49 protein-coding genes (2 of these 49 only partly in view) are annotated in these 57,671 nt (G+C 33.5%); 26 read left to right on the top strand and 23 right to left on the bottom strand.

The window, feature by feature from the left end; all coding sequences use genetic code 11:
• The 7 genes from ACWNT5_RS04215 to ACWNT5_RS04185 all read right to left on the bottom strand — a co-directional run.
• Nucleotides 1–134, bottom strand: the beginning of a protein-coding gene (locus ACWNT5_RS04215) for a polysaccharide lyase family 7 protein (protein ID WP_456516691.1). The gene continues 934 nt to the left of window position 1, outside the view; only the first 134 of its 1,068 coding nucleotides appear in the window; it begins with the start codon at nt 132–134; its stop codon lies beyond the left edge, outside the window.
• A 237-nt stretch (nt 135–371) separates the two neighbouring features.
• The gene (locus ACWNT5_RS04210; protein ID WP_456516690.1) at nt 372–926 is read right to left on the bottom strand and encodes an REP-associated tyrosine transposase; all 555 of its coding nucleotides are present in this window, start codon (nt 924–926) and stop codon (nt 372–374) included.
• Nucleotides 927–1,229: 303 nt separating this feature from the next.
• Nucleotides 1,230–2,678 carry a hypothetical protein gene (locus ACWNT5_RS04205; protein WP_456516689.1) on the bottom strand — a complete coding sequence of 483 codons (1,449 nt, stop codon included), beginning with the start codon at nt 2,676–2,678 and terminating at the stop codon, nt 1,230–1,232.
• 99 nt (nt 2,679–2,777) lie between these two features.
• Nucleotides 2,778–4,919, bottom strand: coding sequence for a hypothetical protein (locus ACWNT5_RS04200; RefSeq protein ID WP_456516688.1), 2,142 nt, complete (start codon nt 4,917–4,919; stop codon nt 2,778–2,780).
• Nucleotides 4,920–5,701: 782 nt separating this feature from the next.
• Nucleotides 5,702–8,251 carry a carboxypeptidase-like regulatory domain-containing protein gene (locus ACWNT5_RS04195; protein ID WP_456516687.1) on the bottom strand — a complete coding sequence of 850 codons (2,550 nt, stop codon included), beginning with the start codon at nt 8,249–8,251 and terminating at the stop codon, nt 5,702–5,704.
• 30 nt (nt 8,252–8,281) lie between these two features.
• Nucleotides 8,282–9,181 carry a FecR family protein gene (locus tag ACWNT5_RS04190; protein WP_456516686.1) on the bottom strand — a complete coding sequence of 300 codons (900 nt, stop codon included), beginning with the start codon at nt 9,179–9,181 and terminating at the stop codon, nt 8,282–8,284.
• 95 nt (nt 9,182–9,276) lie between these two features.
• Nucleotides 9,277–9,789 carry an RNA polymerase sigma factor gene (locus tag ACWNT5_RS04185; RefSeq protein ID WP_456516685.1) on the bottom strand — a complete coding sequence of 171 codons (513 nt, stop codon included), beginning with the start codon at nt 9,787–9,789 and terminating at the stop codon, nt 9,277–9,279.
• Between the two features lie 72 nt (nt 9,790–9,861).
• On the opposite strand from ACWNT5_RS04185, the gene ACWNT5_RS04180 reads away from it, so the two are divergent.
• From ACWNT5_RS04180 to ACWNT5_RS04145, 8 genes are all read left to right on the top strand, one after another.
• Nucleotides 9,862–11,430, top strand: a complete 1,569-nt coding sequence (locus tag ACWNT5_RS04180; protein WP_456516684.1) for a 7TM domain-containing protein — start codon at nt 9,862–9,864, stop codon at nt 11,428–11,430.
• A 60-nt stretch (nt 11,431–11,490) separates the two neighbouring features.
• Entirely contained in the window at nt 11,491–12,378 is an 888-nt protein-coding gene (locus ACWNT5_RS04175; protein ID WP_456516683.1) for a sugar-transfer associated ATP-grasp domain-containing protein, read from the top strand.
• A 16-nt stretch (nt 12,379–12,394) separates the two neighbouring features.
• Nucleotides 12,395–13,528, top strand: a complete 1,134-nt coding sequence (locus ACWNT5_RS04170; protein WP_456516682.1) for a hypothetical protein — start codon at nt 12,395–12,397, stop codon at nt 13,526–13,528.
• 90 nt (nt 13,529–13,618) lie between these two features.
• The gene (locus ACWNT5_RS04165; protein ID WP_299610732.1) at nt 13,619–13,975 is read left to right on the top strand and encodes a hypothetical protein; all 357 of its coding nucleotides are present in this window, start codon (nt 13,619–13,621) and stop codon (nt 13,973–13,975) included.
• A 64-nt stretch (nt 13,976–14,039) separates the two neighbouring features.
• A complete protein-coding gene (locus ACWNT5_RS04160) occupies nt 14,040–14,459 on the top strand; it encodes a lipocalin-like domain-containing protein (RefSeq protein WP_299610734.1) in 420 nt (139 codons plus the stop codon).
• 665 nt (nt 14,460–15,124) lie between these two features.
• Nucleotides 15,125–16,144: a phenylalanine--tRNA ligase subunit alpha gene (gene pheS / locus ACWNT5_RS04155; protein ID WP_299610738.1), complete on the top strand. Its 1,020-nt coding sequence runs from the start codon at nt 15,125–15,127 to the stop codon at nt 16,142–16,144.
• Nucleotides 16,145–16,540, top strand: a complete 396-nt coding sequence (locus ACWNT5_RS04150; RefSeq protein WP_299610740.1) for a hypothetical protein — start codon at nt 16,145–16,147, stop codon at nt 16,538–16,540. It begins immediately after the preceding gene.
• Between the two features lie 216 nt (nt 16,541–16,756).
• Complete coding sequence (locus ACWNT5_RS04145) at nt 16,757–17,371, top strand: hypothetical protein (RefSeq protein WP_299610743.1); 615 nt, start codon at nt 16,757–16,759, stop codon at nt 17,369–17,371.
• 118 nt (nt 17,372–17,489) lie between these two features.
• Here ACWNT5_RS04145 and ACWNT5_RS04140 read toward each other — a convergent pair whose 3' ends face one another.
• Nucleotides 17,490–18,983, bottom strand: a complete 1,494-nt coding sequence (locus ACWNT5_RS04140) for a M56 family metallopeptidase (protein ID WP_299610745.1) — start codon at nt 18,981–18,983, stop codon at nt 17,490–17,492.
• A gap of 4 nt (nt 18,984–18,987) precedes the next feature.
• Nucleotides 18,988–19,350 carry a BlaI/MecI/CopY family transcriptional regulator gene (locus ACWNT5_RS04135; RefSeq protein WP_299610748.1) on the bottom strand — a complete coding sequence of 121 codons (363 nt, stop codon included), beginning with the start codon at nt 19,348–19,350 and terminating at the stop codon, nt 18,988–18,990.
• A 287-nt stretch (nt 19,351–19,637) separates the two neighbouring features.
• Between ACWNT5_RS04135 and ACWNT5_RS04130 the strand changes: the two genes are divergently transcribed.
• Together ACWNT5_RS04130 and ACWNT5_RS04125 are read left to right on the top strand one after the other, a co-directional pair.
• Nucleotides 19,638–21,059 (top strand): alpha/beta hydrolase family protein, encoded by a 1,422-nt coding sequence (locus ACWNT5_RS04130; protein WP_299610751.1) that lies wholly within the window; start codon nt 19,638–19,640, stop codon nt 21,057–21,059.
• A 154-nt stretch (nt 21,060–21,213) separates the two neighbouring features.
• On the top strand, nt 21,214–21,912 hold the full coding sequence (locus ACWNT5_RS04125) for a hypothetical protein (protein ID WP_299610753.1): 699 nt from the start codon (nt 21,214–21,216) through the stop codon (nt 21,910–21,912).
• A gap of 76 nt (nt 21,913–21,988) precedes the next feature.
• Here ACWNT5_RS04125 and trpS read toward each other — a convergent pair whose 3' ends face one another.
• Complete coding sequence (gene trpS / locus ACWNT5_RS04120; RefSeq protein WP_456516681.1) at nt 21,989–22,957, bottom strand: tryptophan--tRNA ligase; 969 nt, start codon at nt 22,955–22,957, stop codon at nt 21,989–21,991.
• 73 nt (nt 22,958–23,030) lie between these two features.
• On the opposite strand from trpS, the gene ACWNT5_RS04115 reads away from it, so the two are divergent.
• The gene (locus ACWNT5_RS04115) at nt 23,031–23,768 is read left to right on the top strand and encodes a lysophospholipid acyltransferase family protein (RefSeq protein ID WP_299894060.1); all 738 of its coding nucleotides are present in this window, start codon (nt 23,031–23,033) and stop codon (nt 23,766–23,768) included.
• A 138-nt stretch (nt 23,769–23,906) separates the two neighbouring features.
• On the opposite strand, the gene ACWNT5_RS04110 is transcribed toward ACWNT5_RS04115, so the two are convergent.
• The 4 genes from ACWNT5_RS04110 to recA form a co-directional block, all read right to left on the bottom strand.
• Complete coding sequence (locus ACWNT5_RS04110; protein WP_456516680.1) at nt 23,907–25,523, bottom strand: hypothetical protein; 1,617 nt, start codon at nt 25,521–25,523, stop codon at nt 23,907–23,909.
• A 2-nt stretch (nt 25,524–25,525) separates the two neighbouring features.
• Complete coding sequence (locus tag ACWNT5_RS04105; RefSeq protein ID WP_299610763.1) at nt 25,526–26,071, bottom strand: RNA polymerase sigma factor; 546 nt, start codon at nt 26,069–26,071, stop codon at nt 25,526–25,528.
• Between the two features lie 38 nt (nt 26,072–26,109).
• Nucleotides 26,110–26,532: a hypothetical protein gene (locus ACWNT5_RS04100; RefSeq protein WP_299610766.1), complete on the bottom strand. Its 423-nt coding sequence runs from the start codon at nt 26,530–26,532 to the stop codon at nt 26,110–26,112.
• Between the two features lie 196 nt (nt 26,533–26,728).
• On the bottom strand, nt 26,729–27,742 hold the full coding sequence (gene recA, locus ACWNT5_RS04095; protein ID WP_299610768.1) for a recombinase RecA: 1,014 nt from the start codon (nt 27,740–27,742) through the stop codon (nt 26,729–26,731).
• Between the two features lie 497 nt (nt 27,743–28,239).
• Here recA and trhO point away from each other — a divergent pair, with 497 nt between their 5' ends.
• From trhO to ACWNT5_RS04060, 7 genes are all read left to right on the top strand, one after another.
• Nucleotides 28,240–29,271 (top strand): oxygen-dependent tRNA uridine(34) hydroxylase TrhO, encoded by a 1,032-nt coding sequence (gene trhO, locus ACWNT5_RS04090; RefSeq protein ID WP_456516679.1) that lies wholly within the window; start codon nt 28,240–28,242, stop codon nt 29,269–29,271.
• Nucleotides 29,272–29,416: 145 nt separating this feature from the next.
• The gene (locus ACWNT5_RS04085; protein WP_456516678.1) at nt 29,417–30,712 is read left to right on the top strand and encodes a PSP1 domain-containing protein; all 1,296 of its coding nucleotides are present in this window, start codon (nt 29,417–29,419) and stop codon (nt 30,710–30,712) included.
• Nucleotides 30,699–31,193 carry a gliding motility lipoprotein GldH gene (locus ACWNT5_RS04080; RefSeq protein ID WP_299610777.1) on the top strand — a complete coding sequence of 165 codons (495 nt, stop codon included), beginning with the start codon at nt 30,699–30,701 and terminating at the stop codon, nt 31,191–31,193. The genes ACWNT5_RS04085 and ACWNT5_RS04080 overlap by 14 nt, the downstream gene beginning before the upstream one ends.
• Before the next feature lie 2 nt (nt 31,194–31,195).
• Nucleotides 31,196–33,526 (top strand): penicillin-binding protein 1A, encoded by a 2,331-nt coding sequence (locus tag ACWNT5_RS04075; RefSeq protein ID WP_456516677.1) that lies wholly within the window; start codon nt 31,196–31,198, stop codon nt 33,524–33,526.
• A 21-nt stretch (nt 33,527–33,547) separates the two neighbouring features.
• Nucleotides 33,548–35,872 (top strand): transglycosylase domain-containing protein, encoded by a 2,325-nt coding sequence (locus tag ACWNT5_RS04070; RefSeq protein ID WP_456516701.1) that lies wholly within the window; start codon nt 33,548–33,550, stop codon nt 35,870–35,872.
• 101 nt (nt 35,873–35,973) lie between these two features.
• Nucleotides 35,974–36,672, top strand: a complete 699-nt coding sequence (locus ACWNT5_RS04065; RefSeq protein ID WP_299610783.1) for a CoA transferase subunit A — start codon at nt 35,974–35,976, stop codon at nt 36,670–36,672.
• A 5-nt stretch (nt 36,673–36,677) separates the two neighbouring features.
• Nucleotides 36,678–37,334: a CoA transferase subunit B gene (locus tag ACWNT5_RS04060; protein ID WP_299610785.1), complete on the top strand. Its 657-nt coding sequence runs from the start codon at nt 36,678–36,680 to the stop codon at nt 37,332–37,334.
• Nucleotides 37,335–37,900: 566 nt separating this feature from the next.
• Here ACWNT5_RS04060 and ACWNT5_RS04055 read toward each other — a convergent pair.
• The 5 genes from ACWNT5_RS04055 to ACWNT5_RS04035 all read right to left on the bottom strand — a co-directional run bounded on the left by ACWNT5_RS04055 (nt 37,901) and on the right by ACWNT5_RS04035 (nt 45,096).
• Complete coding sequence (locus ACWNT5_RS04055; protein WP_299610787.1) at nt 37,901–38,617, bottom strand: phosphodiester glycosidase family protein; 717 nt, start codon at nt 38,615–38,617, stop codon at nt 37,901–37,903.
• A gap of 56 nt (nt 38,618–38,673) precedes the next feature.
• On the bottom strand, nt 38,674–39,189 hold the full coding sequence (locus tag ACWNT5_RS04050; RefSeq protein WP_299610789.1) for a GNAT family N-acetyltransferase: 516 nt from the start codon (nt 39,187–39,189) through the stop codon (nt 38,674–38,676).
• Between the two features lie 104 nt (nt 39,190–39,293).
• Nucleotides 39,294–42,923 (bottom strand): S8 family serine peptidase, encoded by a 3,630-nt coding sequence (locus ACWNT5_RS04045; RefSeq protein WP_456516676.1) that lies wholly within the window; start codon nt 42,921–42,923, stop codon nt 39,294–39,296.
• Nucleotides 42,924–43,129: 206 nt separating this feature from the next.
• Entirely contained in the window at nt 43,130–44,095 is a 966-nt protein-coding gene (locus ACWNT5_RS04040; RefSeq protein ID WP_456516675.1) for a YheT family hydrolase, read from the bottom strand.
• Nucleotides 44,095–45,096, bottom strand: a complete 1,002-nt coding sequence (locus ACWNT5_RS04035; protein WP_456516674.1) for a bestrophin family protein — start codon at nt 45,094–45,096, stop codon at nt 44,095–44,097. Before ACWNT5_RS04035 ends, ACWNT5_RS04040 begins: the two co-directional genes overlap by 1 nt.
• Before the next feature lie 154 nt (nt 45,097–45,250).
• Between ACWNT5_RS04035 and ACWNT5_RS04030 the strand changes: the two genes are divergently transcribed.
• Nucleotides 45,251–45,727 (top strand): acyl-CoA thioesterase, encoded by a 477-nt coding sequence (locus ACWNT5_RS04030; RefSeq protein ID WP_299894102.1) that lies wholly within the window; start codon nt 45,251–45,253, stop codon nt 45,725–45,727.
• Here the strand turns inward: ACWNT5_RS04030 and ACWNT5_RS04025 are convergent.
• Complete coding sequence (locus ACWNT5_RS04025) at nt 45,719–46,612, bottom strand: DMT family transporter (protein ID WP_456516673.1); 894 nt, start codon at nt 46,610–46,612, stop codon at nt 45,719–45,721. The genes ACWNT5_RS04030 and ACWNT5_RS04025 overlap by 9 nt on opposite strands.
• A complete protein-coding gene (locus ACWNT5_RS04020) occupies nt 46,605–46,958 on the bottom strand; it encodes an arsenate reductase family protein (RefSeq protein ID WP_456516672.1) in 354 nt (117 codons plus the stop codon). Before ACWNT5_RS04020 ends, ACWNT5_RS04025 begins: the two co-directional genes overlap by 8 nt.
• 112 nt (nt 46,959–47,070) lie before the next feature.
• On the opposite strand from ACWNT5_RS04020, the gene ACWNT5_RS04015 reads away from it, so the two are divergent.
• Complete coding sequence (locus ACWNT5_RS04015) at nt 47,071–47,526, top strand: DinB family protein (protein ID WP_456516671.1); 456 nt, start codon at nt 47,071–47,073, stop codon at nt 47,524–47,526.
• On the opposite strand, the gene ACWNT5_RS04010 is transcribed toward ACWNT5_RS04015, so the two are convergent.
• Complete coding sequence (locus ACWNT5_RS04010) at nt 47,521–48,300, bottom strand: PdaC/SigV domain-containing protein (RefSeq protein WP_456516670.1); 780 nt, start codon at nt 48,298–48,300, stop codon at nt 47,521–47,523. The genes ACWNT5_RS04015 and ACWNT5_RS04010 overlap by 6 nt on opposite strands.
• A gap of 162 nt (nt 48,301–48,462) precedes the next feature.
• Between ACWNT5_RS04010 and ACWNT5_RS04005 the strand changes: the two genes are divergently transcribed.
• From ACWNT5_RS04005 to ACWNT5_RS03980, 6 genes are all read left to right on the top strand, one after another.
• Complete coding sequence (locus ACWNT5_RS04005) at nt 48,463–49,602, top strand: cystathionine gamma-synthase (RefSeq protein WP_456516669.1); 1,140 nt, start codon at nt 48,463–48,465, stop codon at nt 49,600–49,602.
• 103 nt (nt 49,603–49,705) lie between these two features.
• Entirely contained in the window at nt 49,706–51,049 is a 1,344-nt protein-coding gene (gene gdhA, locus ACWNT5_RS04000) for an NADP-specific glutamate dehydrogenase (RefSeq protein ID WP_299610812.1), read from the top strand.
• 123 nt (nt 51,050–51,172) lie between these two features.
• Nucleotides 51,173–53,452 (top strand): type IX secretion system anionic LPS delivery protein PorZ, encoded by a 2,280-nt coding sequence (gene porZ, locus ACWNT5_RS03995; RefSeq protein ID WP_456516668.1) that lies wholly within the window; start codon nt 51,173–51,175, stop codon nt 53,450–53,452.
• Nucleotides 53,452–54,171, top strand: coding sequence for a DNA repair protein RecO (gene recO / locus ACWNT5_RS03990; protein WP_456516667.1), 720 nt, complete (start codon nt 53,452–53,454; stop codon nt 54,169–54,171). Before porZ ends, recO begins: the two co-directional genes overlap by 1 nt.
• A 3-nt stretch (nt 54,172–54,174) precedes the next feature.
• Nucleotides 54,175–56,583, top strand: a complete 2,409-nt coding sequence (locus ACWNT5_RS03985) for a TonB-dependent receptor plug domain-containing protein (RefSeq protein ID WP_456516666.1) — start codon at nt 54,175–54,177, stop codon at nt 56,581–56,583.
• 15 nt (nt 56,584–56,598) lie between these two features.
• Nucleotides 56,599–57,252: an HAD family hydrolase gene (locus tag ACWNT5_RS03980; protein ID WP_456516665.1), complete on the top strand. Its 654-nt coding sequence runs from the start codon at nt 56,599–56,601 to the stop codon at nt 57,250–57,252.
• 4 nt (nt 57,253–57,256) lie between these two features.
• Here the strand turns inward: ACWNT5_RS03980 and ACWNT5_RS03975 are convergent, their stop codons facing one another.
• On the bottom strand, nt 57,257–57,671 hold the 3' portion of the coding sequence (locus tag ACWNT5_RS03975; protein WP_299610825.1) for a nuclear transport factor 2 family protein. It continues 74 nt past the right edge of the window; the window shows 415 of its 489 coding nt (coding positions 75–489); the start codon falls outside the window, past its right edge; its stop codon occupies nt 57,257–57,259.

Here is a 57,671-nt window from a genome sequence, read left to right as displayed (position 1 = left end):
TATGTAATCTTTTGAGCTGGAGCGGAGACTTCTTCTTTAGTAGCGCTAATACTCGTATTAAAACAACTATTTAGGAAGACACATCCAGTAAGCATCAAAAAAGCTGTTGATAAGTTGATGTTTTTTTTATTCATTATGTAAACTTTTTTAAAGTGTATTTTTTAAAACATAACCTACGCTAGCGCCCGAATCCTTTCGGGTGCCACACATGCTGCATACGTTATAAAAATCCTATCGCCAGCGTCCGAATCCCACCATTTTGTCATTTCGCATTGGATGCGGAATCTATTTACATCATGTAGGTTTCTGTAACTCATCACAAACGAACGCTAGCGCCCGAATCCTTTCGGGTGCCATGTATGCTGCATACGTTATAAAAATCCAGTGTTGTCGATTTCCAACACAGTATGATCATCTTGAAAGTTTCTAGCACTACTATATTTCCAATCGATTGGATTAGTAACAAAACCACTTTCTACTGGATTATTATGAATATAATCTATCTTTTGCTTTATAACAGCTGGACTCCATAACTCTATAGGTTGATTATGATGCTGCCAAAATTGATATTTGGTAACGTTTGACTGTTTTTTGGCAGCGCGCTCAAACATCCATAACAGCCATTCTTTTCTACTTTCTTGAGGATTATTCAATATGGATTCAACAACTTTATTAGATGTGTATCGTTTAAAATCTCTTAATAACTCCATCGGTTGTTCTTGTGAAGAACGGAAAATAAAATGCAAATGGCTTGGCATAAAGCAATAAGCATACATTTCCATACCTTTTTCTTTTCTGCAATAGCTTACACTTTCTGCTAGCACATCAAAATATATTTGTCTGGTAAAGACATCTATCCAATATACTGTGGCAAAGCTTACAAAATATAATCCTGAAGCATTATGAAATTTGTATTTCCTACTCATAATGTCTAAAAGTAGTTAAAATACGCATACATAATTTTTTCAATCTATTTCGGTATACTTTTCTTACTCTTATGCGGCACCCGAAAGGATTCGGGCGCTAGCTGGCGTTAAAATGCGCATACATAATTTTTTAAACCTATTTCGGTATACTGTTCTTACTCTTATGTGGCACCCGAAAGGATTCGAGCGCTAGCGGGGTGCTAACTTTTAATTTCTGCAATCATTGCGCCTTCATAAATATACAATAACCAATCGATTGATCACTTTCCTGCTATGGCACATATATGTTGTTGTGCATTGGATTCATATTTTATAGAACATACTTTCGATAATTTCTATTTCTTTTTCTTCAATATGCTTACTTTCAGCCAAGCGATAGGCAGCTTGATTTTTAATATGACCTTTATAATTGCAATATTTTAATATAAGAATAGAAACTAACATTTGAATTCTATCAGATTCGAGGTTTAATTCTATCAGTTTGGTTTTTAATAAACCTTCTTTAAATGGAGTTTTTCCATGAAGAAATTTATTTCTGTTATTTAAAAGGTCTTTAAGTCGTTTAGGTAGTTCAATTTGATAAAGTTCAAATGCTAATAAAAATTTGTCTTTGTTAAACGGAGTATTTATATATGTTATTTTTTTGACTATTGAATCAAATTCAATACTTCTAAACTCTTCTTTTTTCGATTGTACTAATTCAATAAGTTCTTCTTTTAGTTTATTAAGTGTTTTTGAGTTTTTAATAGGCTTGAAAAATTTCTTGTTTTCGGTGTTTATAAGACCTACTATGGTTTCCAAAGCTACATGGAAAATAGAACATTTAATTAAAGGGGAGTTAATTCCATTTCCTTCAATTAACAGGTCAATGGTTCTTTCCAATTCGGGTTTTAGTTTTAAAAGTTTTATTAGCTCAGCCAAGGTATTTTCAGGGAATAGGATTGAAGTCAATATTGGCCTATCGGATGTTTTACTTTGCATAAAAACGCGAAACTCGCTTGGATTGATAATTTCTTGATTTGAAACAATTGAGTTGCCTAATGATTCATAGTAAATCGATTCTATGGTTTCAAAGTTTGAAGTTTTGTAAGAGAATATAAAATATTCATTTTGGTACCAATTTCCCGTCAAGAAACCAAATGATTTCAAAAGTAATTCGTTTACTTTTTTAAATGCTGAGAAATCAGTTTGATTTAAGCATTCGATGATTAAATAGTTAAAATCCCCATTATGATGCCTGTATATATGATATTGTGTTTCATCTACTACAATTGAAATAAGCCCTAAACCGTAATGTGTTTGTCCACAGCTGTATTCTTTACCAAAAAAGTTTGTTGTGAAACTTTCCTGGCCAATATTAATCAATAAACGAAAAATAGAATTTGATTCGACGGGAAACTTTTCGGAATAAACCGAGCCTAATTTCCCCGTTAATTTCTCGGACGATACATATTTTTTACCAGTTAATTGAGTTGTACTTTTTGATGGAATTATATAAGCATGTTCTTTTGAGATTATTTTAAAAATTTCATTGAAACCTAGTCTTTTGAAAGTAACTCCTATAGGTTCTATTTTTGATGTCAATTCAATATCAAAATAGATAAAATTGTTGTTGGGGAATTTAGATAAAGTAATTTTACTTTTATTAATAGGAAATATTTCTTTATGAACAACAGAAAAAGTCTCATTTAGGAGAAAGCAATCAATTTCTCTTATTTCGTTGTCTATGTTCTTTTGAGGTTTCTCTTTCAAGTTTAGGATTTCTTTATATTGTGCACAACGGTAAATATAACAAGCGAAGTCTGCCGAAGGCGACTATGATTTGTTATATAGTGTTACCAACTGGTATTTTCATTCCCAGCCAGTAAAGAAATTTTTACCTTTTTCTGATAGTCTATATTTGTATGGTTTACCATCCGTTTTTTCTCTATTTACTAAATTATGCTTTTCATCTAATTTTTTACCTCTCCATCCAATCAGTTGTCCTGAGTAATCAACTTCCTGCGCTATCTCACGAGCATATAAATCAGAATCAGAATTTTGTAATTCTTTTAATATTTTCACTTCAGGGACTGGAAGCATTTTAGTTTCATCAATTTTTTGTATTAAATTTTTAACATCGTCAGCAAGAGTTTCGATAATTACTTCCGATTGACAATTGTTGCATTTATTATTGTTAAATTCCAAGAATTTTAAATCTTCTATATCGAATTGTTTTTGACAATCTAAATTTGAACAAATAATTCTTTTTGCATCAGAAAGGAATCCAGTTATTATTTTGTTATAATTAAAAGGCCTTTCAATAAAGTATTTGCGATACTTGCTGTGACCTTTTGGCTTTCCCCAAAAAATATTTTCTTTTTTACATAAACCATAATTTAATGAATAAATAGAAACAGGTATTCCATCTTTATCACTCAGATCATTGTACTTACTAATAAAAAAATTCAATTCAAGAGTTTTCAAAAATTCTTCAAACCTAGGATCAAAATGAAAGTGGCTACTATAGGGTTCAGATGATACATAAATTGATCCTTTAAGATCATTGGTGGTAATTCTACGTTTGGTTTCTTTTGATTTTTGAATAAATAAATTCAATAGATTTTTAAGTTGTAATGCCGACACTTTTTCATCAAGGGAGATTAAAGAATGTGTAGTAGTTTCAAAAAAAGAATAAATTTTTTCTTCGTAATATCTTTGGGAAGCTGATTCTATATCACTTTTATTTATCTTGTTATTATAAATAATTCTACTTTGATAGCAGTATGACAAGATATATCCTAATATCCTAGGAACATTCATAGAGGCATTAAATAGAATTTCATAGTAGTCATCCATCGAATTTTTTGTAGTATCGAAGAAAGCATCAATGGAATTCCCAACGTATTTGTCAAATCTTCTTTTAAGTATTTTTTTGGTAAAACCAATAGCATTAGATTCCATTTTATCTCTGTCGAATTCCGAGTATAAATTATAAAAATCTAATTTTATCGTATCTATTTTACCAGGATCAATCTTACCATAATATATTCTATTAGGATAAGCGGCAACTTTAAATTTTATAAATTCTTCAGACCAGTTGTTTAATGGAGCCAAAATAACATCTACAAATGTTATTATTGAGTCATCGTCTATCTCTGAAAAGTCATCTAATAAGATGTATAAATGCCTTATCTTTAGAATCGCTAAAGCTTCTTTGATGCCGGTAATTATTTCTTTTATTTGAAAAACTTTCAGGAATACTGTTGAAAAATTATCCTCATTTTCGGAAAATTGCTTTTGTCCTTTTTTCCAATCAATTCCAGAATCTGTTTTTAGACCAGTGTTGATTCCCTTAGGGTTAACACTTGCATTTGCACTAAAACCTTTAATACCGACATTTCTTTCCTTAGTTAGTTCGTCAGAGTTGGTCTTTGACGTCTGGATGGTTTGAAGTATAGGTATTTCTATTTTTTCTAAATATTGATTATCCTCTATATTGTTTTTTAACTCGGCAAGTTTTTCTTTGACAGCTTCTACTTGTGTTATACCTAGAGCCTCCAATAATTTGTCAACATTAGAGTCGAATTTTTTAGTAACTTCTTTTATTATAGTTGATAAAACTGTTTGAATAAAGGATCTTTCAATTAGATATTTTTCTACAATTTCAGGAGGAAGAAGTTTTTCAACTTCGTCTAATCTTGAAAGTTTGGTTTGTGAAGATTCATAAATTGTTTTAACATCAAGATAGCAAGGTAAATAGCCTTTTTTATCTCTTAACTCTTGTTCCAATCTTAAAAAAATGGTCGATTTTCCAGTTCCTTTCCTGCCAATTAAGAAAGTTGTATTTTCCTTCAATGATTTTTTAAGAATATAATCATTGGGTAATAGATCGGTATATAACTCCTTTAATAAATTTCTTCCCCTCTCGTCTATCAGGTCAGCCCTTCTGTACTTTTTCAACGATTCTACTGCTTCAAAAAAACCATCTATTTCTTTTTGTTGGTATGACATTGGGTTATTTAGATTTATAGAGTTAGTATTTATTAACTAATCTACAAATTTTGAATATAAGATTATGTAATTAAATACTAATTATGATTTTTGCTTGTTGGTAACGTAGGTGTATATTCACCAGTACAGCTATATCAGTTATATTTTGCACTTATACGCAATTACAAATACTTATAAGTATTTGTAAACACATACCAAGTAATACACTTACGTTTATTGAACGTCCTAATATAACTAAAAATTCCCCACTTATACAATATTGTTTTTTTACCGGCACCCCATACGAGTATGCCCCATACCTCTTGGCGGACTCATTATAAGGATTAAATGAATACTTAAAGCTTGTGATTTTAGGGTTGTGAGCCCTTACCAAAGTCCTTCTAGGCCATTATGTAACCCTTTTTTGCCATAAAAAAGGCCTTGTATCTCATCCCATTTGGGGTGTCAGGCCATAGAACACTCCTTGTAAGGAGTATTGTAATCCTTCGAAATAGTTCAGTAACGCTTCGAACCAGTTTGGTAAGGGGTAGTAAGGATGAATGCATTAGTACTAGGCTGTCTTTTAATACCTCGAAGAGCTTTTATAAAGTTAAGAGGGTTTGTGTTCTTTGTCACACTGAGCTTGTCGAAGTGAAATTGAAAACTAAGTTTTTATAGGTCTTCGACAAGCTCAGACTGACAACAAGGATACTTAATTTAATAATATTACCCTTAGTTTGACAATGAAAAAAAGAAAAACAGTTTTAAAGAATAATCGTTTGTTAATGCATAAACACACGCTTCTAAAAACTCATTCTAAACGTAATATTCGGCGTAATGCCTAATGACTGTTGGCGTATGATATCTAACTCTGCATCGCCATCTGCATTTTCATCTAATTGGTAATTGATAGCAATAGGTACTTGTCTGTTATAAAGATTTAATACAGAAACTCCAATCTGTCCTTTCCAATCTTTGTTTTTTATAACATCAAAATGATAAGTCAATGAAGCATCCAATCGGTGATAATTGGGTAAATTTAGTGCATTGGGTGTACCAAATTCGATATCCTCATCTACGAGATCAGCATCGGTAAAAGGAGCACCAGACCTCCATAGCCAATCCAAAGAAAACTCCCAATCATCTATTTCTAAGGTATTCGAAATCCTAAAATTATGAGTAATATCATTATTGCCAGGAAAAGAAGCTTCCTGAAATTCTGGAAATGTATATTCGATGTTATTAAACGTATACCCAATCCAGGTTCTAAAATTTTTAAACCTTCTTTTTAATAAAACATCTACGCCTACCACATCACTTTCTCCAGTAGATAAATCATTATTAATATTATTAAATCCATTGGTAAGAGAGGTAAGACCATCAATATTTTTGTAATAACCGTCGATTTCGAAGTTCCAATTGTTTTTAGAGAATAAGAACCCTCCAGAGAATTGTAAACTTTCTAAAACAGGTATTTCATCATTATCCGAATGAATCCATAGGTTATTTTCTAATCGTAGCTGCGTATCTTCAAACTCTACTAATTGGCTGATAGGTTGATATCGTAGTTCTCCAGTAGCTTTGATGCGTAAGGAATTCGTAATCGGATATTCTATATTAATACGCGGTTCTACATAGAATTGATCCACCACGGAATAATGAGAAGCACGAAATCCAAGGTTCACAGAACCTTTATGATTAGTAGTATATTTATAATTGCTATAAAGCGTGTTCGCACTATTTTTTATAAGATCAGTTTCATTAATCGGAGTTTCAAAAGTTCCTTCTCTCGTAACGGTATAAGACACTTTGTTATTAGAAAACTGATATCCTAATGCCAGCGAGTGTCTGTTGTTAAATTTGTACTGCAGATCCACATCAAAACCGATATCTTCTACTGTATTTTTTCGGATGGATTGCTCCTCGATAACCGTTTCTTGGGTTTCTGTAAAGTTATAATCAGAATCATACTTAGAATAGTACCCTTTGATATTCGCCTCAATGTTTTTAAAACTGCTATGGATCCAAGAAAAACTGACGCCTTCATTTTGGATCGTAAGATTGTCTCTTAGTTGATCTTCTTCATTATTAATCTCAAAAGCGAGATCGTTTTTGGTATAAATTCCACTTACGCTAAGGTTATTATGCTCAGTTATGTCTGCAATGAGTTTTACACTAGTATCGTAGAAAAAGAAATTGTTGTCCGAAACTTCTTCCTCGATTTCATCTTCTTCTTCGGCATCAATGGGATTTAAAGCTTCAGTGATTTTTGTATTCTGAAACACTTTCTCGAAATAAGCGGAATAGGTAGGTGTTTCGAGATAATCGGTATACGCCCTTCTTCCAGAAACAATGACTCCTATTTTTTTTCCGATAGGAGCTTTTAGAAATAGATCCGCCTGCGTACCATTAATACCAAGACCACCTTCTAGTTTTTCAGGAGTTTTGTGATCACTTGTAATATCAATTACACCAGAAACTCTGTCTCCATATTTAGGATCAGCACCTCCTTTGAATATTTTTGCATCTGATACTACATAAGGATTAAAAGCAGAAATTAACCCAAACAAATGTCCGGTATTATACATTTTTATATGATCCCAAAGGATTAGATTTTGATCAGGAGAACCTCCTCTAATCTGAATTCCAGTAGCGGTTTCATCCGGACTGTTAATGCCAGGAATGGATTGTATACTCTGAAAAACATCGGGTTCGATTTGTCCTGGTAGGATTCCCAGTTCCTCATTGGTGATGATAAGAGATCCATCGATATTTTTTCCCAGTCCTTTGGTAATATACTCTATGATAAGCACTTCATCTAATGTGGTACTTTCTTTGATCAACTGAATGTGTTGGCAATCTGATTTTGTAAAAGCAGTGACAGGAATGGCTTTTTCACTATATCCCACATACTGAATGGAGATGGTAGCGGTTTTATTAATTTTTTCGAATATGAAAAAACCATTTTCATCGGAGATCACTCCTTCATTAGATTCGTTTATGACTATGGTGGCGTAGGATAAAGGACTGTTAGTTTCACCATCAAATAAATATCCACAAATGGTTGTTTTGGTATCTGGGGTACTGACCGTAATTTGTCTTTCAGAAATCTTGTTATACGAAAGTTTCGTTAGGGATTGTAGCGTAATTAGTATTTCATCAATAGGAGTATCTTGGATCTTAATAGAAACGGATTTGCCTTGTATAATATCGTTGCTGTAAGAGAAAATAAGTCCGTAAGATTCAGAAATATCGGTAAGTACTTCTTGCAATGGAGCATTTTTATACTCCTTTACAATTTGCGCTTGCGCTGAGTAGGTTACTAGTAAAAGGAATACAATTGTTTTCTTCACGCTTGTTGTATTAAATAACAGTGGGAGTTTTTATTTATTAGACAGTTTTACCTCTTTTCCGTTTACGATATATTCAATGTTCATAGGAACCAGTACAGATTCTAAAGCAAGGTTTACATTGTTATGTACAAAGCCTCCAGAGAACAATTTATTTTCGTCTATAGAGGTTCTCACAAAAGTTACATTGTATTGTCGTTCTAATTCGTCTAACACTTCTTTTAGTGGAATACTCTTAAATAAACTTTCTCCTTGTTTCCACAGTGGTTGGGTCTCCGAAATTTTTACTTTATTTAGGCTGTTATCCTTTAAAAGAACAGACTCTCCTTGTGTAATGATTTCTTGTACATCAGCACTGGTTTGCACCTTTACTTTTCCCTCATAACAAGCCACTTCAAAAATGTGATCTCTAGACTTTACATTAAAAATAGTTCCTAGTACTTCGACTTCTCCAGCGGTAGTTACTACTGTAAAGGTTTCTCCTTTTTTTACAGTAAACAATCCTTCACCTTTTAAATCTATTTCTCGGTTTTGAGACCAAAAGAAACGATTGTACGATAGCGATGATCCCGCATTTAGATCTGCTTTGCTACCATCTGGTAACGTGATGGCAAGTCGTTCTCCATATGCGGCTTCATGGGTTACTTTATTAAAAAATAATCCTATCACTAGCAGTATGGATGCTGCAGCAGAAATGGTGTAAAGAATAGGTTTTAATGGAATAACCTTCTTCTTTTTTTGGTGTTGTAATTTTTCTAAGGTTATCGAAAGAGAGGTTTCTTCATCAAAAGGAGGCGCATGAAAATACTCCAGCCCTTTTACAATTTTCTCATAATCTTCAAGCTCTTCAGACGTAGAAAATTGTGCTAGCTCATCATTGGTTAAATCATTGTTTAACCATTTTGCCAAATATGGATCTTTATCCTCTTCCATGTAATGTAGTTATGTTTCGAATACTCAGATGTTTTACTATATCATACAGGTTTAATATCCGTATAACCGGCGTTTAGCAAAATACCCTACCTTGCTTAAATATTTTTTATAAGCTTTCTTAGTTTTTTAAGGGCATTGTGCATTCTTTTTTCTACTGCTTTTACCGAAATCCCTAGCATTTCGGCGATTTCGTTATATGTTTTTTTATCGATTCTATTAAGTAAAAATACTTCTCGTTGTGCTTCAGAAAGATCACCAATGGCATTTTGAAGCTTTATCATAAACTCCTTTTCTTCTAGAATAAAATCTGGAGATTCATGGTTCCTGTCTCTATGTGAAAGTTTGGAGTAGGCTAACCTCACTTTTTGATGTTCTACCTGATTTAAAAATAAATTGGTGGATACCTTATATAAAAAAGCTCGTGCTTTTTCCAGAATTACTTTTTTACAATTATTCCATAAACGGATAAAAGATTCTTGCATGATATCTTCTGCCTGGTCAGGGTCTCCACATTTATAATAGATATGATTTCTGATGGTTCTGGAGTGCGTTTTGAACAATTCGTTAAAGACATCTTGTTCACAAACAGATTTGGAGGATACACTCATATGTGAATTTTTTTTCGGTCCAGGGTAGGGTATTTTTTTTCTGCCCGGTTATACAGCCAAAAATAACTTATTATGAATTCCAAAACAAATCTTAGAACTGTGGTACTCCTAATTACAGTGATCGCCTTAACCTCAATTGCTTTTAAATTAAAACCCATCATATCTAGCTATGATGATTTTAATCCAGATAAAGTTTATAAAGTAAATTACAATTATTTTTTTAAGTCTGGAAATAAAAATACTTATGTAAAAGCATTTGTTCCGAAGAATAATTCGAGACAAAGAATTTCGGTAGGAAGTATCTATTTAGATAGTACGCTACACTTTAGTAAAAAGGAAGAACAACACGAAAATCTAAGAGCTGTTTGGAGTACTGATAGTAAGGATTCATACCATAATGTGAATTATGAGTTTATTTTCGAAGGGAAAGATAAAAGCTATATCATCCCTAAGAATTTTCTGAAAACTGCTAGTGGATATGAGTTGTTTTTACAACCTACAGCAAATATTCAATCAGATCATGATATGATCACTGATTTAGCAAAACAACTGATACAAAATGCTAGTACTGATAAGGAAATAGTTAGTACTGTTTTTGAATATGTTTCTAGTATTCCTTCGGCACCCATTATTACCCTTACGGATGCGCTCACAACGATTAAGCAGAATAGAGCTTCCTGTAATGGAAAAAGTAGGTTATTTGTTGCCTTATTACGGAATTTAGGATATCCAGCTAGAATTAAAGGAGGAATTATAGCTGAGAATACAACCAAAAGAACATCCCACGTATGGGCAGAAGTGCTTATCAATGAAAATTGGATTCCATTTGATACGCTCAACAATCATTTTGCATATCTACCCTCCAATTATTTAGAAATATATCAGGGAGATGAGTTTTTAATCACACATACATCTGGAATTCAGTTTGATTATACCTATCAGATCGAAGAAATGAATCACATCGCTTTTTTGAAGATGAACTCTGAAGAAATTTCAAAGCTGTCTGGTATTTCTCTTTGGAGTATGGTTGAATCTGGAATTATCTCGAAATCTTCCTTACATCTATTATTACTATTGCCATTAGGAGGATTACTAGTAGCATTTTTAAGAAATGTTGTCGGGATAAAAACCTTTGGAATTTTTCTTCCTGTTTTAATTGCATTTTCTCTGTTACATACTGGTTTTTTTACAGGAATTATCCTGTTTGTTGGGTTGATTCTATTGGTTGGTTTGATCTCGTATCCATTTGATTCTATTGGATTATTGTATACGCCTAAACTGGTGGTTTCACTCACCATTATGGTAGGTTTAATGATTATTGCTACCAATATTGGGTTAACTTTTGATATCAGTTGGTTAACTACATTAACATTTTTTCCAACGATCATTTTAACCATTGCGGCCGAACGGTTTTCTAGAGCTACGGTCGAAGATGGCTATAAAATTGCAATTGATAAGCTGTTCCAAACGATCTTGGCTACAACACTTTGCTATGGATTATTATCCTGGAAAGTACTGCCTTCTATCCTTATCATTTTTCCAGAAATTATTCTACTCATTATCGCATCAGCAATGCTTTTAGGAAGATATATAGGAATTCGATGGACAGAATTATACAGATTCAAACCAGTGCTACAATAGGTGCTATTGCCGTATAGCGAACATACTTTACAACAATATACCATCAATAAACAAAAGATTATGCTTTCAACATTTTTAAAAATAAAACCATCCAAAAAAAATGAAGTGGTGGGTTTAAACGAAAGGAATATAAAATTCATCTATCCCAATAATAAGAAAAAGGATTATCCCTTGGCGGATGACAAAGTTCGTACCAAAGAAATTCTACATCAGCATCAGATCCCATGTGCTAAAACATATGCAGTCGTAGCGTATAATAATGATATCAAAAAAGCTTGGGAAGCATGCAAACAATATGATGCGATGGCGATTAAACCCGCAAATGGATGCGGTGGTGGTGGAATAAAAATTATTAAAAGAGATCGTAATGGGAATTGGATCAGTAGCGGAAAAGTAATTACAGAACGACAAATATTTCAGCATATGGCTGCGATCATTATGGGATTCTTTTCTCTAGGTTCTCATGATAGGGTTTTGATTGAAGAATGTATAGAACCACATCCCTTTTTCCATAAAATTTATCCGGCAGGAGTTCCTGATTTTAGAATCATCACACTGCATCAAAATCCCGTGATGGGAATGCTAAGAATGCCAACAAATAGATCCGATGGAAAGGCAAATCTTCATCAGAATGGAGTAGGGATTGGAGTGGATTTAACTGCGGGAACATTAACGGAAGTGTATGATGGTAAGAATTATTTTGATCATCATCCCGATAGTGGATTTGTGATACAAAATATGCCTATTCCATATTGGGAAGAGATTCTGAAAATATCTATTGATACGGCAAGAGCTTTTCCTCTAAACTATCTAGGTATTGATATCGTCATAGACAAAAACAAAGGTCCCCAGATTATGGAGATCAACGTACGTCCAGGATTAGGGATTCAACTGGTGAATAAACAAGGATTAAAAAAAGCAATCAAAGAACAAATAAAAAATTATTAAAAAGGAGAAGAAATTTATGAATACAATAAAGATTTGGATGACCGTTTTGTTGGGTTTTATATATATGCAATCATTTAGTCAGATTAAAAATACGTTTAATATTGGCACTGAAGGTGGCTATGAATACAATTATTTTAGAAGCCCAAAAGAGATACGAACTGATGAAGGAATTTTAAATGAAAGTGATTTAATATCAAGTAGTTTTTATCAGGATGTCGAAGTGAACTACAAATTTAGATATCGATGGAAAAACAATCGATTTAGAATTTCGGCTAATCCATTTGCAAGGATTTTTTATGAAAACAGCGATGATAGTTATTGGAGTCTTAATACGGTAGCAAAATATGATTATAAGTTTAATAGAAAAACCGCTCTTATTGCCGAAGCTCGATTAATGAGAATGAATAGAGAAGGACTTGGAGGAGATCAAGATGTGCTTATTAATCCATTAGGATATACCAATTACGGAGGAACATTGGGAGTAGAATTTGCTCCGATCAAAAACAATGAGAGTTCTGTAGAAGGGTTCTATAATTTCAGAAATTTTGATGCATTTGGTGTCAGAGATTTACAATATAGTGAGTTTGGTGTGCAGCTAACTTCTGTGCAAACGTTTAAGATAGGTCGTTTGAAACATAAAGTAGGACTAAGTATTTATGCCAAAAAAAGACTGTATGATACCTTTAATACTAGTGATGTAGAACCCGACGGAGAAAGAGATTGGGATTATGTAAAAGGTACCTTGTCTTATGGATTACCAATCAATAAATACTTACAACTAAGACCTAGTTTTGTGTATTATATGCGTATCGATAATTCTACGAATCGCTCTGGATTTAATCAATTCGGTCCAGGAATCTCACTGAGATATAAGAATAAACGTACTAAAGTGCGCAGCTCTTTTTCATTTATAACTCGAGATTACACAGATATTGAAGCAAGAAATACAGAAGGAACAATTGGAGAAAATTTAAAGTATGAGTATGCTAACTTTCAATTAAATGCATCTCAAAAAATAGGTGGCGGTTTTTCTATCACGACTACGTTGTTTTCTAGAATTAGAAGTACAAATTATACCGATATAGACGCCAGGTCATTTAGGAATTATAGAAATCAATATGCTGGTATAGGCATATTGTGGGAGTTTTAAGATTTCTCCCGAATTGATGGTTGGTTTTTTAGTTAAGCGTTACTTTTGTAGCGCTTAATTTTTTATATATAACAAGCAAAATATTGGAGTATGGCTAGAGACGAGAAGCTTAAAGAACGATGGGAGATACTAGTTCAAAAATTATCTGCTCAATTTGGTGATGGTGAAGAACTGGATTTGGATGCAATCATATATTTAATAGGTGTTCAGGAATTGGGTCAAGTGCATCGTAGATTTAAGAAAGATGAAAAATTGGATCTCATGCATATCGCTATTTGTAGATTGTTAGAACCTTATGGATATTATGAATTCGATTATTTTGATGATGATGGCTGGCCTCATTATATCGTAAAAGAACAACTACCAAATCTAAAAGCAGGAGAACAATCCGTTTTAATGAAAGAAGCTATTGTGAATTATTTTTTGGCGAGTGAGTATATTTTTTAAAAAATGACGCAACCAATCGAAGAACTTGTCATCTAAGGAAGGTAATTATTAAAAAAACTATCTAATGAAAAAACTTATTGTATTATTTGTAGCGACTCTTTCTTTATGTATTACTTCTTGTGGAAGTGATGATGATGGTGTAAGTCAGGATGCATTAATTGGTTCTTGGCAATTTTCTCAAGAATTTGAAAATGGAGAATTGATTACTTCAGATCCTTGTGATCTTCAGGATGTGGTAACTTTTAATGCTGATGGAACGTTTACGGGAAGATCTTTTGAGGATGATGGAACAGGAACTTGTGTAGAGTTGGAAGGAATTACAGGTACTTGGGAAAATGGTGGAAACAATGTATATAGTTTTACCAGCGATGGGGAAACCGATACAGAAACTATTACTTTTTCTGCAAACACTTTTTCTATTGAGTACTCAGAAACTTTCGAGGGTACAACTACAGTATACAGAGAAGTGTATACAAGAATCTAAATTATAGACAAGATAAACCAAAAAAGGGAACCAAGTAGGTTCCCTTTTTTTATTGATATCTAATATTAGTAATTATCTACTCATGGCATACCAGCAAGCCGAAGGAAGATTACTAATTAAGTCTTTTAATCCTTTCATATCAATAATCAGAATTCCAAAAAATAACTTTTTCATATCCGGCAATTTTTAATTAAACATTATACCATAGCTAACTTTTAGCTATGCACCAATACATTACATTTATTTAGTTAGGTAAGGTCGTTTGGGAAGATTGTATTAACAGATTTACTATCTATTTTAATACATTTAAATATAACAAATTATCAAAGTATTTTCAAGAGTTTTAACGAGCTTTAACGATCTTTTTTACAGTCTTTTATGCTTTTTATGGTTGTAATCAGTTTTTAAGAGAATAAATATCTTAGGCAGAACCGGTTTTTGTACAAAAAGTTTCATTCGCTAGGCCATCTTATCTAGTAAATGACAATATTCTTCTTTGCATTTTCTAGTTGCATGATAGTGCATGACAACACAAAATACTTTTGGAAGAGTGATTTTTCTTAAAAATGAACATTTTATTGGCTAAATCATGCATTTTTTAGATCACATGTATGATTTTATGTATTACAAATGTTAAATTTGCCCTCTCTAATAAGCACAAGATCATGATCGACAAGATTAAAGAGTATATATCGGAAGTTGAAGATTTTTCAGCAAAAACCAAAGAAGAAGTAGAGGCATTCAGAATAAAATTTTTAGGCCGTAAAGGTATTGTTAAAGATTATTTTGAAGAATTTAAAAATATAGCTAATGATCAGAAAAAAGAATTTGGTCAGACGATAAATAATCTTCAAAATAAGGTAAAGCAAAAAGTTGAATACTTAAAAGACGAATTAGAATCTAAAGAAGAGGAAAAAGGAGCTTATGGAGATCTAACAAGACCATCAGAACCCATAGCTCTTGGTTCTAGGCATCCGATATCATTGGTAAAGAATCAGATTATAGATATATTTTCTCGTATTGGTTTTAATGTAAGTGAAGGTCCTGAGATTGAAGATGACTGGCACAATTTTACTGCACTTAATTTACCAGAATATCATCCAGCACGTGATATGCAGGATACATTCTTTATACAAACCGATCCTGATATCTTATTGCGTACCCACACGTCTTCTGTGCAGGTGAGATATATGGAAGAGAATAAACCACCGATCAGAACGATTTCTCCAGGGCGAGTATATCGAAATGAAGCTATTTCGGCAAGGTCACATTGTTTTTTCCATCAGGTAGAAGGATTGTATATAGATAAAGACGTTTCTTTTGCAGACCTAAAGCAAACATTACAATATTTTACTACCGAAATGTTCGGTAAATCTAAGATCAGACTACGTCCATCTTATTTCCCGTTTACAGAACCAAGTGCAGAGGTGGATGTGTATTGGGGACTAGAGACCGAAACGGATTATAAAATGACCAAAGGAACGGGATGGTTAGAGATCATGGGTTGTGGCATGGTAGATCCTAATGTCTTAAAAAACTGTAACATAGATCCAGAAGAATATAGTGGTTTTGCATTTGGTATGGGAATCGACCGTATTGCATTATTATTATACGGAGTTTCGGATATTCGTATGCTTAGCGAAAATGACGTACGCTTTTTAGAACAGTTTAAATCAGCCTTGTAATTGAGAAAGGACATAGAAATACCTGTTGTAAAAGACGTTCACATTGCTGTGGTAAAAGAATGGAATGAAGAGTTCGGTGGATATGATTGGAACTCATATATTATTAATGATCAAGAAACACCTATAGAAATGGTATTTGTGGTAACAAAAGGCTACAATACCGAAAAAAAGACTTCTTTATTACGTCACGGAATAGGTACTGTAGAAGCTAAATCATCTGCTAAAATAGAGATGATCCAAGAAGAGTTGTTTGTAATGAACAATGAGTTTGCGGTTTCGTTCTTTTCGGAAGGTAAATTATATGATAAGAAATACATCTTCAGAAAAAACACCATAAATGAAAATGCTTTTCGTGATCTTCCTGTTATGGAACAACGTGGTGTTTTGGTTTCTTAAATAATTCAGTTAAATAACTTCCTTAAAAACAGGTAAATACCCTGTGTGTAGATGTGCGTAAGGATGTACATTTGTCTCATATTTCGTAATTAAAACTTCACAAATAACTTTATGGTGCATTAAGCATTTATAAAGTTATCAAAATCTTCCCCAGTATCATTGGTATACCAACAGCCGATGGTGGTGGGGATTTTTTAATCTTAAAACCTAAATAATATGAAAAAAGTATTTTTTTTAGCGATAGCAATAACGATTGGGGTATTCTACGCATGCGAAAGAGAAACTGTAGAAGAAAAAACAGAAGTTGAAGCCATTGAAGCTGTAGATGCAACAGAAATTGAAGGCAAAAGATATGGTAGATGTTTCTATTTAATAGAGCCTGGATTGAAGTTTCAAGGGAGATGCTATACTACATTTCCAAGTATCTGTAAAATGTACAAAATTTGTATACCAGATATTATATATGATCCATGTTGGTTCGTACCGTGCTGGATAGATATTTTTGACCCTTGGATTATTTATGAAAAGATAGATCCGAGAGAGTTTATTTCTATCAAGGATAAATTGGAATTGGATATAGATCCAAAAGAAGCCGTAATTCCTTTTGCTTTAAATGAAAGAATTGCTGGATTACAAGTATATAACGAAGAGGGTATACTAAAAGGAGAGACTTTTGTAATTAAAGAAAATCTCGTTTTGGATGCTGAGGTTTCTAAGGAGCTTGGATTACAGGGGAATGTGGTAAAAGCAGGAGAGTATCCTGTTATTATTAACAAAGAGAGTGAAACTTTTAATGTCATTTTGGCTGTAGAAAAAGGTTTCGAAAGATAATATTCATGTAAAATCATCTTAAAGATTGAAATCCACGATGTGGATAAAAAAATGTTGGTAAAAATAAAGGCTGGTATGTAATACACATATCAGCCTTTTTATAAAATGATTATTCCTTTTATTCTTGTACTTCAAATATAATAGGTAAGGAGTATAAAACACTTACAGGAGCTCCATCTTTAATTCCTGGTTGCATTTTAGGTAACATTTTTATGACACGCGAACCTTCTTCTTCTAAGCTAGGGTGAGGCCCTCTTACTTTTATATCCTCGATATCTCCGCTCTTATTTATTTTAAATCGCGCATATATTCTTAATCGTCCTGTTAAGCCAATGTCGTTACCAAGTTTGGTATTAAACTCATTTGCCACATGCTTACTTATTTCTTGGGAAAAACATTTTTTAGCTTCTGCACCAGATAGATCACTACAATTAGGATGTATTGGAGCAGCATCTAATTTCATGAAAGGAACACCTTCTACTTCTACTTTTTCAGTGATTATAGGTTTTACTTTAGAAATAGTTTGCATTAAATTCTTGAAAATCTCGATGTTTTCAGGAGTTAATCCGTTTCCGGGCATACTATTTATATCCTGCATCAGTGTAGAAAATAGTTTCTCACTTTCTTCGGTATAAGCACCTTCATTTTCTATCTTATTTAAGAGATACTCTGCTCTTTCAGTAAGGGTTGTTAGAGGAACCTCTTTGTTTTCTATTACGTGCTGATCTTCAGAACAAGAGCTATATACTAACATGGCTGCAATGACTGGAATTAGCAATAAATATTTTAATTGATAGATTTTTTTTGATTTTGACTTTTGTAACATAACTAGTCGACTTTTAATTAGTGAATGATTAAAAAATGTATTGATAAATGATATTTTTTCGGTTTGAAAAACCTGTGATAAAAGGTCTTGGTAGTAAGCTTTTTTATTAGTGATAGAAATAGCTTTGGCATCTGCGATATACTCCTGAAGCATTGCCATTCTGTTTTGATATATATAGATTAATGGATTGAACCAGAATAATATGCGGAGTATTTCGAAAAAGATGAGATCAAAAGAATGATATTCTTTTACATGAATTTTTTCATGTTCTATCACATTAGTTTTTTTCAGTTGTGATAGGTTATTTCCTATATAAATGGTTTTAAAAAAGGAAAAAGCAGCGGTTGTATTAGGCAAGGAAACAAATGTAATATCTTTGGATTTTACTTTGGTTCCTGTCTTTTTTAGTCTTACAATTTTAAATATTTTATAGATAAATAATAATAAACTGGCTGTTATACCTACATACCATATATATCCTAATATGGGTATTAGTGAGTAATAATTAAAAGCCTCGGTTTGGGAAGCTATAACTACTTCTGGTAGGTTATAAACTTGCATTGGCGAACTCGTAATCAATACTTCTGGCAATTGAATACTATACGTATCTGGGATGGTATTTCTAATAAAATCGAACCTAAGTAAAGGAAGTAGTAAGCTTAAAACTGGTGTGAGAAGCAAGTAGATTCTATTCCAATTAAAAAAGGTTTCTTTTTTAAGAAATAGGTCATAGGTTAATAAGAAAAGTAATTGAAATGCAATGATTTGTAAAATGTAATGTATCATGATATTATTCTTCTTCCTGATTAATTTCTTTGAGAGCGTCTTCCATTTCGGCAATGCTGATATCATTTTTCTTCATAAAAAATGAAACCATGCTTTTAAAAGATCCCTGAAAATATCCATCGATTAGTTTTGTAATACTTTGATTGCTGTATTCAGTTTTCTGGACTATAGGAATATAAATGTGAATTCTCCCTTCTTTTCGGTAGTTTACAAAACCTTTATCTTCTAGAATCCTTACGATGGTTGATACAGTATTATATGCTGGTTTAGGTTCTGGCAACTCTTCAAGAATCTGAACTACACTTCCTTCATGCAAATCCCATAGGATTTTCATGATGTCTTCTTCCGCTTTCGTTAATTGTTTCATTTTTGAATGATTTTTACTTTCAAACTAAGGTCTTAGTTTGAGAATGCTAATGTAAACTAAATATTTAGTTTGAACTAATATTTTAGTTTTAAATTTACATTTTAACATGAATTAGGATCGCATTAAAGGTGTTGAGAAGGTAGAAAAGCCTTTAAAAATGGTAGTTTATCGCTTAAAATAAAATATTAAAAACAAATTAAGAATCTTGCGATATAATCACTTGATCCTATTGTAAAATGAGAGTTTTAGAGATATTTTTTCTTATTGTTATAACAGTTTTACCTTTTATGAAACGACCATTACTTCAGGTAGCATCTAAAAGATATATTATTTATTTTCTTCTGGTACTGACCGTATTACACCTTCTAATAGATGGTTGGCGCTGGCAGATGTTTCCTGCTTATGTAATCATGGCTATTCTGATTTGGAGAATTAGTCGTATTGATTTTATGAAGACCGTTAAGCCAACCTTTATTCGCGTTTTTGGATATCTATTATTGGTTTTAGTTCTTGTTGTAGGATGGTTTATACCACAAGTACTTCCTGTTTTTTCTTTACCAGAACCAACAGGTATATACCAAGTAGGAAGTAAATGGACACACGTGAAAACTGACCTTGATGAAGTAATTACAAAGGATCCTTTTGATAAAAGAGAACTCATGGTAAAAATGTGGTTTCCCACCGATGATATTTCAAAAGGCGAGAGAGAACCTTATGTAGATGAGGCTAATCGGTTAGGTTTTATCAGAAAGTATAGTATGGGAATTTTACCTTCATGGACCATCAATTACCTAGATCGAGTAAAGACCTATGTGTATAAAGGAGCGCCTATTGCCCAACAGAAGTTTCCTGTCTTAATTTTCTCTCCAGGTTATGGTTCTAAATCTACAGGGTATTATGCATTATTATCGGAATTAGCAAGCCATGGATATATCATTGTTAACGTATCCCATACATATGAGAGTTTAGGGACTACTTTTCCAGATGGCACACAGAAGTTTTTTGATTATGAATATCAGTACGAACAAGACGCTTCATCTATGGAGCATATCTTGCCAATAAAAGAAGCATTTAGCAAAGATATTTCTTTTGAGGAGCGTCATAAAATACTAAGAGAAGCCTCTAAAGACTATTTCGTGACTCATATTGTAGAAAGATGGTCTAAAGACTTAATATATGTTATAAGTCATTTAGAAAAATTGAATACTGACGGATTTTTCAAAGAGCGACTAGATTTAGATAATATTGGGGCTTTTGGACATTCTAGAGGTGGTGGAGCTGCAGGACAAACAGCGTTAAAAGACAAAAGAGTAAAAGCTGCTGCTAATATAGATGGGATTCAATGGGGTGAAATGATGGATACGATATTTCAAAAACCTTTTCTTTTCTTATCTGCAGACTGGCCCGAAGATCACGAAAATATAAGTGCTCATGCATATGTAAACAAGAGTACCGATTATTTTTATGAATGTAAGTTGCTGACGTCTGGACATCCAAACTTTATGGATATTCCTCTTATGATCCCGCTACAATTGCTAGCAGGTACGGGTACTATTGATGCAGAACAAGGCTTAAAAATAACTAATGAGTTGATAGTTGAATTCTTTGATAAACACCTAAAAAAGGATGTTAAAGCAGATCCTTTTAAAATCAGGGAAAAGTATAATTTATTAGAAATGAAAGTTCATAAAGGAGATTCTATTAAATAGTAAAGTAGATATGAAGATAATTTTATTTCTAAATGTTTACTTCCATATTATGGTTTACACTAATGGTCAAAGAACTTCACAAGACCACAACGATTAAGAGTTGTAAATGGTCTGGGAAGTTCTTTTTTATTTTTTAACTTAAAACCATATAATCATGAAAAAACGATCAATAGTAATCATTGGGGCAATGTTATTTGCGTTAGTAGCTTGTCAAAAAGAAAATGTAACAGAAGAAACTGGTATTTCGGAAATGAATGTAGAACAAAATAGTATCGATCTACAGGAAAAAAGATCTGGTGAGTTTTGTAGATTTACGTTACAGATTGATGCTCGAAGTGTAATTGATCCTATTACAGGAAATCTTGTATGCCGATATAGTGCAGGTAATGTTTGCGCTATTGTAGAATGTATACCTGATCCAGATATTATTTTTGAATTACCTCCAGTTATTTGGGATCCATGTTTAGTAGTTCCGTGTGGCATAGATTTTATAGATCCTTGGATCATCAATGAACGAATCAACCCTAAAGAGTTTAGATCCTTTAAAGAACTCTATGAGCTAAGGATAGATGAAAGCGTAGAAGGTATTCCGTTCGCATTAAATAAAAATGTATTGGGAGTACAGTTTTATGAAACACCAACATCTGGGTTACAAGATCATGAAATTGCTTATGGAGATCCAACTCCGCAACCAAGTGTATTCTATTTGGAAAACAAAATTGTTTTAGATCCAGTAATGGCGAAAAAAATGGGATTACAAGGAAATGTGATTCTGCCTGGAAAATATCCTGTTATGGTTAACAAGGAAGATAAAACACACAATTTATTGGTAGTAGTAGAAAATGGATTCTAAACATTTAATTGCGTAGTAAAAAATGAAAGCCAGTTCTAGAACAACTGGCTTTCTTATATTTTATGTATGGCACTAATTAGTATCCCACTTTTTCACGTACTCTAGAAAGTACTTTTGCGGCTACTTCTGAAGCTTTTTTTGCTCCAACTGCTAAGGCTTTATCTACTTCTTCAAGATTTTCCATATAGTAGTTGTAGCGTTTACGCTCTTCGGCAAACTTGCTTATTAAAAGTTCGTACAATGCTTGTTTTGCATGTCCATATCCGTAGTTGCCTCCTTCATAATTTGCTCGCATTTCTGATATTTTATCAGGTGATGCAACCAGTTGATACAAGGCAAATACATTACAAGTATCTGGATCTTTAGGTTCTTCTAGAGGAGTACTATCTGTTTGAATAGACATAATATCTTTACGTAATTTTTTGTCTGGTAAAAATAGATTAATAGTATTTCCTTTAGATTTACTCATTTTAGCTCCATCAGTTCCCGGAACGTGCATGGTTTCTGATCTAAACTGAGCTTTAGGTAAAACAAAAATTTCTCCTACTTTATTGTGTATTCTTTCTGCTACATCACGTGTAAACTCTAAATGTTGTTCTTGATCTTTTCCCACAGGAACAATTTCAGCATCATATAATAAAATATCGGCTGCCATTAACATAGGATAAGTGAATAACCCAGCATTTACATCTTCTAATCGATCCGCTTTATCTTTAAAAGAATGTGCTAAGGTCAACCTCTTATATGGGAAAAAACAATTAAGGTACCAAGCAAGTTCTGTTACCTGTGGAACATCGCTTTGACGATAAAACACAGTTTTTTCTATATCTAAACCAAAAGCTAACCAGGTTGCAGCAGTAGAGTAGGTATTCTCCCTTAATATCTTAGCGTCTTTAATTTGTGTGAGCGAATGCATATCTGCAATAAATAAGAAAGATTCATTCTCTGGTTGATTTGCCATCTGAATTGCAGGAATGATTGCACCTAGTAAATTTCCTAGATGAGGAGTTCCTGTACTTTGCACTCCTGTTAGAATTCTTGCCATAGTATTTTTTAGTTTCCGGCAAAGGTAATTTTTTTGTTCACATACCTCAAACCAATTATGTATTTTTGAAATTATGATCCTAAGGTATATATTAATACTTCTTTGGCGTATTTGGTTTTATATAATGATGGGAGTTCCTATTATTATATTATTTCCAGTGTTGCTGATATTGACTTCTAGAGAAGAATGGTATGCTAAATTCTTTGTAGTAGCTCGTTTTTGGGCAAAGATAGTATTGTATGGTAGTGGTTTTGTTCCAAAAGTGAAGCAGGAGGGAGAAGTCGATCGAAATAGAAGTTATATGTTTGTTGCTAACCATACCTCTATGGCCGACATTATGTTGATGTTATATTGTATAAAGAATCCTTTCGTTTTTGTTGGAAAAAAGGAATTGGCAAAAATTCCAATATTTGGTTTTTTCTATAAAAGAACGTGTATTCTGGTAGATCGAAGTAGCCAAAAGAGTAGAAAAGAGGTTTTTGATAGAGCTCAAGAAAGATTAAAAGGTGGTACCAGTATTTGTATTTTTCCGGAAGGAGGAGTGCCAGATGATGAATCGGTTATGTTGGATGAGTTTAAAGACGGAGCGTTTAGACTTGCGATCGATCATCAAATTCCTATTCTTCCGTTAACTTTTCTGGATAACAAGAAACGATTTTCTTATACTTTTTTTAGTGGAAGTCCAGGTTTGATGAGAGCTTTTGTACATAATGAAATTCCTACCAAAGATTTTACTCAAGATCATAAAAAAGAACTTAAGAGCAAAACGAGAACTGTTATTTTGAATAAACTAAGTTCAAATTCCTTATAGATAAATACATTGTTTAAAAACAAAAGCTGTTCCTCCCCAGAAACAGCTTTGTCATCATTGCTTCCCTAGAGCAATAATTTAACCTAACCAACTAAATTTACCTAACACATTTTTAGGTATTTTTTCTTTTTCATGATACTAAAACCTAAAACTTACTCCAGTATATACACCAAAATAATAAGGCCTAAAATTTTGAGCGTTATCTCTAAAACCATTAAACTGATATTTAAAGATAGGCTCCATATTGATCTTAAATTGATCTGATAATTTATAATCAAACCCTATGCCAATATTACCACTAAAGCTAACATCATTTACGGTCTGCTCTCTTGATACATTATTATTTCTAAAACTTCCGGCAATCACAGAAACTTCATCACTTTCTAAAAATAAAGTGCTTACTCCTCCTATCATATGAATACCCATTTTAGAATCTGTAAGGGCATATTTCAGTTCTAAAGGAACTTCAATATATCCTATACTGTGATTAAGCAGTCCAGGATTTTGTGAAGTAACCAGAATTTCACTGTTAACATCTCCAGGTGGAGGTGCAAGGGAAATAGAACCATTACGATAATCCGATACTACAATGCTTTGTGTATTGCCAGCTCCGTTGGCATCTCTTCCTAATGCAGCAATTCCAAAACCTACATCTTCGGTGTTATACCCTACATCTACTTTACTTACACCAGATCTTACAATTAATCTTTTATTTATAGCATACGCAACTTGTATTCCGTAACTAAGATTAACTTCTCCTTGTTTTGTATTATCCGAGAATTGCGGATCTATTGAAGAACCGCCAAAAGAATCATAATAAACTGGTGCTACATTAGGAGCAATATTCCATCTTTTTTCTTTTTCAGGATCCGAAGTGACAACAACTTTTTCTTTGTTTTCCTTTTCTTTAATAGCATCAAAGATTGATTTTTTACCAGTATTATCTGGATTTTCAATTTCTTTTGACTCCCCAGTATCACTAGCAATAGCTTCTTTAATATTATTGTCAATAATGGTAGGATCTACAAAATTAGAATCATTATCAATAATTGACTGCTTTTTACCATCAACGGTTGTACTTTCTTGCGTTGCTATTTTCTGTAGTTCATTCTTGTTAGAAGTAGTTGTTAGGTTTTGCTTTTCTATTTTAGAATTTGTGCTTTTAGATACAGTAGCAATATCAGATGTAAATTTTTCTTCTTGGATAGTAGTGTTATTTCTTATATCGTTACGATTTAGATTATTCGTGTCTTGTTTTTCTTCAGTTACAGATGTAATTGATGTATTCTGTTTATTAGCAGTATGATTAGAAGGGTTTATATTATCAGTAAATGGCTGTGTTTTGTTAGAATCGGATATAGAAGTATCTGTAAGAGCCTCATTATTCGTGCTCATATTCTCTTCTTCACCATCTGTAAAACTAGCTTCCTGATTTACGAAACCTTCTTTAGGTTTATTTAACTCGATACTAGGGTTTTTAGGTGTAATTACATTTTCATCCTGAACATTATCATTGGTAACAATTACATTATTTTTATTAGCCGTGTCAGGTAATAAAAAAGAACCTACTGATAAAATAACCGCAACTAAAGCAGCTACTCCTGCAACTCTGTACCAAAAAGGTATAATTAATATACGTTTGCGATCATCATTTTTACGGGCTTTTATTTTTTCCCATACCGCATCATTAGGAGTAACTTCAAAATCTTTGAATTTCTCCTGAAATAATCTGTCTATATTTTTTTTATCATCCATCTTCATCCTTCAATTGATTGAACACGATGTTCTTGATTACTTTCTATTTTTTCTTTTAAAATATTTCTTGCTCTCGCTAAATTAGACTTAGATGTTCCTACAGAGATCTCTAACATTTTGGCTATTTCTTTATGAGAATAACCATCTAAAACATATAGATTAAATACCAATCTATATCTATCAGGTAATTGTTGGATGATCTCTAATAAATAGTCTAAAGAAACATTGTCTTCATCTATTTCTACCTCTACATCTTCAATCTGCTCTTCTCCAATAATTTCGAATACTTTTTGTTTTCGATATTTTTGTAAAGCAGTGTTTATGGTTATTCGTTTAACCCATCCTTCAAAAGAGCCTTTTCCGTTATATTGTCCTATCTTATCAAAAATTGTAATAAAAGCGTCTTGCAAGGTATCTTCAGCACTAGAGTAATTATTCGAATATTTTAAACATATTGAAAATAATTTACTACCGTATAATTTATACAGTTGCTCTTGTGCCTTAGCATCTTGTTTTTTACACTTTTTTATGAGTTGCTCTAAACTCACGAACAATTTTGTTTGAGTTAAAAAGTTTAAACGAAATATTAATCTACAACAGGGACTTCCCTGATTAAAAATTGATTCTCTCCTTGATCATCTCTTCCTTGCCAAAATCTAAAAACATAAGAATCTTCTGAACCTACAATAAAATTAATAGATGCATCGATGAGATCACTTTGTGATAGATCTTCACATTCACGATCATTTACAACAACATTTACTACTGAAACCGTACGTTCATTAGATAATCTGTCATAATCAAAACCACTAAATGAATGACAATCAGAAGGTCTAAAATACGAAACAGTTATTTCATAGGTTTCTCCTCTTGTAAATTGATCCGGAATATCCACTTGTTCTATGGGTACTAACTCATAAGAGAAGTTAATGCCCAAATCATCATTTGTTAAACAACTAGATAAACAGGCTGTTACAATGATTAGTGCTATTATTTTAATCCTTTTCATACTGCTAACTTTGGGGTTATACATACCAAATTCTATTTAATAGATGATGAGTTAGTACGAAGGTTGCGTTTAAAGTATAAAAAAATAGTAGATTTTACTTATTTAATATTTCAGCGAAAAAATTTGCTTTTGTTTTGGTGTTTTGACAAAAAAAATCCCGAGAACTCGGGATTTTTGTATAGAATTTGAAAATTGTTTATTCACTAACAATTTTGATAGCTTCTTTTATCTTCTCCTCTAATTCTTCCATAAGCTCAGGATTATCATTAAGTAATGATTTTACTGAATCTCTTCCCTGCCCAAGTTTTGTGTCCTGATAGCTAAACCAAGATCCACTCTTCTTTACGATTTCATAATCAACTCCGATATCAATGATCTCGCCAGTTTTAGAAATTCCTGTTCCATACATAATATCAAACTCAGCAGTTCTGAATGGTGGCGCCACTTTGTTTTTTACAACTTTAACACGAGTTTTATTTCCTTGCACTTCGCTATTGCTGTTTTTAATCTGTGTCGATCTTCTGATGTCTAAGCGTACAGATGCATAAAATTTAAGTGCATTACCTCCAGTAGTGGTTTCTGGGTTACCAAACATAACTCCAATCTTCTCACGCAACTGATTAATAAATATTACTGTACAATTAGTTTTACTAATAGAACTGGTTAATTTTCGTAGTGCTTGAGACATTAATCGAGCATGAAGTCCCATTTTAGAATCACCCATTTCTCCTTCGATTTCACTCTTTGGAGTTAAGGCTGCTACAGAGTCAATTACGATAATATCAATTGCTCCTGATCTGATCAGATTGTCAGCAATTTCTAACGCTTGCTCACCATGATCAGGCTGTGAAATAATAAGGTTGTCAATATCTACTCCTAATTTTTCTGCATAGAATCTATCAAAGGCATGCTCTGCATCTATAAAAGCAGCAATTCCGCCATTTTTTTGCGCTTGCGCTATTGCATGTAATGTCAAAGTGGTTTTACCAGAAGATTCTGGCCCAAAAATTTCTATAACTCTTCCTTTAGGATATCCTCCAACTCCAAGTGCTAAATCCAAACCTAGAGATCCCGTAGGAATAACTTCTACTTCCTGAACTGCATCATCTCCCATTTTCATTACAGTTCCCTTACCATAAGCTTTATCTAGCTTGTCTAAAGTTAGTTTTAACGCTTTTAATTTTGCATCTTTTTCTTTTTCAGTACTCATGCGCTGACTCTCTTTTGTAATTGATTTTTGCTAAAATACTACAAGTTTTTTGCATAATACTTTCAAATATTCAACTTAGGCAACTAATTTATTAACAATGATCTGGTTCTTTAACCCGTTTTATGCTGCTTAATTTTTTTTTAATGATGGACGCAACCTTTTTTATATAATGGCATCTACCTAAAAAGCAATACTAGAACAATTGTGCGTAAAGAAGATGTAGATGAAGTTTCTTAAAAGAGTCGTAAGACATAACCTTTATGGACATATAACTACGAAAATTAGTAGTTGTATAGTAGAAGGTGGCTAGCTTCTTTATTTGATTTTAATCGTTTAGATGAAATAATTATTCAAATAACGAATTAGCCAAAAAATGCCTTGAAGTGGTTTTCAAGGCATTTTTTTATGGAGACAATCATACTCTTGGATATTATAGCAGGATTTGTACTTTTGCAAAAAAAATTAAATTATTTCTCTAACTTAAAAATTAGTATAGCATGCAACTGTACAATAAATTAAGTGCAAAAGAGAGAGCAGCCCTTATTGATGAGGCAGGTACGGATCGTCTTACGCTTTCTTTTTATAAATACGCACACATCGGTAACACCGAAATTTTCAGAAATCACTTATTTATTAATTGGAATGAATTAGATGTACTTGGTCGAATTTATGTGGCCAATGAAGGAATCAATGGTCAATTATCGGTTCCTGCTCCTAACTTTAATGCTTTTAAGGAACATCTGGATAGCATTACATTTTTAGAAAATGTAAGATTAAACATTGCAAGAGAGCAAGATGTAAAATCTTTTTTAAAGTTAAAGGTAAAAGTTCGTAAGAAAATTGTCGCGGATGGATTAAACGATGATACGTTCGATGTTACCAATAAAGGAGTACACGTGGATGCTGAAAAATTCAACCAATTAATAGAAGATCCCGATACTATTTTGGTGGATATGCGTAATCACTATGAAAGTGAAATAGGACATTTTAAAGGAGCTATCACTCCAGATGTTGATACATTTCGAGATTCATTAGATATTATAGAAGAAGACTTAAAAGAGCACAAAGAAGATAAAAACCTGGTGATGTATTGTACAGGAGGAATCCGATGTGAAAAAGCAAGTGCATATTATAAGCATAAAGGTTTTAAAAAAGTATTTCAGTTAGAAGGTGGTATTATAGAATATGCCAGGCAAGTGGAAGAAAAAGGACTTGAAAACAAATATTTGGGAAAAAACTTTGTTTTTGATCATAGAAGGTCCGAAAGAATATCAAACGATATCATATCTAATTGCCATCAGTGTGGAAAACCTTGTGACACCCATGTAAACTGTGCTAACGAGGCATGTCATTTGTTGTTTATTCAATGTCCAGAATGTGCGGTAAAAATGGATAATTGTTGTTCTGTTGAATGTAAAGACATTAACAGTTTGTCGTATGAAGAGCAAAAAGCACTTCGTAAAGGAAAAGGGAACAGCAATAAGATATTCAAAAAAGGGCGTTCTGAGGTATTAAAATTTAAGCAGTAATGCTAAAATGATTTAGATGCTATGGATTTAAAAGAAATCATAGTATCTTTATCGATTAAGTGAATGTTGGATGAGGAACATCCGACCTGAGTAAGAATCATATTTGTCGCATATTTTGCGAGCAAATTACAATATATAAAAGTATATGGGGTGTAGTAGTTGTTCCTCCGGGAAAGACGGACAGCCAAAAGGATGTAAGAATAATGGTACTTGTGGCACAGATGGTTGTAATAAGTTAACCGTTTTTGATTGGTTAGCGAATATGTCGCTTCCAAGTGGTGTAGCTCCTTTTCATTGTGTAGAAGTTCGTTTTAAAAACGGAAGAAAAAGCTTCTTTAAAAATACAGAAAATTTATCGTTAAGCATAGGAGATGTTGTAGCTACAGAAGCTTCTCCTGGTCATGATGTAGGGATTGTATCACTTACAGGCGAATTGGTACGTATCCAAATGAAGAAGAAAAAGGTAGATATCGATAGCGATGATGTAAGAAAGATTTACAGAAAAGCATCGCAAAAAGATATTGATATCTGGCAAAAAGCTAGGGATCGTGAGAAACAGATTCAGGTAAGATCTAGAGAAATTGCCATTCGCTTAAATTTGCAAATGAAAATCTCTGATATAGAATTTCAGGGAGATGGATCCAAATGTACTTTTTATTATACTGCAGAGGAACGAGTAGATTTTAGACAGCTTATTAAAGAGTTTGCACAAGAATTCAGTACTAGGATAGAAATGAGACAAATTGGTTTTCGTCAGGAAGCAGCTCGTTTAGGAGGGATTGGATCTTGTGGGCGCGAATTATGCTGTTCTACGTGGCTTACAGATTTTAGGTCAGTGAATACCAGCGCGGCAAGATATCAGCAACTATCTTTAAATCCTCAAAAGTTAGCAGGCCAGTGTGGGAAATTAAAGTGTTGTTTGAATTATGAATTGGATGCTTATATAGATGCGCTGAAGGAGTTTCCGAAGACCGAAGTAAAATTGAAAACGGAAAAGGGTACAGCTGTTTGCCAGAAAATAGATATTTTCAAAGGATACTTATGGTATGCCTATGAAGGAGAATGGATGAATTGGCATAAAATATCTGCGGATCATGCAAACGAAATTATAGAGGCTAACAAGAAAAATGAAAAAGTACTTGGACTAGAGGAATTTGCTTCTGAACTATTAGAAGATACTAAAGTAGATTTTGAAAACGTTGTAGGACAAGATAGTTTAACAAGATTTGATCAACCTAAAAGAAGTAAAAGAAGAAGAAATAAGAACAGGAATAGAAATAAGAAAAAGGTTGCTGCGGATACTACTGCTAAAAAGCAAAACTCGCAAAAAACTAAAGAGAATCCTTCCAATACCAATACTAAAAATTCTAATTGGAAAAAGAATAATCAACGTAATAAAAAACGAAAACCACAGCAACGAAAAAATAATGATAAATCTTAGACTTATTATACTACTTTTTTTAGGCGTTTGCTTGTATTCATGTGATGATGCAAGGGTTTTTGATGAATATAAAACAGTTTCCAGTTCTTGGGAAAAACAAGAAAAAGTTACTTTTAATTTACCAGAATTAGACTCTATAGAAAACTATAACTTATTCATTAATGTAAGAAACAATAATGATTATAAGTTCAGTAATCTTTTCTTGATTAGTGAAATGGAATTTCCAAATGGTAAGATTGTTACAGATACATTAGAATATGAAATGGCAAAACCAAATGGAGAATGGTTAGGTGTAGGTTTTTCTGATGTAAAAGAGAACAAGCTGTGGTATAAGGAGAACGTTAGTTTCACAGAAAATGGGGTGTATAAAGTTACGCTTCAGCATGCTATGAGGAAGAATGGAGAGACATTCGGTATTAATGAACTCGAAGGAATTACAGATATTGGTTTTAGAATAGAATTTGCACAAAATCCTAAATAATAATGGCAAAAGCAACACCTAAATCGACTAGGAAAAAGTCGGCATCAAAAGAAATCAGTGTTTTAAAATATATTAAGTGGTTTTGGATCACTTTTGCTTCAGGAATTGGCCTAGTAATTCTGATATTTCTTTTTGCAAGTTGGGGTTATTTTGGTGAAATGCCAGGTTTTGATGAATTAGAGAACCCTCAGAATGATTTAGCTACTCAGATTATTTCTTCTGATGGAAAACAAATAGGAACTTTTTTCAAGGAAAACAGAACTCCAGTGAGTTTTGAAGATTTATCTCCGAAGTTGGTAGAAGCTTTAGTCGCTACAGAAGATGTGCGTTACTATGATCATTCCGGGATAGATGCTAGAGGTACGTTAAGAGCTGTCACATTTTTGGGAAGTAAAGGTGGAGCTAGTACGATTACACAGCAGTTAGCTAAACTTCTTTTTACAGGTACAAGATCTCGAGGTTGGCAACGATATACCCAAAAAATTAAGGAATGGGTAATCGCAGCTCGACTGGAAAGACAGTACACTAAGGACGAGATTATGGCAATGTATCTTAATAAATATGATTTCCTTAATCAGGCCATTGGAATTAGTTCTGCTTGTCGAATTTATTTTAATAAAACTCCTAAAGAGTTAAAGCAGGAAGAGGCTGCTGTATTGGTAGGGATGTTAAAAAATTCTTCTTTGTTCAATCCGCTTAGACGTCCAGAATTAGTTAAAAACAGAAGAGATGTAGTGTTGTCACAAATGGCAAAATATGAATACATCACAGAAAAAGAAAAAGATAGCTTACAGCAGTTACCTTTGACACTAGATTATGCGCCAGAAGGGCATTCTGATGGAATAGCAACTTACTTTAGAGAGTATGTAAGAAGTTGGATGGGAAATTGGGTAAAGAAAAACCCGAAAGGAGAAGATGAAGATGGAAACACTCAGTTTTATAATATTTATAGAGACGGTCTAAGAATTAACGTAACTATCGATTCTCGCATGCAAAAATATGCAGAAGAAGCGGTGCAGGAGCATATGTCAAATCTTCAGAAAGAATTTGACAAGCAGGAAGAGAAAAATAAAACAGCACCGTTTAGAGATCTTACAAAGCAAGAAGTTGATGGTATTATCAAACGAGCTATTAGGAGTTCTGCGAGAAGAAAAAAGATGTTGTCTCAAAATAAAAGCGAAGAGGAGATTCTGAAATCATTTGATATTAAAACGGAGATGAAAGTATTTTCCTGGAAAGGGTATATAGACACTATTATGACTCCTAGGGATTCTATTTTATATTACAAGAGTTTTTTAAGATCAGGAATGATGTCTATGGAACCACAGACAGGACAGGTTAAGGCTTGGGTTGGAGGAGTAGATATTAAACATTTTCAATATGATCATGTGTATCAAGGAGCACGTCAGGTAGGATCGACATTTAAGCCCTTTGTGTATGCTACAGCAATTGATCAATTAAAATTATCACCTTGTGATACATTACCAATGTCACAGATTACAATACCAGCAGGATCTCATGGAGTAATGGAGGATTGGACACCAAAAAACAGTGACGCGGATTATACGGGATATTTAAGTCTTAAAGAAGCATTGGCAAAATCGGTAAATACCATATCTGCACGTTTAATGGACCGTATTGGACCAGAACCAATTGTGAGATTAGCAAAAAAATCAGGCGTTGAATCAGAAATTATTGAAGTAGCATCGATTGCCTTAGGATCTGTAGATCTCAAACTATCAGAGATGGTAGGCGCCTACAGTACTTTTGCTAATGAAGGTATTTATAATAAACCTGTAATGATCACCAGTATTGAAGATAAGAATGGTACAACATTATATCAATTCGAACCAGAAACACGTGATGTTATTAGTAAAGAGGCTGCTTATGTTACCCTAAATTTATTAGAAGGAGTTACACAATCAGGATCCGGAGCTCGTCTTAGATCGGGACCTTCTAATAGATACGATTATAAAAATGTGGTAACAGGTTATCCGTATCAATTTACGAATCCTATTGCTGGTAAAACAGGAACTACACAGAATCAAAGTGATGGATGGTTTATGGGAATTGTACCAAATTTATGTACCGGTGTATGGGTTGGTGGAGATGATCGTGCTACACATTTTAATTCTACCAGATATGGTCAGGGAGCGACTATGGCTTTACCAATCTGGGCATTGTATATGAGAAAATGTTACGCAGATAAATCATTAAAGGTATCTAAATCAGCTTTTAGTAAACCTGAAAACTTAACCATTGAGGTTGATTGCAAAGAGTTTAAGAAAAGGATTAAGGTTGAAGATCCGGTAGAAGACGAATTCGGTCTTTAAAATAAATTTCTGTTATCCATGATGGAGAACAAGGATACGAGCATAAAAGAACAAAAAGGATTTGTGAATCTGGATCAGAGGCTATATATCAAGTGTTTTTGGATCGGCTTTGTTTCTTTGATTGGCATCGGGATTTTGTTGTTTCTTTTGGCGAGTTGGGGTGTTCTCGGAAAAATGCCAACTTTTGAAGATCTAGAAAATCCTAGGACAGATTTGGCAGCACAAATTATTTCTTCAGATGGTGTGCAGTTGGGAACAATTTTTCAACCAAATGAAAACAGAACTCCTATTGTATATGATGATTTACCACAGCATTTGGTAGATGCTCTCATTGCTACTGAAGACGCACGTTTTTATGAGCATTCTGGAGTAGATGCCAGAGGTACATTACGAGCATTTACATCATTAGGAAAAAAAGGTGGAGCTAGTACCATTACGCAACAGCTAGCAAGATTACTTTTTATAGGTCTTAGATCAAAAAATATTGATAAGTACACTCAAAAAATTAGGGAGTGGGTTATTGCTGCACGTCTCGAAAGGCAGTATACAAAGAATGAGATCATAGCAATGTATCTGAACAAATATGATTTTGCGAGACAGGCAATAGGTATAGGATCAGCATCCAGAATTTATTTTAATAAGGAACCCAAGGATCTAACAATAGAAGAAGCTGCAGTGCTTATAGGAATGTTAAAAAGCGCTACCTATTATAATCCTATTACGAAACCAGAGCGTGCTCTGAACAGGAGAAATACGGTTCTGGCACAAATGGTAAAATATGGATATCTACAATTTAAAGAAAAAGATAGCCTTAAGAAGTTACCTATTCAATTGCAATATACTCCTGAAGGATATTCAGAAGGAAGTGCTACCTATTTTAGAAATGTGGTAAAGAAGGAGGTCCAGACTTGGATTAAAGAACATCCTAAGGGTGTAAATGATGAAGGTGTTACGGAATTTCATAATATTTTTAAAGATGGACTAAAGATTTATGTTACGTTAGATTCTCGAATGCAAAGGTACGCAGAAGAGGCTGTTAAAGAACATATGACGAATCTTCAAAAGGAGTTTAATAAGCAAGAAAAAACTAATAGAACTTCACCTTTTCGAGGTATTTCTTCTGGGCAAATAAAAGATATCGTAAATAGAGCTATTAAAAGTTCTTCGAGAAGAGCAATAATGAAAGAGCAAGGTGCAAGTGAAGAAGAAATAATTGCTTCGTTTGATAAGCCAACCAAAATGAGAGTGTTTTCCTGGAAAGGAACTATCGATACGATCATGACGCCTAGAGATTCTATCCTCTACTACAAACGGTTTTTACATACAGGATTGATGTCAATGGATCCCCAAACCGGGGAAGTTAAAGCTTGGGTAGGTGGAATTAATAACAGGTATTTTAAATATGATCATGTAAATCAAGGAGCGAGACAAGTAGGTTCTACATTTAAGCCTTTGGTATATGCTACTGCAATAGATCAGTTGAATTACGCTCCTTGTTACAGAATACCAAGAGCCAAAGTAACGATACCAGTGGGTAAACATGGTGTTTCTGGAGAGGATTGGACTCCAACAAATCCTGATAATAATTATGCGGGCTCTGTTACACTAAAAGAAGGTTTGGCAGGATCGATTAATACAGTTTCGGCTAGATTAATTGATAGAATGGGACCTGCACCTGTGATTAATCTTGCAAAAAAGCTGGGAATTACCACCCCTTTAGATACCGTTGCCTCTATTGTTCTGGGGACCGAGGCTATAAAACTTTCGGAAATGGTAGGAGCTTATAGCGTTTTTGCAAATGAAGGAATCTATAGTGAGCCTTATATTATTTCTCATATAAGAGATAAAAATGGAGCTTTATTGTATGAGAATGTTCCTAACAAAAAAGATGTTATAAATAAAGAATCTGCTTATCTAACGCTCAATTTAATGCAAGGAGTCACAGAAACAGGTTCAGGGAAACGATTACGTACTGAAGCTTCCAATTCATACATTTATAAGAAGCTGGTAACAGGACATCCTTACAAATTTGAGAATCCTATAGCAGGTAAAACAGGAACTACCCAGAATCAAAGTGACGGATGGTTTATGGGCATTGTACCAAATTTATGTACAGGAGTCTGGGTAGGTGGTGATAATCGTTCTACCCATTTCGAATCGATTGCCTACGGAAATGGAGCCACCATGGCATTGCCAATTTGGGCGCTTTACATGAGAAAATGTTATGAAGATCCAGTCTTAAATATATCTAAGTCAGAATTTAAAAAACCACAAAATCTTTCTGTGGAATTAGATTGCGATATTTATAAAAAAGAGGTTAAGTACGAAGATGAGCTGCGCTTTTAGAACGTATTTATCTATCTCTTAAATATTTCCAAAACTATAAGTTTTCAAACGTTTTAGTACTGTTTTTTTTGGTACATTTAATCCGCTAAAAATAGAATAATATGATTCGTAAAATAGTTAACGGAGTTCAGGAAGCTACCGAAGGAGTCAAAGATGATATGACTTTTATGCTAGGTGGTTTTGGGCTTTGTGGAATACCAGAAAACGCGATAGCAGAATTGGTTCGAAAAAATATCAAAGGGTTAACTTGTATCTCTAATAACGCTGGTGTGGATGATTTTGGATTAGGACTGCTACTACAGCAAAAGCAAATAAAGAAAATGGTCTCTTCTTATGTAGGAGAAAATGATGAATTCGAAAGACAGATGTTGAGCGGAGAATTGGATGTAGAGTTGATTCCTCAGGGAACATTAGCAGAAAGATGTAGAGCTGCGCAAGGCGGATTTCCGGCATTTTATACACCTGCAGGATATGGAACTGAAGTAGCAGAAGGGAAGGAGACAAGAGAGTTTAATGGCAAAATGTACATACTCGAAGAAGCTTTTAAAGCTGATTTTGCCTTTGTTAAAGCTTGGAAAGGTGATGATGCCGGTAATCTGATTTTCAAAGGAACAGCAAGAAACTTTAATCCTTGCATGTGTGGAGCGGCAAAAATAACAGTTGCCGAAGTAGAAGAACTAGTTCCTGCAGGAACACTAGATCCTGATCATATTCATATCCCGGGAATTTTTGTACAAAGGATTTTTGAAGGAAAGAACTATGAAAAAAGAATAGAACAAAGAACAGTACGAAAAAGATAAATCATATGTTAGATAAAAACGGAATAGCTAAACGTATAGCAAAGGAACTGGAAGACGGTTATTTTGTGAATTTAGGAATTGGAATTCCAACGTTAGTAGCCAATTATATACCAGATGGGATAGCAGTGGAGTTTCAAAGTGAGAATGGAGTATTAGGTATGGGACCTTTTCCTTACGAAGGAGAAGAAGATGCAGATATCATTAATGCAGGAAAACAGACAATTACAACAATGCCAGGAGCTTCTTTTTTCGATTCTGCTACAAGTTTTAATATGATTCGTGGTCAACATGTAGATCTAACTATTTTGGGAGCAATGGAAGTGGCAGAGAACGGAGATATTGCAAACTGGAAAATTCCTGGTAAGATGGTGAAAGGAATGGGTGGTGCAATGGATTTGGTGGCTAGTGCAGAAAATATTATCGTGGCCATGATGCATACAAATAGAGCAGGTGCTTCTAAATTACTATCTAAATGTTCTTTGCCTTTAACAGGAGTGAAATGTGTGAAAAAAGTAGTTACTAATTTAGCGGTATTAAGTATAACTGAAGATGGTTTTAAATTGTTAGAAAGAGCTCCAGGAGTAAGTGTAGAAGAAATTGAAAAAGCTACAGAAGGAAAGCTAATAATTGAAGGAAATGTGCCAGAAATGGTTTTGGATTAATCAAATCGAATTCTATATGAAAATGAACACTTTTCTAAATTAGGAGAACGAATAATAAATGAGATTAGTTTTTTTTGTAAAAATAGACTTACAAAAATTCAATATTTGTAAGATAAAACTTACTTAATAAATATGTTTTTACCTTACCTAAACCTTTGCTTTAACTTGTAAATAGGCATTAAACGTTATTAAATGTTAAAATTTTGTGTTTTTTGTCGATTTTAATTGTATTTAAACGTAATTTCCAAATTAATTTTGGATATTAGCAATCCCTTGAAAGTAGTACAGTTAAATGTTCTCTTTTAAAAATTAATTAAATTTTTAACCCTCACACATTGCCCTATTATGAAAAAGCGTTTAAATCGTATTCAGAAATCAGTTAAACCTACAATCGAATTGATTTCTAACTGTATGTATTTAGCAAAAAAAGTATTTTTGTTTTAACAAAAGGTATTCCTTTTTGTTATGTGATTTTTTGTTGTTAATAAATCGCAACCTCCCCAAGTCGCGATGAATATAAAAAACCTGTTAGTCTAAGGAGCTTAACAGGTTTTTTATATTTAAAGTTATTTGATTTCTGCGATAATGACACCAAAGTTGCCTTCTAGTTGTTCCCAGCTTTTAGCAGGCAAGTAGGTTTTTGACACAAAACCATCTAAATATAGCGCATTCTTGCAACCTTTCTCCTTAAAGAAGGAAGCGAAGTCATAAAAATTTATTTTTTCTTTGGACATTGCAAATAATAAATTACCGTTTGGTAATATTCCAACTCCGTTCCTAATATGAACATTTGGTGATCCTTGGTTAAATTTCTCATGAACTTTTCCTTCTATCAGTAACATAGGACCTGATTGGGTGGCATAGATTATGTTCTTTTCAAAAGAGAAGTTTTTGGTAGTTACAATATGTGGGGTATTATGGGTAATATAGAAAATTCCATTTGGTTGTAGATAAAAGTTGCCATATGCATTTTGAATAGTATCTAGTGGTGATTTTATAATATTATTTTCTATATACAATCCTTGTGGAGATAAGTCTTTCTTATACATTCCTCCATTCATAGCAAAAACGAGTTCCTTGCCATCATCATTTAGGGCTTTCTTAAGCTTCTGAAAACTTTCATAATTTTTATTGTTTTTATTTTTCCAAAAGAAATGTAATTGTTGATTCTTTAGATCAACTTGGTAACTTATGAATTTTGTATCATTATTGGTTTTTTGCGAGTAGCTGAAACCTATGTAGATAAAATATATTAAGACAAGAAGTGAATATTTATTTTTCATAGTTATGAAATATGGAACCAGAGTGTATAATTGTATTTTATAGGTATGATATGATGCTACGAGTTAGTTTTGTATTCATATAACATTAATTTTTCATTGTCACTGGGAATTGTAATGATTTTTACGAAATCGAAGTCTAGTTTTTCCAATAACTTCTGAGAGGATTTATTTTCTGGAATTGTAATAGCGCTGATTTTTTTTATTTTAAATTGTGTAATAGCAACTTCTTTTAGTTTAGAAGCACTTTCATAAGCGTAGCCCATTTTTTCATATGCTGGTAGAAATGCAAAACCTATGTCAAATCCATCAATTCCTTCTCGGTCATAGAGACCGCAACACCCAAGTTTTATATTGTCGGATTTTCGTATCACCGTATAATTCGAAAACCCGAGTCTTTCTAATTGTGGGAGCATTTTTTGTTCTATATAAGTTTTTGAATCTTCAATAGATTTCACGTTGCGATCACCAATGTTTTGTAACCACTTCGGTGTATTTAGAAGTTCTAAATAAAATGAAGCGTCCCCAATACCTGAGGGTGTTAATAATAATCTATCGGTCTCAAAGTGTTTCATGTATGCTACGAGGTTTTGATATCAAGAATGGTAATATACAAAAAGCCCAGAAACGATAGTTTCTGGGCTTTTTTATAAAAATTAAGGTTATCTATCTATAATTTTTATTCTACGATAAAACGAGCTTTTTGAGTGTTTACTTGTAGCATGTATACACCTGCTTCAAGATTTTGAACATTTATAGTGTTGGAGAAAGTTCCTTTTAGAACTGTTTGTCCAAGCATATTATAAATGATATAGTTTTGAGAACCTGATTTACCGTTATGAACATTAAGAGTTGATCCTGTTACAGGGTTTGGATATAGAGATAATCCTAATGGTGGTCCAACAAGATTATCAGATGTTGTTGCAAATGATGTTGTTGTTCCACAAGGTCCTAAATTCGTCCATCCTGTAGCAGTTCTTTCGTATAAGTTACCTTGGTATGTAACTTTATCACCTACTTGATAAGTTTGACTAGAACTCCATTCAGGTACACCAGCACATTGGTCTACTGGTCCGCTAGAATCACTTAAAGATACATTGTCAATAGCGATATCTGCTTGCCAAGTACTACCAGTAATTCTGTTAAATCGTAACTGAACTCCTCCACCTACATAAGATGCAAGATCAATAGTAGCAGTTTGCCAAGCATTTCCTTGATTTCCTGTTTCGCTCCAGATACTAGTCCATGTAGCTCCTTCATCTGTACTTGCTTCAACAGCGATACTACCCATATCTGAAGCTCCATACATGTGATAAGCGAATGAGAAATTAGCTTGGCTAAGTCCACTTAAATCAAAACATGGAGAAGTAATGATAGCTTGTTTGCTTGGATAACCTGTTCCATTTCCTGAAGCTTCTACATAAATATAGTAAGATCCTTGAGTAGCAGATGATGGTCCTGTGCTACTAGAGGGAGTACCATTAGCATCAACGGTCCAATTAAGGTCATCTGCTGTAGATTGTGTCCAATCTCCTATGGTGTTTTCGAATCCTTCACTATATGGGAAGGAAGAAATTCCTGAGGTACATCCACTTCCAGAACCTCCACCAGTTGTCGTAACATTTATTGTATTACTTGCTCCTGATACATTTCCAGCAGCATCTTTTGCACGTACGCTAAAAGAGTAAGAAGTATTAGCGGTAAGCCCTGTTACATTTGCAGTAGTGTTTGAGGTAGAACCGATAACACTACTTCCTTGATAAACATCGTATTCAGTAACACCTACATTATCAGTGGATGCATTCCAGCTCAATGTTAGAGCGGTTTCTTCTACATTAGATGCAGATAAACTAGTTGGTGCAGTTGGAGCCTGAGTATCAGCAGTTGCGCCACCTATAGTAACGGTGTAATCTTCTACTTCACCATATTGGAAAGATTCACAAGAAGTAGGCACTCCATTATATTTCATAGATACACGCATTCTCGTATTTCCGTCTGTAGCCCCACTTGGCACAGTAAAACTTCCACTTACAGGAGTTGTTTGTGTAGCACTTTGTGTCCATATCTGTTCTCCAGAGTCTGTAAAGTCACCATCTTGGTTGTAATCTATCCAAACGCTATATCCTTCACTATATACTGTTCCTGTCCAAGTAGGAGTTACAGTAATTGTGTAAGAATCACCTTTTGCTAATCCAGTAGCAACAGAAGTAAAATCTGAATATCCACCACTTCCAGCACCAGACGCGTTATCTATAGTTCCTAATTGAACTCTACTAATATATTCGTCTGCAACACTATTTCCGTTAGAATCACAATATGTCAATTGGAATTCTGTAGTAGTAAAGCTTGCTGTGCTGCTATAGGAAGATGTAGTGCCATCAGAACACTTACTTCTTACTTGCACTTCATATGAAGTTAATTGAGTTAATCCACTAAGAGCAGTAGAAGTACCACTTACATCACTTAATGTAGTCCAAGAAGAAGTTCCTGCTACTCTATATCTAACATCATAAGTAGCCGCTGGCACTGATGTCCAGTTGATAGTAGCACTATCATAAGAGATATTTGATGCTCCAACTCCAGAAGGAACCGTAGCGTTACAAACTACTGGAGTTCCAGTTAATCCAGTTACAATTAGAGAGAAGTTTTGGCTTCCTCCTGTTAATGACCCTTTGTGAGTTACTGTAATTGTATATGTTCCAGAAGCACTACCTACATCAATTCTTTCGAATGGATCTACAGTATTGTCACCTGTTCCGTTAGTAGTAATGCTTGTTAATCTATATGGTTGGAATGTAGTAGATCCTTGAGTTACTCTAATATCAAGATCATTAACTAACACCGCATTGTTAGAGTTGGTAGCTGTAACTGCCGTACCTGGTCTATCTGTCCAAGAAATAGATGCCATTAACGGATTAGTTCCGTCAGAATCAACAGTAATTGTGTACGTCTGTCCACTGTTTAAAGTTAATTCTTCAATTTTTGTTTCGTTTCCTGCATTTGTAATAGTCTCAGCAGCTCTTTTAGCATTTAATAACCCCCACCCGTAAACAGCGTCAGGACCAGAAGGTCCAGCATCATCTGCAGTATGTAGAGCTAAACCTTTTAAAGTAGCAGCTCTCATCAGGTTACCATTTGTATTGTCATAATGTTGTTGTAATAATAACAATGATCCAGCAACATTTGGTGATGCCATAGAAGTACCCGTAATACTAGCATATGCTGTATTACTACTTTCGTATGTAGAATAAACACCTGTACCATTTCCAGTAATATCTGGTTTGATACGATAATCATCGGTTGGTCCTTCACTACTTGAAGAGTTAATGGAAACACTATTTAAACTACCATCAGAAGCGATATTAGCATCTTGAGCATTTGCAACAACTAAATTATTTTTAGAAGTAGAATGTCCAGTAAGTTTATCATAAGAAGAATTCCCATCTAGCGGTTGACCGTTGTAGCCATTTTGGTTACCATCGTTACCGGCAGCTACAACCATTAGATAGAAAGGAGCGTTAAACATTACTTCATCCCAATCTCTAGAAGTATCTATGTAAGCACCAAAATATTGATCAGGTACAAGATCTCCTCTAAATCCGTAAGAGTGGTTAGAAATAATCATTCCATTCGCTGCAGCGCTGGTAGCTTCTGCAACATCGTTGTTCCACATATACCCATTTACTCTTGCCTGAGGCGCCATTCCTTTTGCCGCAGCTTGAACACCAGAAGCCATAATGGTTCCTGTTACGTGCGCAGCGTGGAAGTTTAATTGAGTTCCACCTTCAGATGCAGCATCTTGGATAGTAACACGATTGTTACCTCCAGGCCCATCATATTCTTGGTGAGATGCTCTAGCATGACCACCGTCCCAAACATGTGCCGTCATGTTCTGACCATCTAAGTTTAATCCTAAAGAACCTCCGGAATTAAGATGATTTGTTCTTGTTGATTCAGCGGCATCCACGTTATAGGTTACGTAATAAATAGGAGTGCCATCTTTAGCAATTTTTTGTAATTCTGCAAAACTTCCGTTTTTAAGAGTGGTTTGAACAGGCCATCCATTTTGTTTTGCAGCCTGAATAGCTTCTTTCTTTTGAATAGCAGCTTTTTCAGCATTTTGCACTTGTAACTTGTTAAGTTCCGACAAGTTAGTACTCTGCATAATTTTTGACTTTTGTGCTGGTGTTTGAGCAAATGCTCCAGCAGAAAGAAGAAACATTGTGGAAAACGCGAGAGTTCGCAGTTTTCCAAACCTTTTTGGCATAGTGCCAAAAACCCCAATAAGGTTTTTGTAACTTTTTTTCATTTTTATTGAGTTTGAGTTAGCTTTAATTAAATTTCTCTGATGATTTATCTGAGAAACAGCCAAAACTCTTAAATTATTCCTAATTGGCAAAAGATTTTCGATAAAGGGTTTAATAATGACTATACAAAACCTTAACAAAGAGTTAACGTTTGTTTCATTTATTCGGTAAGTAGGTAAAGGATTACAAAAAGTAATAACTTAACTATTTAATCTAGTGTTTTTTGCACAAATTCTATAGCTCTATACTCGTTGTAAAAAATTCCCGAAGGCATATAAAAACCTACATGACCTCCAAAATCTGGGGTTTCTAAATAGAGGTCTGAATTTCTTTGAGCTTCGTTGTGTGGATAACAAGTAGTTCCTAGAAAAGTGTCATTTTTAGCATTGATGATTAGTGTAGGGATGGTAATGTCTTTTAGAAATTGATTGCTACTACACTTAGTATAATAATCAATAGCATCCACATAGCCATGAGCAACACTCGTGTATAAATTGTCAATATCGATAAGGGAGCTACAAGCTTTGATATCAGATATGCTAATTTCATTTGGAAATACTTGTTGTCTTTCCAACAACTTCTTTTTTAAACTCTGAATAAAACGTTGCTGGTAGATAAAGTTTCTAGGTTTGTTAATCTCATTTAGTGAGTTATAAAGATCACAAGGTACGGATACGGCTACAGCAGATTTTACTTGTTTAGGTGTTTTTCTTTCTCCTAAATATTTTAATGTGATATTGCCGCCTAGACTAAATCCGCATATAGAGATAGCATGATAGTCTTTCTCCATAATATGAGATATAATAGCAGCAAGATCATCACTTACTCCAGCATTATAGGATCGGTATAATCTATTTACTTCACCGCTACAATTTCTAAGATTTATGGCAGCTACATTCCATTGGTTTTTGACAAAATGTTTCGCAAGACCTAGGATATATTGCCTTTGTGCGTTTCCTTCTAGTCCATGAACCAAAACAGCTACTTTTCCTTTAGATCTGGGATCATCAGAATAGCTCCAATCGATATCGATAAAATCTCCGTCTTTTAGTTCTATTCTTTCTCGATTTTGTTCTATACCTTTTACTGTTCTAACCAGATTAGGATAGATGGTGGAAAAATGACCATTTCGGAAAAAATATGATGGTTTATAGTTTGAGGTGACTAAAGGCATTAGTATAAAATATTATCCTTTGGTTGTACCTTTTCAGGCAGATTGGTTTCATCCAGCATATCTCGTAAGTCTATCTCTATAGTTCTACATAATGCTGTCATAGGAACATCGTTCACTCTTCCTTCAAAGGGGTCTTCACTATTACTACCTACTTTTTCCATCGTAGTAAATATCCAGGAAATTAGTACCGATAAAGGGATCATTAAAAAGATAAACCAAGGCTGTAAATGTTGCGACATATCACCAAGTTCACTTTCAAAAACATTTAATAATCCAAAGGGTAATAGTAATACGAAGATCCAAGTAAAAACAGTACTGAAATATGCATATTGTCTAGGAAAAGGGGTGTTTTTTATACGTTCACATTTACCTTGTAAGTTGTACAATTCTTCTAATACACCATGTAACAGCTGGTTATCAAATGGGCTTATTTTTTCAGAACTTAATAGCTCTTTTAGATGCAGTCCCTGATTTTTTACAAGATGAGTCGCTGCATTTTTTCTTTTTAGAAGGTCGTTGTATTCTTCTTCAGAAACAAAACTTTTAGTGGCATCACAAGCAGGATTTCGCTCTCCATGTTTTTGAAGTAAACGTTCTACCGAGGCATTTTCTTTCATCGAAAAAGAAGAGGGTTGTCTTAGTTGGATTCGTAAGGCGTTGATCCAAGCGATATGACGATATATTAATATTCTCTTGGTTTCTGGAGAATCGTCTACTAAGCTCAAAATCTGATTTGCCCAAGTTCTGCTATAATTTACAATACCTCCCCAAATTTTTCTTCCTTCCCAGAATCTATCATAACTCTGACTGTTTTTAAAACCAATATAAAAAGCCACTGCAATCCCAATGACAGATAATGGTTGAAAGGGGATGTCTATAAATTGTAAGTCAAAAAAATAATAGAGAGAGAAAATACTTGCGGTATAGAGGATAAAGAAGAGTAGATTTTTCCATGCAAATCTTAAAATAAGTCCCCAACCAATATTACGTTTGATATACATTTGTGATTTTTTGTTCTAAAGTAAGAAGACCTCGTTGGTTTTCAAAATAGAAATATTTAAAAATCTAGTTCAATGTTGGGAGATAATATTAACTAAAGTTTATTATGCAAGCATATTATCTGTTTTGTATTTTTGACCCAATAAAATCTTAAGTATGTATTTAAAAGAGTTCGAAATTCGATGGAATGATATTGATGCTAATCGTCATTTAGCAAATAAGGCGTATATAGAATATGCTGCGCATACCAGAATGACATTTTTATCTGAGCTAGGTTTTGATCAAAGACTCTTAGGTAAGCTTAATATAGGTCCTGTTGTTTTTTATGAACACATCTATTATTTCAAAGAAGTTTTTTATGGAAGACCCGTTAGAGTTTCTTTGGAACTTGTGGGTATGAGTGAAGATGGGAAGTTTTTTGAGTTCTTGCACAACTTTTATGATTACAAAGGAAGAAATTTTGCAAGATGTGAAATGATGGGGGCTTGGTTAGATTTGAAAACACGCAAGTTAATTCCACTTCCTGAAGAAATGCGCGAATTTATGGATAAAGTAGAGCGTCCGGATAGCTTCAAAATACTTACGAAAGAGGACACACGAAAGTTTGCCAAAATCCCAACTGATTTAAGTTAGTTTTTTGGGTTTTTTAGTAACTAGGTAGACTCCTACAAAAACTAGTATTGCCGCTATTATTTGAATCAGTTTTAAAGAATCTGCTCCCATTGCCATGGCAAAACTTATGGCTAATAATGGTTGTAGATATATGAAAGCGCCAATTGTAGACGCTTTTAAAGTTTTTAAAGCAAATACATTTAGAAGGTAAGTAAAAAAAGTGGTTCCTATTACTACAAATACCATTTTCCAAATAACATCATAAGGTAATGAGGTCCATTGAACTTCATTAAATTCTGAAATCGTAACAGGGAAATTAATGATAACACCTAATAAGAAAAACCATTTCATTAAGGTGATAGCATGATATTTAGCCGTTAATGGTTTTACCATTACAAGATAAATTGCGTAAGAAGCGGCATTTACTATAAACAGTGCGTTTCCTAATGGAATATTAGGGGCGTCTTGTCGTACTTCGGCTCCAAATAGTATAAGTCCTAATGCACCCGAGAAGCCTAATAAAATTCCAATAGATCGTAACCAGGTGATTTTTTCATTCAGAAAAATGGCAGATAAGATAAATACCAAAATTGGCGCTATGGTAATCATTACCGAACTATTAATAGGAGTTGATAGTTGTAGACCTTTGAAAAACATCAACATATTAATAGCCATCCCAAAAACTGCACATCCAAAAATTCTTAACCAATCGGATCGATCAATTTTTTCTTTTGGCACCCATATAGAGGCAATCCAAAAAAGTAAAGTGGCTCCTATAACTCTAAGAAAGATAAACCCAAAAGGTTTAATGTAAGTAGGCATAACACCTTTAGCCAATGTATGGTTGATGGCGTAAATCAAACTTGCCCCAAAAGCAGCTAATAGTGCTATGGTTCTTTTATCCATTAATCTGCTTATTTGCTGCTTCAACCACTTTTTTACTGTTTCCAATAAAAATTTGGTTGTCATATATAATCACCGGACGTTTTAAGAAGGTGTAATGTTCTAGAATTAAGTCTTTGTAATCGTTCTCTGAAAGAGTCTTATTTTTTAAATCTCTTTCTTTATAAAGTCTTGCTCTTTTGCTAAACAGAGATTCATACGTTCCAGAAAGTGATTTCATTTCTTCTAGTTGAGATTGAGTAATAGCTTCACTTTTAATGTCTTGTAAAACAAAATCTGAAGAAGGGTTTAATTCTTTTAAAATTCGTTTACAAGTGTCACAAGTGGATAGATGGTATATTTTTTTCACGAGAAAAATAGTTAAAATGTCAAAATTCATACAAAGGAAATTCATTTCACAATGAAAACTTATATTTTTGGCTAAAAATTAAGAACATCATCATTACATTTAAAAAGAAGCAATGAAAGATCAATTAGAAATTACCAGAACTAATAGAAGATTAATGTCCAAAATTATGGATAATTATTCATTAGAAGATCTTAACAAAGTTCCTGAAGGATTCAAGAATAATTTGATATGGAATATAGCTCATGTAGTGGTAACACAGCAGTTATTAGTATACAAACTTAGTGGTCTACCAATGATGATTGATGATGAATTGGTGTTAAAGTATAAAAAAGGAACTAAAACAGAGGGTTTTGTAGATCAGGCAGAAGTTGAAAAAGTAAAAGAGTTAATGTTTAGTACATTGGATCAAACTGAAAAGGATATTGAAGCTTCTATTTTTAAAGAATATCAGGAATATCCAACTAGTACAGGTTTTGTTTTAAAATCTACAGAAGATGCTATGAGTTTTAATAATTTTCATGAAGGAATACATCTTGGGTATATTTTAGCACTAAAAAAGTCATTATAATACGTTTTTATTTAAATAGGCTAACGCTTTCTCTTTACTTAATTTTATTTCAATAGGACCTTCTGCATAAGAGCTAACTTCATATTGATTGTATAGAAGTATAATATGTTCCTCTGTAAATCCAATAGTGGATGGTAAATGAAAAGTGTCATTCTCAAAAAAATATCCAGTGCTATTGATAGATTCGTTTTTAGGGATATTGTGAGTTTCTCTAAATACCTTTTCTGCAAAATCTTTAAAACCTTTATCATCTTTTATAAATCCTTCGTTGTTTATGATGTCACCCGTTTTAAGATCGATATTTAGGTAATTAGAATTACCACTACCATGTGCACCTCCAGTAAAAATATAAGATTCTATAAGAACGGATAGCATATTTTTATTTTGAAAACTAATGTCGCAATTGATACTAGCCTCATAAGGAATAATTTCATCTGGAAATTCTTTTTTCATTTCTAGATATGAACTATTAAAGCTTTTTAATGCGTTTTCAATATTATCAACTTTGTTGTCATCTTCAATATTTAAAGCATCACAAGCAGCTTTTTCAATTCGCTTATTTATCTTTTCTGACAGATGGTTTTCACTTATAGATTCTAAAAGTAAAACTTCAGTAATTACGCAGTCTGTATTTTCACAATCAAAGTAGCTTTCAATGCTTATTGTTTTTTTCTGAAAACGTAGTGGTTCATGTTTTTCACAACTATAGAAATAAGATAGAATTACTAATAGGAAAATGAACTTTATTGGAGTGTTAGTTTTTCTGTTAATCATCTACTAAAGGTATTCATTGAAATATGATTAGAACGAATTAAATCATACATTTGTTCAGTTTTTTAACATATTACTATTCAAGTTGATTTTTTCGACTCTAAAAAGTAAAATTTGATTAAAGAAACGTCAAAAAATTAAGAAATATTATAAAAATCGAAACTAGTGAAATTTAATACAAAAACAATACACGGAGGTCAGGAGCACGATCCGGCATACGGAGCAGTAATGCCACCAATATACCAAACCTCTACTTATGCCCAGACTACTCCAGGAGGACATAAAGGTTTTGAATATAGTAGAACACATAATCCTACAAGAAAGGCGTTGGAGAATGCATTTGCAAGTATAGAAAATGGAAAGCATGGTTTAGCATTTGGATCTGGATTAGCAGCGATTGATGCCGTAATTAAATTACTAAAGCCAGGTGATGAAGTGATCTCTACAAATGATTTGTATGGAGGTACTTATAGGTTATTTACAAAGATATTCGAAGATTTCGGAATCAAATTTCATTTTATTGGAATGGAAAATGCCGATGCTATAGAGAATTATGTAAATGAAAACACCAAGTTAATTTGGGTAGAGACACCAACAAATCCAATGATGAATATTATAGATATTAAAGCTATTGCTGCGATTTCTAAAAAGAATGATTTGCTATTGGCGGTGGATAATACTTTTGCTACTCCTTATTTACAAAGGCCTTTGGATCTTGGAGCTGATATTGTAATGCATAGTGCAACTAAATATATTGGTGGGCATAGTGATTTGGTAATGGGTGCTTTGATCGTAAAAGATGATGAAATTGCTGAACGTTTGTATTTTATTCAAAATGCAAGTGGAGCTGTTTGTGGACCTCAGGATAGTTTTTTAGCTTTAAGAGGTATAAAAACATTACACGTTCGTATGCAACGTCATTGTGAAAATGGTGAGGCAATTGCACATTATTTAAAGAAACATCCTAAAATAGAAAAAGTGTACTGGCCAGGATTTGAGGATCATCCAAACCATGAAGTTGCAAAAGCGCAAATGGATGGTTTTGGTGGAATGATATCATTTGTAACTAAGGATAGTAATTATGATGAAGCGATAAAAATCGTGGAGAACCTTAAGATTTTCACACTAGCAGAATCTCTTGGTGGTGTTGAGAGTTTAGCAGGTCACCCAGCAAGTATGACACATGCATCTATTCCGAAAGAGGAACGCGAAAAAACTGGTGTTGTAGATTCTTTAATTAGATTGAGTGTGGGAATAGAGGATGTAGAGGATTTAATTGCGGATTTAGAACAGGCTATAGGTTAGCTTGTTATTAAATTCAAAAAAATATAGGTATTATTTTGATAATATGATATATTTGACAAGTTAAATTAACCATTAAATAAGAATCTTTTAATCCTATTAACATATGCAAGCAAAAATAGATGCATTTATGGAAGAAGTAAGAGCTCGTAACTCACATGAGCCTGAGTTCTTACAAGCGGTTCAAGAAGTTGCAGAAACTGTAATACCGTATATCGCTACACAAGAAATATATAATGGAAAAAACATTCTTTTAAGAATGGTAGAACCTGAGAGAGCGATTATGTTTCGTGTACCATGGGTAGATGATAAAGGAGAGATACACGTAAATAGAGGATATCGAATTCAAATGAACTCTGCAATAGGTCCTTATAAAGGAGGATTGCGTTTTCATCCTTCAGTAAATCTAAGTATACTTAAGTTTCTTGCTTTTGAACAAGTATTTAAAAATAGCTTAACCACACTTCCTATGGGAGGTGGAAAAGGAGGTTCCGATTTTGATCCTAAAGGGAAGTCCGATGATGAAATTATGCGTTTTTGTCATAGTTTCATGAGTGAGCTTTGTAGACATATTGGGCCTGATACTGATGTTCCTGCTGGAGACATTGGAGTAGGAGGTCGCGAAATAGGATTCTTATTCGGTATGTATCGTAAAATACGTAATGAATTTACGGGAGTACTTACAGGTAAAGGAATTACTTGGGGAGGATCATTGATAAGACCTGAAGCAACAGGGTATGGAGCTGTGTATTTTGCACAAAATATGTTAGCTACAAAGAATGATTCTTTTGAAGGAAAGGTAGTTACAGTTTCTGGATCTGGAAATGTAGCCCAGTATGCTACAGAAAAGGCTACTCAGTTAGGAGCAAAGGTTGTTACTTTGTCGGATTCATCAGGTTATATTTATGACAAGGATGGTATCGACGAAGAGAAATTGGCTTTTGTTATGGAGCTGAAAAATGTAAAAAGAGGAAGAATCAGTGAGTATGTAGATAAATATCCTTCTGCAGAATTTCACAAAGGAGAAAGACCATGGAGTGTAAAATGTGATGTTGCACTTCCTTGTGCTACACAAAATGAACTTGATGGTGATGAAGCAGAGCAATTAATCGCAAATGGTTGTATCTGTATCAGTGAAGGAGCAAACATGCCAAGTACACCTGAAGCTATTGCTGCTTTTCATAAGGCAAAAATATTCTTTGCACCTGGGAAAGCTTCAAATGCTGGAGGAGTAGCAACATCTGGATTAGAAATGACTCAGAATTCCTTGAGATATAATTGGACGCGCGAAGAAGTAGACGAAAAATTGAAGCAAATTATGAAAGATATTCACTCTGCATGTTTAGAATATGGAACTCAGGAAGATGGATATGTAGATTATGTAAAAGGAGCTAATATCGCAGGTTTCGTAAAAGTTGCAGATGCTATGTTGGCACAAGGAGTAGTATAATATATTAATAATCCATACTATAGAAGCCGTTCTTATAATATTAGAACGGCTTTTTCATTATCTAAAAGCAATAATTAGTATTTTAGCGTGTTATCAAAGCAGAGTAAATAGCACTCAGAAATTATGCAGTATCTCAGACTATCAATATTTCTAATTTTCCCATTATTTCTTTTTTCTCAAGATTTCAGTAATCAATGGACTGGACATTATTCTTATTTTGAGATTAATGATATATATGCTGCCGAAGATCGTGTTTATGCAGCTTCAGAAAATTCGGTTTTTATTTTTGATACTGAGACCAGAACCTCAGAGACATTTTCTACAATTAATGGATTATCTGGAGAAACTATATCTTCCATTTATCATAGTTCCACTTATGATATTACTGTTGTAGGATACGATAATGGTTTATTAGAATTGATATTAGATGATGAAGTTAGAACTTTTATTGATATAGTGGATCAACCCACAATTCCTCCAACAGAAAAAAGAATTAATCATTTTTTCGAAAATGATGATAAACTTTATATTTCTACAGAATTTGGTATTGTAGAATTTAACTTGGAAAGAATAGAGTTTGGAGATACCTTCTTTATTGGTCCAGGAGGTTCCCAAATTAACGTTACAGGTACAATTGTTGCAGAAAATTCTATATACGCTACTACATTGAATAATGGAATATTTTCGGCGGATGTGACCAATCCCAATCTGGTAGATTTTAACCAGTGGGCTAATCCTATTCCCGGGAGTTTTAGAGATATAGTAATTTTTAATAATCAGATTTTGGTCCATCAAAACTTGGATCTAGTTCAAAGCTTAGAAAATAATGTACTTACTACTGTGTTTACCGCACCATCTCCAATTAGAGATATGTATGCGGATTCTGGAAATTTAACAATTTCGCTAGCAGATAGTGCACTGGTTTTAGATACAAACTTTTCTGAAACCGCATCCATAACGAGTACTACAGAAGATAGTTTTGAACTGAACACTTCTTTAACTATCAATAATGAGGTGTATCTCGGTACAAATACTAGAGGATTACTAGAATTTGAATTAAGTAATCCAGATACAAAAACATTAGTTTCTCCAGAAGGGCCTTTGAGTAATTTTACTTTTGGAATCGAAGCGTTGAATAATAATTTATGGGTGGTGTTTGGTCAGTATGATGTGAATTTTAATCCATTTCCATTACAAAGAAGAGGGATCAGTAAACTTACAGCGGATGGTTGGTTTAATATTTCTAGAAATGAAGTGTTGGGGGCAACATCTTTGTCTCATATTACCATAAATCCAAATAATGAAGATCAGGTTTTTATAAGTAGTTTGAGCAGTGGGTTGATAGAAGTCAATAATAATGTAGTTACTAATTTATTTAATGATGTAAATAGTGGGTTCGAATCATTTATACCAGATAATTCTGATTTTGTATTCCTCAATGGTTCCGTTTTTGATAATGACGGTAATTTGTGGGTTAATAATTCTAGAGTAGATGATGGTCTCAAAAGATTTTCGCCTGGTGCTACACAAACCTTAAATGTTGATTTAAGTGGTATAATTTCGGATCCTTTAGGGAATCTTGGATTTTCTGATACTGTAATAGATAGAGATGGAAACCTTTTTATTGGCGGTTGGAATTCTGGAGTTATTGGTTATAATCCCGATACTGGTAACCAAATTCAGTTATCAGGAGAAGCTGAGGGATCAAATATTCCTAGTGATTATGTATTAGCATTAGAAATAGATAGAAATAATCAATTATGGATCGGTACCTTTAGAGGGATAAGAGTTTTGTTTAATCCTTCAGGAGTTTTTCAACAAAGTAATCCGCAGGCAAGTCAAATCATTATTTTGGATGATGAAGGTGTGCCTCAGGAATTATTGTTCGATGAGACTATTACGGATATAGAGGCAGACGGTTCTAATAATAAATGGGTAGCGACTGCATCTTCTGGGGTATTTTATTTTTCATCAGACGGGCAAGAAACATTAGCTCATTTTACCACAGATAATTCTCCTTTACCTACTAATAACGTTCGAGATATTTCTGTTGATGATTCTACTGGATCTGTCTTTTTTGCTACAGAAAAAGGCTTGTTAGAGTTTAAAGGTACTGCAACAGGGCCAGAAAATAATTTGGATAATGTTGTGGCTTTTCCAAATCCTGTGAGACCCGGATTTAATGGACAAGTAACTATAAGAGGATTAACTAGTAGGGCTAATGTAAAAATTACCGATATAGAAGGTAATTTAGTTCATGAGGAAATAAGCGAAGGAGGTAGTATACAATGGGACACTACTGCTTTTGGCAGGCATAAAGTGGCTTCTGGTGTGTATCTAATTTTGGTCACGGGAGAAGATCAAGGAGAAACTACTGTTTCTAAGCTATTGGTAGTTAGATAATGGTTGTAAAAACATCTGCAATAGTCATTCATTCTTTGCGATATAGTGAAAGTGATTTAATTGTTTCTTTATTCACGAAGACTAGTGGTCTAAAATCGTATCTATTAAAGGGAATTCTAAAATCTAAGCGAGGTAAAATTAGATCATCTTTGTTTCAACCTTTGACTTTATTAGAAATTGAAGCTAATCATAGAGATAAGGGAAATTTAGAGAGAATTCGAGAAGCAAGAATTCTAACTCCTTATTCTTCGCTGCATACAGATTTAATTAAAAACTCTTTAGTCTTTTTTCTCTCAGAGATACTTAAAAATACTATTCAAGAAGAAGAAGTTAATGATGAACTTTTTAATTATTTAGAGACTACTTTTCTATGGTTAGATGCTAACGATAATATTAGTAATTTTCATATTTCTTTTTTAATAAAACTTACACAATATTTGGGCTTTTATCCAGATATATCCAATATTCATTTGGATGTTTTTAATATGCAAGAAGGGTGTTTTCAGAATGATACATCAAACATTTATTGTATGGATGGAAATGTAATTTCCTTATTCAAGGAATTTTTAGGCACGACATTTGAGGCAAGTATGGATATTAAAATGTCTAGAATAGCAAGAAATGAGATTCTTGGGATGTTATTAGTATATTTTGAGCTACATTTGCACGGCTTTAAAAAACCAAAATCACTTTCGGTTTTGAACGAAATTTTTAGTTAAACAATGCGTTTATTTTTTGTTGTTGTATTCACCTTACTTTTTCTACAGGAAAGTGCTTCTCAAAGTATTACCGTGCTTAGTAGAGCAAATGGTCAGCCTATTCCTAGTGTTACAATACACAACAAATCAAAATCAAAAACAGCAATAACTGATTTTGATGGAGTAGCAGATGTTTCGGCTTTTTTGGAAAATGAAAAGTTGTATTTTGTGCATATCTCACATATTACAGCAACAGCGACGAAAGCAGAGATAATTACATCTTCGAATATGTTTTATATGGAGATCGACGAGAACCAGTTATCAGAAGTGGTTATTTCGGTTTCTAAATGGGAGCAGGATAAGAAAGATGTTACTCAAAAAATTGTTAGTATTACTTCTGATGAAATAGCTTTTTCTACTCCTCAAACATCTGCGGATTTATTACAAAATAGTGGTCAAGTATTTATACAAAAAAGTCAATTAGGTGGTGGTAGTCCAATTATACGCGGTTTTTCTACTAATAGATTATTGCTTACCGTGGATGGAGTGCGAATGAATAATGCAATTTTTAGAGGTGGAAATGTTCAAAATGTAATTTCGGTAGATCCTTTTACAATAGATCGTACAGAAGTTATTTTAGGACCTGGATCGGTCGTTTATGGTAGTGATGCTGTGGGAGGTGTTATGAATTTTTATACGGCACAACCCAAGTTTGCAATTAGTGGTAAAAATAAGTTGAGTGGTAATGCTATCATGAGATATGCTAGCGCAAGTAATGAGAAAACAGGACATGTAGACTTTAATATTGGATTAGAAAAATGGGCTTTTTTAACAAGTGTAAGCTATACGGATTTTGATGATCTAAAAATGGGAAGTCATGGACCAGACGATTATTTAAGAACTGAATTTGTAGAAACGATTAATGGGGTTGATACAGTTGTTCAGAATGATGATCCGAAGATGCAGGTTTCTACAGGATATGATCAAATTAATTTTTTGCAAAAAATACATTTCATTCCTAATGAAAGATGGGATGTCAATGCAGGATTTATTTATACAGCAACATCTGATTATCCGAGATATGACCGTTTGATTAGACGTAGCGACGATCATTTAAGGTCTGCAGAGTGGTTTTATGGACCGCAAAAATGGTTGATGGGAAACCTTCAATTAACCTACAAGTGGAAAAATACATTTTATAATAAACTAAAATTCACGGCTGCATACCAAAACTTTCAGGAGAGTAGGAATGATAGAGATTTTGGAGACGTGATTTTGTCAAGAACAAAAGAAAATGTGGATGCTTATTCTGCAAATCTTGATTTTGAAAAAATATTTAATGATAAAACAACCATGCATTATGGATTGGAGTATATTTTAAATCAAGTGTCTTCTGAAGGTTCAGAATTCAATATTTCTACGAATGAGTTGGTGGCTGCACCATCCAGATATCCAGATGGATCTACTTGGCAATCTATTGCAGCTTATGTAAGTCTAAAAAGTAAGCTAAGTGAAAAATTAAGGTTCCAAGGTGGATTGCGTTACAATAGAATTATTCTGTATTCGGAGTTTGATGATACTTTTTTTGATTTTCCATTCACCGAAGCTAATTTGGATACTGAAGCTTTTACTGGTACGGCAGGTTTTAGTTGGCTTCCAAATGATCTTTTACATTGGAAATTAAACTTTTCTACAGCTTTTAGAGCTCCTAATATTGATGATGTAGGTAAGATTTTTGATTCGGAACCTGGATCAGTAGTGGTTCCCAATCCAGATTTAGAGCCAGAGTATGCGTACAATGGAGAACTAGGATTGACTGCTAATGTTGGAAAAAATTTTAAGATTGATTTAGCAACTTATTATACCCAATTGGATAATGCTTTGGTACGAAGAGATTTTTCTCTTAATGGCGAAACAGAAATTTTGTTTGGAGGAGAGTTGAGTAATGTACAAGCTATCCAAAATGCAGCGAATGCTCAAGTTTATGGGTTTGAGGCAGGGTTTCGTTATGATTTTGCTAAAAATTTAAACCTAGCGGCAAAATATACCTTTACAGGTGGAGAAGAAGAGTTAGATGATGGATCAGTTTCGCCATCTAGACATGTAGCTCCACAATTTGGAAGTACCAATCTAACCTATGATAATCATAAATGGATGATCGATTTTTCCGCAGTTTACAACGGTCAGTTTGATTTTGAAGACTTAGCACCTTCACAACAAAATAATGCTTTTTTATATGCATTGGATGAAAATGGAAATCCTTACTCGCCATCATGGTATACGCTAAACGTTCGCTCTAGGTATCAATTTACAAAGAGCTTGCAGGCTACTTTTACTATTGAAAATATTACTGATCAACGATACAGACCTTATTCTTCTGGAATCGCTGGTGCTGGTAGAAATTTTATTGCCTCCTTAAAATATTCGTTGTAGACTAAAGCATACGTTTTGAAAGACACATTATACATTTTTGATATTGATGGAACACTTACAGATAGCGTTCCTATGTACTTGATTTCTGTTACTAAGGCTATGCAAGCTTTAGAAATTGTTGATATAGATACTGATTACAATAATTATAAACATCATACAGATAGTTATGCATTGCGTTATAATTATGAACGTAATTTTAATAACAGTGTACCTAAGGATTTACTAGATAAATTTGAAGATAACTTGATATCAGCAATGAACGATTTTGATCCTGTAAAGGAGATTAGTGGTGCAAAAGAATTGATAGATAGACTTAGAGGTGACAATATTCCGTTTTGTTTTGCAACAGGAGCGTTACCTAAACCTGCCTTACAGAAATTAAATCAATGTGATATATGGTGCGATGAGCGATTATTAGCTACTTCTAAGACACATGAGTCAAGAGAAGGATTTGTGAAAGATGCTATAGAAAGGGCAAAATCTTTTTATGATAAAACATATTTTGAAAATATCGTTTCGTTAGGGGATGGTCTATGGGATTTAAAAACGGCACAAAACTTATCTTTAGATTTTGTTGGGATAGGAGAAAAGAATAAAGGAAAACTCATAGATAACGGAGCTACTCAATGTTATCCAAATTTAGTGGAGTTTATCAAAGAGTTGTTTTAAAGTCTTATTGCGCTCTTAGTTTTTTCATTAATTCAGCGTCGAAATTTTTCTTAAGAAGGGTAATTTCTTTTACATTTTCATTTGGTATCGCTATCGAAAGAACATAATGTTTAATTTTCCATCCTTTGCTAGTTTTTTCTAATACACCACTACCTCTACAAATACCCATTTGGGTGTCTAATAATTCATCAAACCATGCTAGATTGGAGTTTGACGGAACAAAAATATTTCGTTCAAGCGTACTGAAACTCCACGCTTTCCCTTTGTCAAAATAAGGTTTTGAAAAAGCCTTAAATGAAGTTAAATCCCAATTTTCTGTAGGATCAGTACCAATAAATATAGCATCTTCTGTCATTAGTGAAAAATAGTTGTCAAAAGATGCATCGGCAGCAGCTTTATGCCATTGTTCTAATATGGTA

The organism is Aquimarina sp. 433 (assembly GCF_054054605.1).
Note: the sequence above shows the minus strand (reverse complement) of the source record. Positions and strands in the feature narration are given on the sequence as shown.

Coding starts and splice junctions, on each gene's coding strand:
- ACWNT5_RS04210 (WP_456516690.1), bottom strand. CDS start 926: ATGAGTAGGAAATACAAATTTCATAATGCTTCAGGATTATATTTTGTA.
- ACWNT5_RS04200 (WP_456516688.1), bottom strand. CDS start 4,919: ATGTCATACCAACAAAAAGAAATAGATGGTTTTTTTGAAGCAGTAGAA.
- ACWNT5_RS04190 (WP_456516686.1), bottom strand. CDS start 9,181: ATGGAAGAGGATAAAGATCCATATTTGGCAAAATGGTTAAACAATGAT.
- ACWNT5_RS04185 (WP_456516685.1), bottom strand. CDS start 9,789: ATGAGTGTATCCTCCAAATCTGTTTGTGAACAAGATGTCTTTAACGAA.
- ACWNT5_RS04180 (WP_456516684.1), top strand. CDS start 9,862: ATGAATTCCAAAACAAATCTTAGAACTGTGGTACTCCTAATTACAGTG.
- ACWNT5_RS04175 (WP_456516683.1), top strand. CDS start 11,491: ATGCTTTCAACATTTTTAAAAATAAAACCATCCAAAAAAAATGAAGTG.
- ACWNT5_RS04170 (WP_456516682.1), top strand. CDS start 12,395: ATGAATACAATAAAGATTTGGATGACCGTTTTGTTGGGTTTTATATAT.
- ACWNT5_RS04165 (WP_299610732.1), top strand. CDS start 13,619: ATGGCTAGAGACGAGAAGCTTAAAGAACGATGGGAGATACTAGTTCAA.
- ACWNT5_RS04160 (WP_299610734.1), top strand. CDS start 14,040: ATGAAAAAACTTATTGTATTATTTGTAGCGACTCTTTCTTTATGTATT.
- pheS (WP_299610738.1), top strand. CDS start 15,125: ATGATCGACAAGATTAAAGAGTATATATCGGAAGTTGAAGATTTTTCA.
- ACWNT5_RS04145 (WP_299610743.1), top strand. CDS start 16,757: ATGAAAAAAGTATTTTTTTTAGCGATAGCAATAACGATTGGGGTATTC.
- ACWNT5_RS04140 (WP_299610745.1), bottom strand. CDS start 18,983: ATGATACATTACATTTTACAAATCATTGCATTTCAATTACTTTTCTTA.
- ACWNT5_RS04135 (WP_299610748.1), bottom strand. CDS start 19,350: ATGAAACAATTAACGAAAGCGGAAGAAGACATCATGAAAATCCTATGG.
- ACWNT5_RS04130 (WP_299610751.1), top strand. CDS start 19,638: ATGAAACGACCATTACTTCAGGTAGCATCTAAAAGATATATTATTTAT.
- ACWNT5_RS04125 (WP_299610753.1), top strand. CDS start 21,214: ATGAAAAAACGATCAATAGTAATCATTGGGGCAATGTTATTTGCGTTA.
- trpS (WP_456516681.1), bottom strand. CDS start 22,957: ATGGCAAGAATTCTAACAGGAGTGCAAAGTACAGGAACTCCTCATCTA.
- ACWNT5_RS04115 (WP_299894060.1), top strand. CDS start 23,031: ATGATCCTAAGGTATATATTAATACTTCTTTGGCGTATTTGGTTTTAT.
- ACWNT5_RS04110 (WP_456516680.1), bottom strand. CDS start 25,523: ATGGATGATAAAAAAAATATAGACAGATTATTTCAGGAGAAATTCAAA.
- ACWNT5_RS04100 (WP_299610766.1), bottom strand. CDS start 26,532: ATGAAAAGGATTAAAATAATAGCACTAATCATTGTAACAGCCTGTTTA.
- recA (WP_299610768.1), bottom strand. CDS start 27,742: ATGAGTACTGAAAAAGAAAAAGATGCAAAATTAAAAGCGTTAAAACTA.
- trhO (WP_456516679.1), top strand. CDS start 28,240: ATGCAACTGTACAATAAATTAAGTGCAAAAGAGAGAGCAGCCCTTATT.
- ACWNT5_RS04085 (WP_456516678.1), top strand. CDS start 29,417: ATGGGGTGTAGTAGTTGTTCCTCCGGGAAAGACGGACAGCCAAAAGGA.
- ACWNT5_RS04080 (WP_299610777.1), top strand. CDS start 30,699: ATGATAAATCTTAGACTTATTATACTACTTTTTTTAGGCGTTTGCTTG.
- ACWNT5_RS04075 (WP_456516677.1), top strand. CDS start 31,196: ATGGCAAAAGCAACACCTAAATCGACTAGGAAAAAGTCGGCATCAAAA.
- ACWNT5_RS04070 (WP_456516701.1), top strand. CDS start 33,548: ATGGAGAACAAGGATACGAGCATAAAAGAACAAAAAGGATTTGTGAAT.
- ACWNT5_RS04065 (WP_299610783.1), top strand. CDS start 35,974: ATGATTCGTAAAATAGTTAACGGAGTTCAGGAAGCTACCGAAGGAGTC.
- ACWNT5_RS04060 (WP_299610785.1), top strand. CDS start 36,678: ATGTTAGATAAAAACGGAATAGCTAAACGTATAGCAAAGGAACTGGAA.
- ACWNT5_RS04055 (WP_299610787.1), bottom strand. CDS start 38,617: ATGAAAAATAAATATTCACTTCTTGTCTTAATATATTTTATCTACATA.
- ACWNT5_RS04050 (WP_299610789.1), bottom strand. CDS start 39,189: ATGAAACACTTTGAGACCGATAGATTATTATTAACACCCTCAGGTATT.
- ACWNT5_RS04045 (WP_456516676.1), bottom strand. CDS start 42,923: ATGAAAAAAAGTTACAAAAACCTTATTGGGGTTTTTGGCACTATGCCA.
- ACWNT5_RS04040 (WP_456516675.1), bottom strand. CDS start 44,095: ATGCCTTTAGTCACCTCAAACTATAAACCATCATATTTTTTCCGAAAT.
- ACWNT5_RS04035 (WP_456516674.1), bottom strand. CDS start 45,096: ATGTATATCAAACGTAATATTGGTTGGGGACTTATTTTAAGATTTGCA.
- ACWNT5_RS04030 (WP_299894102.1), top strand. CDS start 45,251: ATGTATTTAAAAGAGTTCGAAATTCGATGGAATGATATTGATGCTAAT.
- ACWNT5_RS04025 (WP_456516673.1), bottom strand. CDS start 46,612: ATGGATAAAAGAACCATAGCACTATTAGCTGCTTTTGGGGCAAGTTTG.
- ACWNT5_RS04015 (WP_456516671.1), top strand. CDS start 47,071: ATGAAAGATCAATTAGAAATTACCAGAACTAATAGAAGATTAATGTCC.
- ACWNT5_RS04010 (WP_456516670.1), bottom strand. CDS start 48,300: ATGATTAACAGAAAAACTAACACTCCAATAAAGTTCATTTTCCTATTA.
- gdhA (WP_299610812.1), top strand. CDS start 49,706: ATGCAAGCAAAAATAGATGCATTTATGGAAGAAGTAAGAGCTCGTAAC.
- porZ (WP_456516668.1), top strand. CDS start 51,173: ATGCAGTATCTCAGACTATCAATATTTCTAATTTTCCCATTATTTCTT.
- recO (WP_456516667.1), top strand. CDS start 53,452: ATGGTTGTAAAAACATCTGCAATAGTCATTCATTCTTTGCGATATAGT.
- ACWNT5_RS03985 (WP_456516666.1), top strand. CDS start 54,175: ATGCGTTTATTTTTTGTTGTTGTATTCACCTTACTTTTTCTACAGGAA.